Source organism: Lysinibacillus sp. GbtcB16, from assembly GCF_019091145.1.
Taxonomy (GTDB): Bacteria; Bacillota; Bacilli; order Bacillales_A; family Planococcaceae; genus Lysinibacillus; species Lysinibacillus fusiformis.
Map to the genome: position 1 here is coordinate 115344 of NZ_JAGXJV010000006.1, position 53608 is coordinate 168951.

The window sequence follows — 53608 nt, forward strand, 5'->3', positions numbered from 1 at the left end:
TTCCCAGTACTTGTTCTAGGTGTATGTATGTTCGTAGGGTTTCCAACCTTGATTGTTTTCTTATCAAGAATGGGTTACTTAAACCGTATTATGAAGGATACGAAAGATATGGCCAATGGGCGACTGAATCGTGACGTGAAAGTGAAAGGGAAGTCCCCGCTCGCTAGTCATGCTGAAAATCTTAATCATTTACGAGAAGGCGTTCGAACATCTATGCATGAGCAGGCTAAAAGTGAACGATTAAAAACAGAGCTTATTACCAATGTGAGTCATGATTTACGAACTCCGTTAACTTCGATTATTACGTATACGGATCTTTTGAAAAAATCTAATCTTACAGAGGAAGAACGTCAACAATACATTCATATTCTCGATAAAAAATCAGAACGATTAAAAGTATTGATTGAAGATCTCTTTGAAGTATCGAAAATGGCTAGTGGTAATATCGAGCTTCAACGAAGTCGCGTAGATTTGACACAACTTATTCAGCAGGCAGTAGGGGAGCATAAGGAAGATTTATTACAGTCGCGTTTAGATTTACGAATGACGATGCCTCATGAGCCTATTTATGCCTATGTGGATGGTCAAAAATGGTGGAGACTCATTGATAATTTAATTGTTAATGTATTGAAATATGCGTTAGAGGGTACTCGCGTCTATGTGACGTTAAAACGAACAGTAGATGGTGATGCTGAATTAACGGTAAAAAATGTAGCAAAGTATGAAATTAATGAAGATGCTGAGGAACTATTTGAACGTTTCAAACGTGCAGATGCTTCACGTCATACGGAAGGATCTGGACTTGGATTAGCCATTGCGCAATCTATAGTAGATTTGCATGGAGCTCGCATGACAATTGATGTGGATGGCGATTTATTTAAAGTGACAGTTCGAATTTCAGCAGTATAAGGAAAAGGTGGTGGCAGCTGATTGCCACCATCTTTTTTCATTATAAGCCTAGGTTCTTGGCGATAATTACTTTCATGACTTCATTCGTGCCTGCATAGATGGACATAACAGGAATGTCTCTGTACCTTCGTGCAATCTTATATTCCTCCATATAGCCATAGCCACCATGAAGCTGCATGCATTGCGTGGCTATCTCACGGGCATTTTCAGTTATCCAGTATTTTGCCATGGATACTTTCGTTACCACATCTTTTCCTGCGAGATGCTCTTCAATCAATGATTCCAAAAATGATTTACCGAGCTCCATTTTAGTAGCCATTTCAGCTATTTTAAATTGTGTGTTTTGAAAGTCTCCAATGGACTTGCCAAATGCTTGGCGTGATTTTACATAGTCTAGTGTTAAGGCAAGCATATCCTCGGTTGCTGTTTGTGCAGCTATTGCTACAGCTAAGCGCTCTTGTTGAAGTTTTTCCATCATATAAACAAAGCCCTTACCTTCTTCACCAAGTAGGTTTTGTGCTGGCACTCGGCAATCTTCAAAAAATAGCTCAGCTGTATCTTGAGCATGCATACCGACCTTTTCCAGCTTCCGCCCTTTTGTAAAGCCTGGTGTACCTTCTTCAATGACAAGTAGACTAATACCTTGGTGTTTTTTTTCAGAGGAAGGGTTTGTTTTCACGGCGACAACCGCTAAGTTGGTATGAATTCCGTTTGTAATAAAGGTCTTTTGGCCATTTACAATATAATGGTCTCCATCACGAATAGCTGTTGTTTGAATATTTGCTAAGTCTGAACCTGTACCAGGCTCAGTCATGGCGATCGCTGTAATATAGTCGCCTGAAATACATTTTGGCAGCCACCGTGATTTTTGTTCATGTGTACCGAAGGATTCAATATAAGGTACGACAATATCATTATGAAGACCGATCCCAATCAGACTTGAACCTATACGCTCAAGCTCTTCTTGAATAATAACACCGAAACTAAAATCAAGACCTAGTCCGCCATATTGCTCTTCCACTTGAGGGCAAAGATAGCCCATATCACCAAGTCTTCGCCAAAATGTAAGCGGGATAAGATGATCGTTTTCCCATTGCGCATAATATGGCTCGGCTTCTTCTGCTAAAAACTTACGAAAGGTTTTACGAAATAACTCATGCTCTGTTGTTTCAAATTTATAACGTGTCATTTGAATTAGCACCCCTTTTTGCTCGTAAATACGTAAATCTTCTCTATCATCTATTATGTTACTGGAATATTTGTGAAAATAATAGTAGCTTTTTATTCATAAATGACGAAATTGTCATTTATGTCCAGTAAAATGTCATGTAAAACAAAAGAATGATACAAAAAAATGAGCTATGCTTACAATGTAGTGGTTAAAGCATCTAGTCCCTATTTTCTTTAGAAGATTATTCAAGTACTTCAACCCATATGACTGTTACATATAAATGATATAATCAACTAAATATATATAGGAAAGTAGAGGACGAAGATGTGCCAAAAGTAATCGGTGGTATACTTTTAATTAGTATTTATAGTGCGTTGACTTTCTATTTGGGGTGGGGAGTAAAGCAGTGGCTAGGGGCTATGAGCTGGTTCCGTTACCCCATCTTATTTTGGTTAGTACTGTACCTTGTCGCTTTCAGTATTATTATTGGAAGATTGCATGAGTCCTTACGATTCTTTTCAGTTATTGGTAATTACTGGATGTTTATTTTTGAATACGGTTTATTGCTATGTTTAGCAGCACAATTGATTATTTGGCTAACACCCTTTAACAATGTACAAATAATTGGTAGTATAGCAATTGCTGTATTATTTATGCTAAGTATTATCGGCTCTTATTTAGCCTATTCTCCAGTCGTTCGCCATTTAGAAATAACTGTTGATAAGAAGGATAGTGAACTGAAGTCATTGAGAGCTGTTGTGGCATCTGATTTTCATTTAGGTGTTTTATCGCATAAAAGGCATTTACAACGTTTTGTTGACTTATCGAATGAAGCACAGCCGGATATTGTGTTGCTAGCTGGAGATATTGTCGATGATGATCCAAAATGGTTTGTTCAAGGGGAAATGGCAGATGTCATGAAACAATTAACATCTACATATGGAACTTATGGTATATTGGGGAATCATGAATATTATGGTAAAAAGATTCCTGAATTTATAAAAGAAATGAAAAATGCCAATGTAAATATACTACTTGATGAAACAATTCGTATAGATGATGCGTTTATATTAACAGGGCAAGAGGACAGGACGAATAAAGATAGAAAGTCACTAGCAGAGTTAAAGTCTTCCGAAAGCTTACCATGGCTCGTAATGAATCATACGCCTGACGATTTGCTAACCCCTTCGAAACTGGGGGTGGACTTGCACATGTCAGGTCATACGCATAAAGGTCAATTGTGGCCAAATCAGTATATTACCGCTCGAGTGTTTGAACTGGATTATGGTTATAAGTTGAAAGACCAAATGCATACACTTGTTTCATCAGGCTATGGCTTCTGGGGTCCGCCAATGAGAATCGGTAGTAGGTCAGAGCTTTGGATAGTGGATATGAAATTTCGTTAATGGCTACAGCTGTGGGTGACTTATAGGTGAAATAGCAGTAATATATGAAAATGGAGTAATTTATAATAAGTGAGTATTTGATTAATAAAGGTAAGGTGACAAGGTGGAAATTATAGAGTTATTAAAAGCACTGATTTTAGGCTTTGTTGAAGGTATGACAGAGTTTGCCCCGGTATCTTCAACTGGCCATATGATTATTGTTGACGATATGTGGTTAAAAACAGAGGAGTTTTTAGGTAAATATCCTGCCAATACATTTAAAATTGTCGTTCAATTGGGCTCCATTTTAGCTGTTATCGTGGTGATGTGGAAGCGTATGTTAAGCCTAGTCGGCTTATACAAAATTGATGGTCAGTCTCAGTCCATTAATAGTCGTTTTAACTTATTGCATGTTATTGTCGGTATGCTACCAGCAGTTGTCTTAGGGTTTGCATTTAAGGATTTTATTGACGATCATCTATTTAAAGTAGAGCATGTTGTTTATGCACTAGTAGCAGGAGCAATTCTAATGATTGCAGCCGATAAGTTGGCACCAAGAAAACCAAAAGTAGATTCTTTAGATAAGATTTCATATGGTTTAGCTTTTAAAGTTGGGCTAGTTCAATGTTTATCTTTATGGCCAGGATTTTCACGATCAGGTGCGACCATTTCTGGTGGGGTATTATTCGGTATGAGTCACCGTGTTGCAGCCGATTTTACATTCATTATGGCTGTACCTATCATGGCAGGAGCTAGTTTAGTATCTGTTTTGAAAAACTGGGATACATTATCAATGGATTATTTCGGATTCTACGCTGTCGGATTTATTAGTTCATTTATCTTTGCGTTACTATCAATCAAGTTTTTCTTAGCACTTATTTCAAAAGTGAAATTAATGCCTTTCGCAATTTATCGTTTAGTTTTAGCAGCAGTTCTTTGCGTAATTATTTTCATGTAAACAAAAAGTCACTCTTCTTTCACAAGAAGCAGTGGCTTTTTTGCCTTAAATTTATTGGTTTTTCAATCCATCTTTCAATTAAAATGAATAAAATTAGGTATATAGTATTGGATTTGAGGCAAATGTATTGTTGTATTTAATAAATACAGACAACATTTACCCATATATTGTTCATTTGGTAGGTTAGAGATTATAATTGATACATAAAGTATCTACTTATTTGTTGTTTTTTAATAGCATGTAGGATAATAGACTTAGTTCGGTATATAATTATAATATGAGGTGGATAAAATGTTTCAAATTGTAAGTAGATCTAAGAAAAATACAATTGAAATAAGTAATGAAGCTAATATAGGCATTTTTATTAAAGATCCTGATCGTTTATTGCAATTGAATCTTGTGGAATTAAGCGTATATGATCTTCAATTAATTAATAGTTTAAAGCCATATGTGGAAAGAAATGTTGTAGAAGTTGTTGAGGCATTTTATCATGCAATTGAAAGTGTGCCAGCATTACGTGAAGTTATTCAAAGGAATAGTTCCAGTGAGCGCCTGCGTCAAACATTACGCCATCATATTATTGAAATGTTTGAGGGGAGAATAGATGAAGCTTTCCTTGAAAAGCGTAGACGTGTGGCAAAAATGCATGTGAAGATTAACTTATATCCGAAGTGGTATTTAGCAGCCTTTCAAATTCTAGAAAAATCTTTACGTAAGATAATTTTTGAACTTCGTTTATCTAAGGGGGAGGAAGAAAAATTTTGCGATGCGATCAGTAAAATATGTAATTTTGAACAGCAAATTGTTTTAGAGGAATACGATAACTATGCAAATACATTGATTGAGGAACAGCGCAATAACGTTCGAGAGCATGTAAAGGATGTAATAGGTGGGATTTCTACTCACATAGAGGCTCAATCACAAAATACATCGGATACAGTAACAGAGCTCGTTAATAGTGCCCAAAAGGTGAACGATTCATTGAAGGATAGCATTCATGAGGCAGAATCGATGCAAAAGGTTTCAAGTGAAGGCTATGCCAAGATTGTTTCTATTAATGAACAAACAGGGAAAATTCATCATAAGACATTTGAAATGGCTAATATGGTGGAGCAGCTGGACGAATCCTCTTCAAAAATCAATGCTGTGGTTGAAATGGTTAAAAGTATTTCGGGTCAAACAAACTTATTGGCATTAAACTCGGCAATTGAGGCGGCGCGTGCTGGGGAGCATGGCAAAGGGTTTGCGGTTGTTGCGAATGAAGTACGTAAACTTGCGGATCAGACGAAAAGTTCCGTTGAGCAGATTGCTGATTTAATTCAGATGTCTAATGGAATTACCACACAAGTAGTTCAAGCGATACAGGATATACAAGAGCTCGTAAATAATAGTATTGAACAGAATGCCGAGTCCTTAAAGGCATTTGATGCTATATCTACCTCCGTTGAGGATTCCATTTCAAATTTCCAAAACGTAGGGAAGCAAATATCAGATTTAGCAAATATTATTGAGACGATAGGTGAATCCTCTGATGAATTAGAGAGAGTTGCCAATCGTTTGAATACGACCATCAGAGAATTTTAAATGAGATGTAACTATGCATACAGCTTATGCATAGTTTTTTTATGCTTACAAAGTGGATAAAATGATTGATTTCACGGATAAACAAAGTCTTTAAGCTGATAAAAGGGGAAATTACAGCTTATTATAGAAGGTTGCAAACTAGAAACCTCTAGAAAATGCTTCCCTTAAGTGTTACGCTATAGGCGAATTAGGGAAATGAGTAGAGAGGTGTTTGGAACATGAAAAAGAAATTATATATTACACGTAAGTTTCCTGCACATATTGTTGAGCCATTAAAAGAGTTTTATGAAGTTTCTCAGTGGGAAGAGGAGGAGATTGTCATCCCCCGCGATAAACTACTTGCATCTGTTGCTGATTGCGAAGTGTTGTGGGTAACAATTGCAGATCAAGTGGATGAGGAATTACTTTCGCAAGCACCAAACCTAAAGCTAGTAACAAATTTAGCAGTTGGTTTTAACAATATTGATGTGAAGGCTTTACGAAAAAGAGGTATTATGGCGACAAATACGCCTGGTGTCTTAACGAATACAACGGCTGATTTAGTATTTGGCTTACTGCTTGCAACTGCTCGTAGAATTCCAGAAAGTGAGAGATATTTACGAGAGGGGAAATGGAAAAGCTGGTACCCGATGCAGCTGGTTGGTAAAGACGTATCAGGGGCGACTATTGGAATAATAGGGATGGGCCGAATTGGTCAGGCTGTTGCTAGACGAGCAAAAGGTTTTGATATGAAAATTTTATATAATAACCGAAGACGTCGTCATGAGGCGGAAGAAATGTATGGCTTTCGCTATGTATCATTAGAGGACCTCTTACAACAATCTGATTTTGTTGTAATTATGACACCCTACAATAGTGATACTGAGGGTCTCATTGGAGCACATGAATTAGCGTTAATGAAAGAGGATGCTGTCTTAATAAATGCTTCACGCGGTGGAATTATTGATGAGGCAGCTCTATACGATGTCTTGAAAAGTGGCAAGTTATGGGCAGCAGGGCTGGATGTCTTTGAACAGGAGCCTGTTGCTATGAATCATCCATTGTTGACACTCCCGAATGTAGTGGCACTGCCGCATATCGGTAGTGCGTCCTTAGAAACAAGAACAGCTATGCTTATGTTAAATGTGAAAGCATTGGCTGCTTATGGACAGGGCAAGGCTATTTCAAATCGAATTGATTAAAAGAACGGAGCATATCACTGATGGATATGCTCCTTCTATTTTATCTATTGAATAAATCGAATAAACCACCAATACCGCCTTCACCTTTTGACTGACCGCCACCGCCTTGTGAAATTGGTGCCGCTGCAAAGACACGACTTGCTAAACGGCTGAATGGTAATGATTGTACCCAAACAGTTCCTGGTCCACGTAATGTAGCGAAGAAAATCCCTTCACCGCCAAACAATGCAGTTTTTACGCCTCCAACAAGTTCAATATCGTAATCTACATTTGAAGTCATCGCAACTAAACATCCTGTATCTACACGTAAAACTTCCCCAGGCTGTAATGTTTTTTCGTGAATGGCTCCTCCTGCATGTACAAATGCCATACCATCGCCCTCAAGCTTTTGCATAATGAAGCCTTCACCACCGAAGAAGCCTACACCGATTTTTTTCTGGAATTCTACGCCTACAGAAACACCTTTAGCTGCAGCTAAAAACGCATCTTTTTGACAAATAATTTTCCCGTTTAATTGACTTAAATCCATCGGAATAATCTTACCTGGGTACGGGGAAGCGAAATAAACATGCTTCTTACCTGAGCCAACATTTGTGAATGTCGTCATGAATAAGCTTTCACCTGTTACTAAACGTTTACCAGCACCTAATAATTTGCCCATTAGTCCACTTTGTGAGCCGCCTTTTGAACCATCGCCAAAAATAGTTTCCATATGGATGGAGTCATCCATCATCATTAAAGCGCCTGCTTCCGCCACAACTGTTTCTTGTGGATCAAGCTCAACTTGCACATATTGCATGTCGTCACCAAATAACTTGTAGTCAATCTCATGATTATTCATAAAGGGATTCCTCCAAAAGTAAATTTATTGATATTCTATACGATTATAAAACACTTTGGTTTCAATAAGAAATTAAATAATTTAGAAAAAAAGGGAATTAAATAGAAAATGGCGAATATAAAAAACTAGAATGTGTATTATTTATTTTCATATAACTAAGGGTGTTATGAATATACATAACCTTAAGCGATTCCTCCTTTTGGAATATTCTCTAATAGAGGGGAAGCAGTTAAGTGAAAATAAAGCCTCTGGCAATTGTCACTGATAATCATAGTATGACAGGGTATATCACATCTTGAAAATTCGGAATATTGAAGTATTTTATTCTATTAAGATTCATAGATTTTGTACCTGAGGAATACAACTGGTAACAAAAGCTGAGGCATCATAGAGTATTTCAGGGGGTGTATGGAGTGGAGATTAAAAACTATATTGGTGGTAAATGGAGCACACATTCACATTTACAAAGTATAGCAGTGACGAACCCTGCAAATGGTGAGCAACTTGCTACCATACCACTATCTACTTCTAATGAGGTAGATGAGGCTGTAGTAGCAGCCAAACAAGCACAAAAGAGCTGGGCACTTGTGCCTGCGCCAAAGCGTGCAGAATTTTTATATGCCATCGGTCAAAAAATGAAAGAAAAAAAGGAATATTTGGCGACCGTTTTAACAAAAGAGATGGGTAAGGTAATTGAAGAAGCAAGAGGAGAAGTGCAAGAAGGAATTGATATGGCCTATTATATGGCAGGAGAGGGTCGTAGGTTGTTTGGTGAAACAACTCCGTCTGAATTGGCCAATAAGTTTGCAATGAGTGTAAGGGCACCAATTGGAGTCGTAGCACTTATTACGCCATGGAACTTCCCCGTTGCAATCGCTACATGGAAATCATTCCCTGCTATTGTGGCAGGTAATACATTCATTTGGAAACCATCTAATGAGACACCTATGATGGCTTATGAAATGGGTAAAATTTTTGAAGAAGTAGGTTTACCTAATGGAGTAGCAAATATTGTGTTTGGTACAGGACCGACTGTAGGGACTGCGCTCATTGAACACCCTGATGTTAAGGTCATTTCCTTTACTGGGTCGACGACAACAGGCAGTAAAGTAGCGGAACTTGGCGGTAAGCATTTGAAAAAGATTTCCTTAGAGATGGGTGGAAAAAATGCTGTCATTGTTATGGATGACGCAGATCTTCAACTGGCTACAGAGGGTATACTTTGGAGTGCCTTTGGTACCGCTGGTCAAAGATGTACAGCATGTAGCCGAGTAATTGTGCATAAAGATGTTAAAGAGCAATTAGAAAATCGTCTCTTAGATGAAATGCAAAAACTCACAATTGGGGATGGTCTAGACGAAGGAGTTAAAATTGGGCCGGTGATTAATAAAGCTGCAGTGGAAAAAATTAATCACTATGTACAAATAGGCAAGCAGGAAGGTGCCACGTTACTAGCTGGAGGTAGAATTTTAAATGAGCCACCATATGACAATGGGTTTTATTACGAGCCTACATTGTTTACGAACGTGAAGCCTGACATGATTATTGCCCAAGAAGAGATTTTTGGTCCTGTCGTTTCTCTAATTGAGGTAGCAAGCTTAGAGGAAGCAATTGAAGTAAATAATGGCGTGAAATTTGGCTTATCAAGCTCAATTTTCTCACAAAATGTTAATACAATTTTCCGCGCACAGCGTGAATTAGACACGGGTATTGTTTATATAAATGCCGGCACAACAGGTGCTGAAATTCATTTACCATTTGGCGGTACAAAAGGAACTGGCAATGGACATCGAGATTCAGGTGTTGCAGCCCTAGATGTATATACGGAGTGGAAGAGCATTTACGTAGACTACAGCGGTAAATTACAAAGAGCACAAATCGATACAGAGTAACAGATCAACGAAAGGGGATGTTCTTGATGAAAGTTGTTGTATTAGGTGCAGGTTTAATGGGTAAAGAGGTAGCTCGTGATTTAATAAAAAATGATAAAGTCGATCGTGTATTTTTAGGTGATATCGATGTAAAAGTGGCACAGGACTTTGTGGATACTTTAAATACAGATAGGGTAGAAGTTGTAGAGCTTCATGCAGAGCACGATGATTCGTTAATGAAGGTCATCTCAAAAGGTGATGTTGTCATCAATGCATTATTTTACTCCTTCAACGAGCGCGTTGCGAGAGCAGCTATTGAAGCGGGTGTACACTCTGTAGATTTAGGTGGCCATATAGGTGGTGTTACCGAAAATATATTAGATCTTCATGAGGAAGCAAAAGCAAAAGGTGTCACAATTATCCCTGACTTAGGTGTTGCTCCAGGTATGATCAATATTCTGGCTGGCTATGGTGCCTCTAAATTAGATGATGTTGAGTCTATTAAACTATTTGTGGGTGGCATTCCGACTGAACCAAAGCCTCCGCTTCATTATACACGTGTATTTTCTTTAGATGGTGTTTTTGATCATTATACTGAGCCTTCAAAAACGATTCAAAAGGGCAAATTACAAGAAGTTCCTTCCCTTTCAGGTGTTGAACCTATTTATTTTGATGATTTCGGTGTGCTTGAGGCATTTTATACATCTGGAGGCATCTCCACATTGTATAAAACATTCCCAAATGTCCGCACATTAGAGTATAAAACAATTCGTTATAAGGGGCATGCAGAGAAGTTTAAGCTATTAGCAGATTTAGGCTTCCTTGATTCAGCGAATAAGGTAGAGGTTGATAATCAAGAGGTGCCTGTTCGTTCTGTAGTTCGTGAGGCGCTTAAAAAGAAACTGGAGCTGGGAACAAAACCAGATGCGGTTCTATTACGTGTCATTGTTGCTGGCGAAAAAGCGCAACAGCAAGTGACATATGAATATGAAATGGTTGTGCGTAAGGATATGACTATCAATGAAACAGCGATGGCCCGTGCTACAGCTAATACTATTTCGGTTGTAGCTCAGATGATAGGTGCGGGTGTTATTAAAGAGCACGGTGTTTTCCCGCCTGAATCCGTGGTCCCTGGCGATACGTATATTGAAGAAATGGCCAAACGTGGTGTAGTAATAAAAGAGACGTCTCATAAGTCTGCTATGATTGTGAAATGGTAGGTGCTGACCATGAATTTTGACATGTCCACGGAGCATGAAATGCTACGAAAAACGGTAAGGCAATTTGTTGATGAAGAAATTATTCCCTATATTGCAAAGTGGGATGCTGAAGGGGGCTTTGATGCTAAAATTTGGTCGAGGCTTGCGGAGCTTGGGCTAATGGGCGTTTGTGTGCCAGAACAGTATGGTGGGAGTGGAATGGATTATAACTCCCTTGCTATTGTGTGCGAGGAGCTGGAGCGTGGAGATACAGCATTCCGAACAGCGGTATCCGTTCACACTGGTCTGAATAGCATGACATTAATGCAATGGGGCACTGAAGATCAAAAGCAGCGCTATCTTATTCCACAGGCAAAAGGAGTACGAATTGGTGCATTTGGTCTTACGGAGCCGGGTGCTGGCTCTGATGTGGCAGCTATGTCTACTACAGCTGTCCGTGATGGGGACCATTATGTCATCAATGGACAGAAAACATGGATTTCCTTATGTGATATAGCCGATCACTTTATCGTTTTTGCCTATACAGATAAGTCCAAGAAACATCATGGTATTAGTGCATTCATTGTTGAACGTTCAATGGCAGGCTTTACATCAAAGGCTATCAAAGGGAAATACGGGATTCGTGCAGGTAATACAGGTGAGCTCTTCTTTGAAGATTTACGTGTACCAGTAGAAAATCGTCTCGGTGCAGAGGGAGAAGGCTTTAAAATAGCCATGTCTGCCCTAGATAATGGACGTTTCACCGTAGCTGCGGGGGCTGTCGGTTTAATCCAAGCGTGTCTAGAGGCAAGTGTGAAATATTGTCATGAACGAGAAACATTTGGTAAGCCTATAGGAGAGCATCAGCTTGTCGGACAAATGATCGCTAATATGGAGGCTGGTTACCAGATGAGCCGTTTATTGGTCTATCGTGTTGGTGAGTTGAAAAATAAAGGTGTTCGTAATACTAGAGAAACATCTTTAGCGAAATGGCAGGCGTGCGATTTTGCCAATAAGGCTGCGGATGATGCAGTACAAATTCATGGTGCATATGGCTATTCAGATGAATATCCAGTAGCGCGCTATCTGCGGAATTCCAAAGCACCTGTTATTTATGAAGGTACGCGAGAAATTCATACCATTATGCAGGCAGATTATGTATTAGGCAGACGCCAAGATAAGCCATTAGCTAATAGGCTACCAAAATGGCCGTTTGAAGAATAAACGAGGGGGAAATTATTCCCTTTCGTTTTTTTGTGTAGGGGTAACCACTCCTTAAAAAAATTTCAGAATAATGTAACTTTCCATCTTTTTCTTAGTCTAATGGATAAACAAGTATATGAAGGAGAGGTAAAATTATGAAAAGTAAATGGCTGGCATTCATGTTGATAGCTGTTATAGCAATCGTGCCTGGTATTTTCACATGGGCAATGAATACAGAGGTCACTGCCAAGGCTGCTAGTGTGGGTATGGCTACCCAAAGTTGGCAGGCATCATTCTCTGTAAGCTTAAAGAAAAGTAAAATTACAGAGGACAATGTGTATGTAACGACAGAAAAAGGGAAAAAAGTACCTGCAACGATTGCATTGTTAGAAGATCAAAAAACATTAGTTGTAAAGGAACTTGTACCAGGCAGTTATCAATTACATGTAAAAAAAGAAGCCTTTGCACAGGGAGGACTTAATGTAGCTTCGCAAGTTATTCCATTTACAATTATTGAAACGTTAACAGCCGTTCAATCAGAAAAAGAATTAGAACAATATTTTAAGAATTTGTTAAAGGCTCCTAGAGGTGAAATTAGAGAGGAAGAGATGTCTCTAAGTGCAAAAAGTGAAGATAAAGCAACAGCGAATAACGAGTCTACAACTAATAATCAAGTGGAAGGTGTAGAAGAAGGCGATATTGTTGTTGTCAAAGACGGTTTTATTTTTACTGCAAAAGATCAAAGCATTACAGTTGTGAACGCTAAAGACCCGCAGCATTTAAAACAGGCTGCAAATATTAAGCTAAAAGAGTCGCAATATATTTCAAAGCTTGCGCTATATGATAATTTATTAATAGCGATTGGGGATCAATATATTGAAAAAGCAGGCACGGGAATGGTCACAGCTTCATTTTATGACATTTCCAATCCAAACAAGCCAAAGCATATACGCGATGTGGGGCAAGAAGGATATCTAAAGGATATCCGTATTGCAAAAGACACACTCTATTTAATTGGTAATATGTATCCGAACTATTGGGTATTACAACAAGAGCAAAAAGCAGATTTAAAACCAAAAACATATGATAGTTTGACAGGAGAAAAGTTCACAAGCCTACCTGTAGAAAAAATTTCGATTTTGCCTAATACAATGGATGGTACCTATAGTTTAATTACAGCTATCGATTTAAAAAATGGTGCCCAAACAACGGCTAATACAAAAGGATACTTGGGCGGCAGTAGTGGCCTTTATATGTCAGAGAATGCACTTTATTTAACGACACCAATTTATGAAGGTAATACTGCTATACCATTAGAAAAACGCGCTATGGATATGATATGGATGCCGAGAGCAGCTGACACGCAAATTTTCAAATGGAATATAGATGGAACTACATTGAATTTCTCTGGTAGTACTGAAGTAAAGGGAACTGTATTAAATCAATATTCTATGGATGAATATAAGGGCAACTTACGAATCTTTACAACAGAAGGTAATACGTGGGATGAGAAAAGTACCTCCTATAACCACCTCTTTATTTTAGATGAACATTTAAAAGCTTTAGGTACAGTGAAAGATATGGCACCTGGGGAAAAGATTTATTCTGCTCGCTTTATGGGAGATAAGGCATATGTGGTGACATTTAAAGAAGTCGATCCACTGTTTGTCATTGATGTAGCAAATCCGAAAAAACCAGCGGTCCTAGGGGAGTTAAAAATTCCGGGCTTTAGTAATTACCTGCATCCATTAGATGACACACATTTAATTGGTATCGGCTATGATACAGAACAACGCTATGATTCGTATACGAAGCGTAATTTTACGGTAACGACGAATATGAAGATGTCATTATTTGATGTATCAGACTTCAAAAATCCAAAAGAACAATCCACCGTGAAAATTGGCGGAAAGGGATCCTATTCTGAAGTTCAATACAATCCAAAAGCGCTATTCCGAAATAAGGAATACAACTACTTTGGCTTCCCAGTTGTCCAATATGAAGCGGATAAAGGAGACAATATTGTTTATAAAGGTCAGGGTGCTCAAATTTATGAAATTACTGCAGATAAAGGAATTACTCTAAAAGGGAATATTATGAATGCTACGAACGGTGAGCCATATGAAAATTGGGAGCAGGTCGTACAAAGGGTTGTTTATATAGAGGGCGCTCTTTATACAGTAGCGCGTAATGAAGTGAAGAGCTATCAGTTAAAAGACTTTAAACCTCTAGATACATTAATCATTAAATGACAAAAAAAGTCCGATGAATTCAATTAGAATTCATTGGACTTTTCTTTATGGTAGATCTTACTTTTGACGGTAGGGCAAAATCTCAGAAACTGTTACAAATTCATAGCCCTGACCTTGTAAATAAGCAAGAACAGCATCGAGCCCATCTGCAGTAGATTGATGGATATCATGCATTAGTACTATTGCATTATTGTGTAGATTATTTTTTACATTTGGCAATAATTGCTGTGCATTGCGATGCTTCCAATCTAATGTATCAATTGTCCAAAGGACGACTGGAACAGGAATCTCAGCGTCAATCGTGTCATTAGTTGCTCCATAAGGTGGTCTGAAAACAGTGGCACCGTGATTAATAGCCTTCTCTATTTCAGAGGCTGTTGTATTATACTCTTTCATCACTTGTTCTTGCGTAAGTTTCGTTAAAACCGGGTGATTCCATGAGTGATTTCCGATTTCATGCCCACGTGCAAGTACATCTCTTGCAATATCAGGATAATATTGTACACGACTACCAAGCATAAAGAAGGTTGCTTTTGCGTGATATTTATCGAGAATGTTTAATATCTGCTCCGTCACTTTTGGGTGTGGACCATCATCAAAAGTCAGCGCAATTCGTTTTTTATTTGGATCACCAGTAGGTGGTGGTGTAATTGGTTTTACATTTTCCATAGCAATTTGAAAATCAGAGGCTAACAATGGGTTAATGAGCGAAAGTGGTAGTTTCACTATTGGGGCACCTGCTGACCCGCTAGCAATCTCATATTCATCGAAATAGAATTGTAACGAATCGTCTGCAATTGCAAAGCGAGTGAAGTTGGACCATTTTGGTTCAGTAGCTTTTAATAATTCATCCTTTAAAAGCTCATCCTTTATTTGGAGATTCTTCTGCAAATCTTTTCGCACATTTGCGGCTAACGTCGATAAATTATTCTCGTCATTTTGTAATAATGTTTGAATAGTTATTTGCTCGCCAGTTTCGTTATTAATAAAGAATGTTTTCGTTGTGACCTCATGGTTAGCTCCACCTACGTAAAGCATCTTTGTTAGCACAAATGAATAGTAATGCTCTCGGTACGGAAATGTTTCAAGACTAATATTTAATTCACCCATAACTTCTTTATCTTTTTTCATAGAGGCTAGATAGTTTTCTTTTGAATCCGTTATGTATTGTAATACGGTATCATTAAAAACTTCGTTATCTGTTTGTGGGTAATGAATGGCAAAAGGTGTACGTTTATCATTAGAAACATCTGTTACAATTCGTATCCCTGGAAACGCAGAACTTTCCGTTGATATATTACTATTAACCGATTCTGTATCGGTTTCTTTTGAAGCACTAATTTTTTGAAACTTAAATTCATCCTTTGATAGGATAATAACGAGTATAATAGTTGTTAAAGCTACAATGAGGCCAAGTAATAAAAAATCTATTAGTGGGCCGCGTTTTTTTCTGCGTTCCTGCATGGTGTTGGATACGCTCCCCTCATTTTTATTTTCTATACAATCAGACGTGCCAATCATGAAAAAAGTTATACAAATCTATAAACTTTTATTGTTAATTTATAGAAATTAATGCTAGCCATTTTTCCTTCTTGAAGTAGTATATCGAACGTGGTTATACTACTGTATTAGTGGATAAAAAATCCTTACTAAAAATAGAACAACCAAAGGTCAATTATGTAAAATTAAATTGAAAAAAACCCAATCTTTTGCTGAAATTTTCAGTTGTGTTTTTAATGGCAGTTCGATACTATTGGCAAGGAACATTTTGAAGGAGGCAGATAGCTGCAATGGTCTTACAAGAAGCGGATAATGAACTTACGATTGACTGTTTGTTGCTTGCAGGGCGTATTATGATTGAAAGTGGTGCAGAAACATACCGTGTGGAGGATACGATGCTGAGGATGGCACATTCTCAAAATATGCCGAATGCTCAATGTTATGCCACACCGACTGGAATCATTTTTTCGTTAGGCAAGACACAGCCAACGAGAATTTCATCAATTTCCAGCAGGGTTACAGATTTACAAAAAATAGCCTTGGTAAATTCAGTATCTCGGAGACTCACATCTCACATGATAACATTAGAAGAAGCTTATGACGAGCTAAAGTCGATACAAAAAACAAATTATTTTTTACCAACCTATTTACAAGTTATTGCGGCTGCTTTTGCAAGTGGTTGCTTCCTTATTATGTTTAAGGGAGGGTGGTCCGATTTTCCTATCGCTGTTTTAGCAGGGGGGTTAGGCTTCCTGATGCTTGTAATAACGAATCATTTAACAAAAGTTAAATTTTTCTCTGAATTTACAGCATCACTCGTTCTCGGCTTTGTTGCCTTCTTTGCAGTAAAATATGGTTACGGAACAGAGCTAGATAAAATCATCATTAGTTCTGTTATGCCGCTCGTACCAGGAATTTTGATTACGAATGCAGTTCGTGATTTAATGGCAGGTCATTTTATGTCAGGGATGGCAAAAGGAGCAGAAGCCTTTTTAACTGCCTTTGCCATAGGGGCAGCTATTGCCGTCACCCTAGGATTTTAGGAGGCGACTAGCATGCACATAATGGACATTATCATACAATTAGTTGTTAGTTTTTTCGCTACAGCTGGAATTGCCATCATTTTTAATGTACCTAGAAAGACGCTCCTTCATTGCGGTCTTGTTGGGGTAATTGGCTGGATTATTTATTATATTTTAACAGAGCAAGGAATGGATGTTGTTAAAGCCTCTTTCTTCGGTTCGTTTGTCATTGCCATCGTGGCTCATTTATATGCGCGGCGCTTTAAAATACCGATGATTATTTTTATTGTTGGTGGAATCATTCCGTTAGTGCCAGGAGGCATGGCCTATAATGCCATGAGAAATGTTGTAGAGGATGATTACTTACAAGGCTTACAATATGGTTTAAAGGCATTTCTAATAACAGGGGCTATTGTTATTGGACTGGTCTTTGCAGAAGTAATTATTCAGCTCATTTTCCGTTCAGTCCGTTCAAGTAAGGTGAAATTCCAAAAAGTCTATAAAAAATAAAAATAATAGGAGGCTGCGTGTACACTATGCTACGCAGCCTCCTTTTTATCGTATTATTTTTTGACAAGCAATGATTCGATTTCATCTGATGTTACAGGCTTGCTAATATAGTAGCCTTGAATAGCATCGCAACCATAAGTAATTAACAGATCAGCCTGCTCTGCTGTTTCGACACCTTCAGCTACAACTTTAAGTTCCATAGATTTACCTAACTGTACCATACCGTTCATAAGCTTTTGGCTTTTTTCGGATTTTAACAGAGAATTCGTAAACGTTTTATCGATTTTCACTGTATCAATTGGCAAAATTTGCATATATCTAAATGATCCATAGCCCGTACCGAAATCGTCTAAAATAAAGGAAATGCCTTCGTTTTCTAATTTGCGCATTTGCTGAGCAATAGAAGTAGCAGCTTCTGCCTCTAACGCAAATTTTTCAGTGATTTCAATTTGTAGAAGGTTTGCTGGACAGCCTGTTTTAGCAATCATTTCAAGAATGGACTTAGCCATATTTTTATCTCGGAACTCTCGTACAGAAGAGTTGATGGACACTTTTAAATCATGGCCAGCCTTTTTCCAAATTAACGCCTGTTCACAAGCTCTCTCTAGCATAAAGGAACCGATATTATTAATTAGTCCTGTTTCTTCCGCAATTGGAATTAATTCATCAGGTGAAACCACACCAATCACTTCATCTTCCCAACGTACAAGTGCCTCAACAGCTGTAATTTTTCCAGAATAAACATCGATTTGTGGTTGGTATAGGACCTTTAAATTCTTTTGATCAAGCGCTTGTAGTAATCGCTTTTCAATTAATGCTTTACGATTTAAAGCTTTATGTGTCGCTGTTGATAGCGAAACAATTTTATCTCCGCCAGCTTCACGCACAGTTGAAATTGTAGCAATAGAAGCTTTCATAAGCTGAGAAAATGTTGTTTGATCTTCAGGATATCTAGTGATACCCCCACTAATAGAGATTGGCACAGCAATATTGCCACTGTAAATAGGGTGCTGTTGTAAGTAAGATAAAAAGCCTTGAATAAACCATTCACTTAAAGGTGTGATGACTACAAAATCATTTTCATTGATACGCGCCATCGTGCTATCTTGGAAATACATCTTAATACGATTTGTAAATTCAATAATTAGGCTTTGATCGATTTGTTGATCGTGTAGTTCTTTTAAAGTATAAAATTTATCAATACTTAAATAAACAAATGAAAAGTGTCTGTCATCCTCAATCATATTGCTAATGACCTTTTCAAGTCGGTGGGCATTCATTAGCCCAGTTTCCGTGTCGATATAAGCTATTTTCTCAAGTTGGTGTTGGATAGTTTTTGATTTAGTAATATCCTTTTCAATTAAGAAAAATTGTTGTTCACCTGTTTCCAGATTAAAGGTTGGGATAGCTGTTAGTAATACCCAATAGGATTGTCCCGCTTTGGTAATTTTTTCAACTTCACCTTGCCATGTGTGCCCGTTGTTTAAATTACGCCAGATAATATTTGTCACTTTTTCACTACGGTCATTATCTGGGAACAACTGCCAAAATGTTTTGCCGATAACACGCTTTGGCGTCCATTGGCTTGTTTTTAGAAATTCATTATTACATTCTAAGATGAAACCATCGTGGTCAAGTGTTACAGTCATAAATGTAGCATCCAATCCTTGTTTAAGGTCTACAAATGTACTGCAATGAGAGACGGCATTAGTCATTAATTCTGGCAGCATAAAAATCATGAGAATCAAACGTTCTCCTTGCTCTGTATAAGGTTTAGCAAGCAGTGCTGTCGACATTTCTGTTTTTAAAGAGGTGTGAATTTGAATTTTTTCTATATACGTACTTTCCTCGCTTTGTAGGATAGCTTGAAAAGTTTCTACTGGAAGCTGACGTAGTAGATTTTCGTGTATAGATGGAGTAGTATTTCCTGTAATATCATTAGTTGATAAACCAATCAGATGTTCAGCGCTCTTTCCCCAGATAGTGGCTTGTCCATCTTGATTTAAGATAATTGCAGGAAAAGGAAGTGAATTTAAATAATGTTCATCAATCGTAAATGATTTATGCATATGACTCATGAGTTTTCGATCTCCTTGGGTAATCAATATATACTAATATTATAGATAATTATATGGAATTAGTCATTATGAATATATTTGTAAATATTTGATAATGAAAAGAATTAGGACTTTTCTAATGATGTTTAAGAAAAGATTTGAAGAAAAGTAACATTTTTTAGTACGTATATAGGAAGCAGGATTGGTATGCAACGTTTAAAAGGAATACTATTTATCGTTTCGGGTGCTATGTTATGGGGAGCGACTGGCCCCTTGATGGAGTGGTTACTGAACCATACATCATTGACTGTTTCCTTTATGTTAACAATCCGTTTATCGGTTGCAGGTATGATACTAATTACATATTTATTGTTAACGGGAAAAAATATTTTTGGTATTTGGCAGCACAAACTATGGGGTAGACAGCTCATTGTCTTTGGTATTGTAGGTATGCTAGGTGTTCAATTTGCATTTGTAGCAGCGATTCATGAAAGTAATGCAGTGCTAGCGACCTTACTCCAGTTTCTAGCGCCAATATTTGTTGTGGCATATGTCTCTCTTAGTTTAAAGAAATGGCCACCAAAATATCAAGTAATAGGAATTATTGGTACCCTTATGGGGTTATTTCTACTACTAACGAACGCATCATTTGATAGTTTGCTTATTAGTCCAAAAGCATTGCTGTGGGGTGTAGCAGTAGGTTTAACCTTTGCTTTTTACACATTATATCCTGCGCGTTTAATGAGAGAGTGGAATGTGTTGTTAGTAGTTGGCTGGGGGATGCTAATAGGTGGGCTCACATTAGGTATAGTGAGTCGGGTATGGCTGTCTAACCAATGGATCGTTTTTACTGATTTTAAAACACTACTTTTAATGGTTGCTTTAATATTTTTTGGAACAGTCGCTTTCATATTGTTTTTAAGTAGTATGAAATATATAACAGCTGTAGAGACGAGTATTCTCTCCAGCATTGAACCATTAACGGCTATGATTATTTCAGTTATTGTCTTTGGTACTTCTTTAGGGTTTTGGCAATTAGTAGGGGTATTCGTTATGCTTGTGTGTGTAACATGGCTTTCAATCGCTGGTGAGAAAGCATAAATATACTATTGTGGTAGTAGTTTTTAACTAGCTATAAATTTCATCTTAGGACAAGGGGGAAAGAATGTGAAAGAAATTTTTTCCTATGTAAGACCTTATAAATGGACAGCTATTTTTGCTTTATGTTTAATGTTGTTAGAGTTGTTTGTAGAGCTTGTACAGCCACTTATAATGGCCAAAATCATTGATGACGGGGTAAGAGCTCAAAATCACGAAATGATTATGCAATGGGGTGCTGTTTTACTCGTACTTTCATTTGTTGCCTTTATGGCGGGTATCGTTAATTCTTACTTTTCATCTCATACTGCTCAAAGCTTTTCGTATGATTTACGAAATGCCATGTTTGATAAAATCCAATCCTTTACACTAGCAACCTATCAAAAATTTTCTACGGCATCTCTCATTACGAGATTAACGAATGATGTCACACAAGTGCAAACGGTGCTGTTTATGAGCTTACGTATTATGCTTCGTGCACCTCTTGCCGTGATAGGAAGCATAGTAATGGCATTTATTGTGAATGCAAAATTAGCCTTATTTTTAGTCATAGGTGCACCTATCATTTTAATTTTTCTTATTTTTATGGTCGCAAAGGGCGTCTCTTATTTTGGACGGGTGCAGAAAAGAGTCGACCGTTTAAATAGGGTTTTGCAGGAGAATTTACAGGCCATACGTTTAGTAAAAGCATACTTACGTGGGACTTATGAGGCTTCACGCTTTGATGAAGTCGCATCTCGTTTGAAATTCGATACTGTCAAGGCTTTACGCATAATGGAATACATTATGCCAGCTCTTTTATTCATTATGAATATGAGTCTGCTCGCCGTCCTATGGTTTGGTACAAAACAAGTTGCGGCAGGGACAACACCACTTGGAGATATTGTAGCGATTGTTAACTATGCGATGCGGATGACAGGCTCGTTTTCAATGTTCGCTTTTATTATTATTTTTTATGCGCGTGCAAAGGCCTCAGCTGAGCGTATGGCAGAAGTTCTTTCTACAGAAAATGAGGTTGAGGATGTTTCATTTTCAGAGGAAATTAGCCAGGGTAAACACTATGGTGAATTAACGTTTGAACATGTTAGTTTTACGTATCCAGGCGGAGAGGTGCCAGTCCTATCAGACGTCAATTTCCAAGTTAAATCGGGTGAAAAATTAGCGATTATGGGGGCAACCGGTGCTGGTAAATCCACTTTGTTACAGCTTATTCCGCGTTTTTATGAAGTAACAGAAGGAAGAATACTAGTAGAAGGACAGGATGTTCAACAGTGGGATTTACAAGAATTACGTGAAGTCATTGGGTATGTCCCTCAGCAGTCCTTGTTATTTACAGGCAGTATTGCGGATAATGTGCGTTGGGGAGATACGCATGCTGAAATGGACGCTGTACTAAAGGCTACGATGCAGGCTCAAATACATGCATCCGTTGAGGATTTTCCGAATGGTTATGATACAAAGGTTGGGCAAAAAGGGGTCAACTTATCAGGAGGGCAAAAACAAAGGCTATCCATTGCGAGAGCACTCTTGAGAAAGGGACATATATTAATGCTCGATGATAGTACAAGTGCATTGGATGTTAAAACAGAACAGGCACTTTGGGAGGCACTGGGCGAAGAACATGCTACGATGCTTGTGGTCACGCAAAAAATTCGTACCGCTAAAGGTGCAGACCGTATTTTACTGATTGAAGCTGGAAAAGTAGTTGCCTATGGAACCCATGAAGAGCTTTTACAATGTTCCGCACTTTATAAAAAAATTGCAGTCTCTCAACAGGAGGTGGAGGAATAATGGGATTTTTCCAAAAACCTTTTGGCTATGAGCCGATTTTGACTAAAGATGATCTTCAACAGGCTGTGAAGAAAAAGAAAGGGCCACGAGCAAGTGATTGGAAAAGTACCTTGCTACGGTTATGGAAAATTGTCGATGAGCAACGAGCACTTCTAATCGTAGTTCTTTTACTAGTGATGACTAGTTCAATTTTGGCTTTGATAGGTCCCTATGTAATTGGCCAAATGATTGATCACTATGTTATGCATGGAGAGCTAGCTGGCTTAGGTAAGGGGATTGTCTTATTGATCGGCATTTATTTGTTGTTGGCCGTCTCCCTGTTCCTACAAAATTATTGGATGATTGGTATTGCTCAGCAAACGATTTATAGGCTAAGAACAACTGTATTTGGTCATTTTCAACGACTGCCGATTGCCTTCTTTGATCGTCGTCAGCATGGCGAATTAATGAGCCGTATGACGAATGATATAGAAGCGGTCAGCTCAACGCTGAATAGTTCCTTTATTCAGGTGTTTTCAAGTGTACTAACGCTTGGAGGAACGATTATTATTATGCTGAGCTTAAGTCCATTACTAACCATTTTAACTATGACCATTATTCCCATTATGTTTTGGGCAATGCGTTGGATTACACGTCGAACTGCTCCTTTATTTAAGGAGCAACAGGCAGCTATTGGGGCTCTGAACGGCATGATCGAAGAAACCATATCTGGACAGCGCATTGTGAAGGCTTTTTCCCAAGAGGAACGAATGAAGGCAGAGTTTCAGGAAAAAAGCTTGCGGTTAAGAAGAACGGGGTTTTGGGCACAGACATATTCTGGCTATATACCAAAGGTCATGAACTTTTTAAATAATATGAGCTTTACTATTGTCGCGGGTATCGGGGGCGTACTTGCTTTATATGGGCATGTGTCAATAGGGGTTATTGTTATATTTACAGAATATGCTCGGCAATTTACACGCCCATTAAATGATTTAGCCAACCAATTTAATACAGTGCTATCAGCTATTGCTGGTGCTGAGAGAGTATTTGCGTTACTGGACGAACAACCAGAAGGAGAATCTACCTCATCGAAAAAACATCAGCTATTGGGACATGTAGCTTTTAAGCAAGTGTATTTTAAATATGAACAAGACCAGGAATCTTACACATTAAAAAATGTTAATTTTAAAGTGGAGCCTGGGCAGACGGTAGCGCTTGTAGGAGCTACAGGAGCAGGGAAAACGACAATCCTTCAACTTATTGCAAGATTCTATGAAGTGACAAAGGGCGAAGTGTTATTTGATGGCATGAATGTTCAGGAAATTGATCGTCTATCCTTGCGTTCCCAAATGGCTTTTGTATTGCAGGATCCATTTTTATTTGAGGCAACTGTTCGTGAAAATATTCGATATGGTCAATTAGATGCAAGTGATGCTGATATTGAGGAAGCAGCAAAGCGTGCTAATGCACATAATTTTATCATGAAGCTTAAGGATGGATACGATACAATTCTTGCTGCAGATGGACGAGAAATTTCACAAGGCCAAAAACAATTACTATCAATAGCACGTGCACTTATTGCGGACCCGAAAATTTTATTGTTAGATGAAGCGACAAGCAGTATCGACACAGTAACAGAAATGGCGATTCAAGAGGCACTTGATACATTGATGCAAGGCCGCACTAGCTTTGTTATTGCACACCGATTAAATACAGTGCATAATGCAGACATGGTTTTAGTTATGCATAAAGGTGAGCTAGTGGAAGCTGGTCCACAGCAAAAACTAATTGAATCGGGCGGTTTATATGCTCAGATGCTCCATTCATCCTCCCATCATTTAGAAGAATAGCCATTGACAACTATCAAAAGAGTAATTTCAAATGAAATTACTCTTTTTTTAATCATATTAACAAATGTAATTAATTTGAATAAATAGTATAATTAATATAAATAAGTAGGGAATAGTATATAGTTTGAAAGTAACTAAATGAAAAGAGTTAATAGTGACAATTTTATGAGTTTGTTAGGTTATTATATATCTAGAATTCATAGTAAATTTTAGTTGTTTTCGTGAACTTTTATAGTAAAAATCCTTTTATTATTGGCGTATTTAAAGTAAAATTCTGATTAATAGAGGGTAATAATATATTTAGTTGCCAGCTTATTTTCATTCTTGCTACAATAGGGCAATAGTCTGATACAGGAACGGAGTAAACAATGAATATTTCAGTGATGACAGTGTCTTTCCCATTGGATGGAGAAACATTGAAGGAAGTAAAATTATTATGTGAAGAAGCGACAATTCATGATTATCGAGTATACGAAACTATTTTGAATGTGCCAATGGCTAGCTCTTTTGAATCGAAGGGCTTTATGGTATTGGCGTATGAGGATGATCAGGATTTGTTAGTTGGAGTTGCAAGTGCCATTGATTTAATGGGACTCCATACGTATGAGTGGTCACTAGTGGTGACACCTGCATATCGCCAAAAGGGGATTGGGACTGCATTAGTTGAAGGCATACAAGTCGGGCTAAAAGAGCGAGGGGCAGAGGGGCAGTTAGCTGTTGTGATTGATGGTTCCCCACATGGACACACATTTATTGAAAATAAAGATTATGTTTACAGCTTCTCAGAAGCAACCTTAGAAACAAAGGCAGAACCTGTAGCATTACGAAGCGATATCACTATTCTTCCCTATAATGGTGAACAGGCTGAGCTAATTGCTATTTATAGTGAAGCATTTGGTGATTTACCAGAAGAATCAACAGAGCTCATCGCCTTTAATACGTCCACTAATGGAAGAAAGCTATGGATTGCTTATCGAGATGGAGGAGTTGTTGGCACGGTGACGACAGCTCAGGAAAATGAAATACAATGGGTAACAGCCCTTGCAGTCCACCCAAATTGTGAAGGACAAGGTATTGGGACGGCTTTATTGTCCTTTTCAAAGGATTATGCGAGTAAAACCGGTGCCACTTTCGTCATGTTAGATGTTGAAATAGACAATAAAAAAGCAATATCTGTCTATGAAAAGGCTGGATTTATGAAGGCGCAGCAAATTGATTATTATGTAAAACAATAGCAAAAAGGGCGAGGAGTGATTTTAACTCATCGCCCTTTTTATCATAATTGCGTACTATCTTCATATAGTATTAATAAGCCTTATGAAAGGAGTCGTGATTATGCGCATGCCAGCATTGCCTAAAAAGAAGTCTCCTCCGAAGGAAGCACCTAGTTCGTGGTGGAAAGTGGTTAAGGCCTATCTATCGAAAGGAAAGTTCTATCGATTACCACCGAGAAATTGATGAGGTATAAAAAAGTCGCCTTATAGCGACTTTTTAATTTTCTAATAAAAATGTATTTTTAGAGGGACCTATTAAGTAAAGTTCATGCATTGCCCGTGTGAGTGCTACATAGAGTAGCTTTCGATCAATGGGCGTGTCGTAAAAGGGCGTATCAAACGCAGCTACTATAACCGCATCAAATTCAAGCCCTTTCGCTAGATGGCTTGGAACAACAAGCAACATTTCCTGATTAATAGAGTCATTTTCAGTTAGTAGCTGTGCAGGTAGTTGGTGAGCTTTTAAATCCTTTTGCATCATCATTGCTTCAGCAGTTGTTTTGCATATTAAAGCAATGGATCGATGTCCATGTTGCCGAATTGTTTCAAAAATTCCTTTAATTTGTAAGGCGTCGAATTGATCCGCTTGAATAAAGCTTGGCACGTTGCCATGGCGAACAACAGGCTCCACTAACGGAAGTTGTTCATCCATTTGCGCTAAAATTTCATTAGCAACTTCCATAATTTCAATGGTTGTACGATAGCTTTTTTGCAAAGTTCGAAAGCTTGCTCGTGGGAATAAACTTTGGACAGGCTCCCAAGCAGTTAATGAACGATAGCTATGAATTCCTTGAGCTAAGTCACCAACCATTGTAAACATATCCGTATCCAAACCTGTTTTTAAAGCGGCAAGCTGAAATAGACTATAGTCTTGAACCTCATCGATAAAGACAACGCGCATTTTCCATTCATCAGGGATGCCTTTTAAGCGCGCCTGTAAATAATAAAGTGCAGCTAAATCTTCAAGTGCCCATTGTTCCTTGCGATGTGATTGTAAAAATTGCTGTTGTTCGAGATAATGCCATTCAGGAGCCAGTTCTGCTAACAGCTCTGCATTGGTGAGAAGTGAACGATAAAGAGTTTTAATATTGTGTTTGGTAAAGCGACGCATATAAGCAGCTGCTGTAGATTTGGCTTCTTTTTCAATAGCAGGAATTCGCTCATCTCGTTCATCGATAAATTTTGTTACGACACGACGCCGTTTTTCATCATCTCGAATACCATTTAATGCCTTTCCAAGTGCTTCATCATATTTTTTATGGAGTGTAGCTAAAACAGACTGCTTCTTCTGACGAACATGGCTAGCTAACACTTTTTTAATATGTGCCAGTCGTTTTTCGATTGGCATATAAGAAAATTCATATAAAAATAGCTTCTTAAGGTGAGAAGCCCGCATGATACAGTATCTTTCAATATAAACATCTTCAAATTGCTCTGCAATATCTTGCTCCAGTTTTTGAATATAGCGTTCGATAACATCACGATAATAAAGAGAGCCTTTCATTTCAGAAATCCAAGCAGATGGCTGAGAATTTCCTCCGGCTACAAGCGACTCTAATTGCTCATTTGGATTTTGAAGCTTTAATTTTAATTTAGTGGCGGATAGTACGTAATCGGTAAAAGTAGTTTGGCATATTTTATCGACGCCTAGTTCTGGTAAGACATCTCCAATATAATCAATAAATAACTTATTCGGTGCTAAAATCATGAGCTGCTCAGGATTAAAATGCTCACCCATTGTGTAGAGGAAATAGGATATTCGGTGTAGGGCGATGGTGGTTTTTCCACTGCCTGCTGCTCCTTGGACAATTATTGGTTGACGAAGATGTGCGCGAATAATTTCATTCTGCTCTTTTTGGATTGTCGAGACAATTTCAGTTAGACGAACATCAGCTTTACCAGCCAATGCTTCTTGTAACAGTTCATCGTTCGTAGTTAAGTCAATATCACGTATATCGAGCAAATCGCCATTTTCAATTTTATATTGTCGCTTAGCAAATAGATGCCCTTTATGAATTTCTCCGCGGACATCGTACTCCATGTCACCAAGACGGCCATCATAATAGACATTCGCTACTGGTGAGCGCCAATCGACAATAATTGGCTCATGTGTTTCACGATGAAATAACGAGGTTTTTCCAATGTAAAGAAGTTCTTCAGGGTCACCTGTCTTTTGAAAATGGATTCTGGCAAAATAAGGCTTCTTTTGAACGGCTTCTAGCCCTTCCTTTTGATTACGGGCCATTTCAAAGAATCGGGCATTGGTTAAGATGTTTAAATAACTCAAACTAGAATCTAAGTAATCAAGATCTGCCATCGACTTCCGAATATTTTCTTGAGCGGATTTTAAATCTCTTTGTGACTCATTTAAAATTTGCTGCATATAACTTTGGGTATACGCTAATCGCTCTACTTCAGTCTGAAAATCTGGATGTTTTACAGTCATTTTTTAGCACCTCCTAGGTACTTACAATTTCAAAGTAGATTATCATACTACTATATATAATATTTACCATCAAGTGAAAGCTTAAAAGCTGAATATGTTACTATTACGTAGAGGTTTTGAATGAATGTTACTAAAAGAGGAGGTTCATTATTTTGGATATTTTTGCACACAGAGGTGTTTCTGCAAGCTACCCGGAAAATACAATTGCTGCATTCCAAGCGGCATCTAAGCTTCCTATCGCTGGAATTGAGCTAGATGTTCATTTAACAGCAGATAAAGAGGTAGTTGTTATTCATGATGAAACCATTAACCGTACCTCCAATGGTTCAGGCTATGTAAAGGATTTTACATTACAGCAATTACGTACATTTGATTTTGGCTCATGGTACTCATTGGATTATAGTGGAGAAGTGATACCCACATTAGGGGAAGTTTTAGAACTATTTGCAGGTACAAACCATCGCATTAACATTGAACTAAAAACAGATGTGTTTGCCTATGAAGGGATCGAGGCATTAGTTCTAAAGGAAGTAGCTGCCCAACAAATGACAGAGAGAGTTATTATCTCTTCTTTTAATCATGAATCTTTGCAAACAGTCGCACAAATCGCACCATATATTGAAAATGCTGCATTGTTTGCTGAAGTTTTAGTAGACTTTACAACTTATGTTGCGCTTATTCCTGCTAAAGGCTTGCACGTTAGTTTGCCTACAGCGTATCGCAAATCAGTAAAACTAGCGCTCGCTGAAGGGGCAACTGTACGTGTTTATACAGTCAACGAGGAGCGGGATGCTCGATATTTACAGCAGCTTGGAATACAAGCAATATTTACTGACGACCCAGAGAAAATATTAAAAGCCCTTACTTAGAGCAATGTGAGGGGGGTGGCGCTCGAATTCCGTGGAATGACAAATGAAGTAATACCCACGGAACGCGGCGTCTTTTATAAGATTCGTTACCACTTTGCCTGATGCTCCTCAATGCATCCAAGCATTTGTCGAATAACTAATGTTTCACCATTGTCGAGCAAAATGGAACCGTCATAATAACCAAATAATTGATGTACTTCTGATTTTACTAGTTTTGCATTTGTGTAGGCTACACGTTCAAAAAACGGAGAGAAGGTTAGTGACACTTGATGAGAGAATTTTGATTTTACTTTCCAACGTTGCATATAATCTTCGGAATCATAATCAAATAATAAATCCTCATGTATTTTTGTCATTTTGCCATCAACGAAAACAGCATTTTCGGTCATACCTGTGCCATCTGTCCATTTTCCCCCTAAATTAAGTCCAATTCTTCTTCCACGGACCCGTTGAGAGGCCATTCCCCAATTCCATACGGCTTCACGCGGCCATACACCTCGACCGTAATCTAAGACAGCAAAATTTTCTTCTGCCGAGAAATTATAACGACGAGTACCAATTGTGACCACACCTGAAGTAGGGAGTGTATGATGCTTACCTGTAAATTGAAATGTTTTACGATTCCAAGGGATGACAACATTTAAGGTTTCGTCTGTAGCGGGATGCTGAATGATGAGCTTTGCACGTAAAATATCGCCATCAAAATTTGGAATAGAAACAGATAGATGTGTTTCATTTTGTACATATAATATATCAATCATCATTTCACTATTTTTAAACGATACGGACTCTAAAACCTGTGTAGGCATTTTCAATTTGCCGCCTAAGGGAATGGTAATCGTTTTTTCGAAATAGCGCTGCGTTTCATATTCAAGGAAATAGACGAAGCAAACTGCTGCATAATCTAGATGACTAATCGTAGCGGAAAATAAGATTTCATCACCGTAGACACACCAATAGTTCCATTTCTTTTTGCGCATAAGATGGCCGCTTAAATTGCTGTTGATAAGTGGTTTACGTGCAAATCCGATGGCTGCTGGATTTAAATTCCCCTTTTTATCGCATAAAAGAGTAGGCTGTAAAATTTCTTTCTCAGCATGCTGCTTCACATTTAACATCCCTTCTGGTCATAAAATAAAATCATGCATTTCTTTTAATCTTATTGTAGCAAAAATGATCTTGAAAATGGAAAGGAACATACTGATTATACCTATTTTCGACAATAATATGAGTAAGGACCTAACTAATAGAAATACTTGAAGAGACATATGATGGCATGAGGAGGAGATGTATGGCAAAGATGTATAATAGGCAGGCTGCTGTACAGTATGCCAATTTATGGTGGAATAGACGCAATCCAGCTTTTCCTAACTTTGACGTAGACTGTACCAACTATATATCTCAATGTTTATTAGCTGGTGGGGCACCAATGCGAGGGGCACCAAGTAGAGATAAGGGCTGGTGGATTCAACAAGGGAATTGGAGCTTTAGCTGGTCTGTTGCACATTCTTTAAGATGGTATTTAGAAGGTTCAACGACAGGGTTGAAGGGTACACGTGTGCAAACCGCCGAAGAGTTAGAGCTGGGTGATGTTATTTTTTATGATTTTCAAGGAAATGGGAAAATCGATCACTCTGTTATTGTTACAAGTATTCAAAACGGCATTCCTTATGTAAATGCTCATACATCGGATAGTATTAATCGACCGTATTTCTATGAGGACTCCACTGCGTATACGCCGAGCATGACTTACTTTTTCTATCATATAGAGGATAGCTTTGCTTAAGATGAGGTAGTTTTAAAGCATATCATTTTATGATAATGTGAAGGTAGAAGAGATAAACTTAAAAGTTGTCTTGTGGTAGAAGGAGAATGGATATATGAGCGAACAATTTTTATCGGTTAGAGATGCAATTATTCAACGTCGTTCCATTAAAAAATTTAATGGTCAGCCTGTAGATCGTGATGATTTATTGGCTATTATCGACGATGCAGTTTGGGCACCCAACCACGGTAACCGTGAGCCTTGGCGTTTAGTTGTAGCCTGTGGTAAGGAATTAGAAAATCTACATCATTTATTACGCGACCTGACGATTCCAAAATGGCAAGAGCTTTTAAGTGAAGACTTGGCGAAGCAGATGTTGAAATTTACGTTACCTGGTGGCTATGCTTTTGTTATCGTACCGGAGGATGCGCGTCAAAAAGAACGTTTAGAGGATTATGGAGCAGCGAGTATCTTTATTCAAAATATGCAACTGTTAGCATGGGATAGAGGGATAGGCTCTTGCTGGAAAACACCAGGCTTTTTAGATAATCCTAAGTTCCGCGAAGCTTTAAAGATACAGCCTGGAGAACGTGTTATTGCGATGCTACAAGTAGGTTATTTTGATGAGGTACCAAAAGGGAAAGATCGTAAAAAATCGGCTGAAATAGTGACAGTTTTTGGTGAGTAATCGCCTAAAAAGCAAAGAAAATCCCCTCGCTGAAGTAGGTGAGGGGATTTGTTATGGAATAGAAAATTATTTTTGTAATTCCGAAACTTCATATAAATAATCACTTAAAACGCGTAAACCTTTATCGAAGTTTTCTAAATGGAAATGCTCATTAGGTGCATGGAAGTTTTCACTAGATAAACCGAAGCCCATTAATACTACAGGGATTTCTAAAATTTCATCAAATGCAGCGACGATAGGGATAGAACCGCCACCACGTGTGTAAGCAGTAGGTACATGATAAACCTTTTCGTAAGAACGTCCAGCTGCCTGAATGAATGGATGATCAAATGGTGTTAAGAATGCAGGGCCTTTATCGAACTCCGAAATGTTAATTTCCACTCCAGCAGGTTTATGCTTTTCAACGTGGGCTTTTAATAGCGCAACGATTTCGTCCGGCTCTTGATTTGGAACGAGACGGCATGTAATTTTAGCGCCTGCTTCAGCAGGTAATACCGTTTTGATGCCTTCTCCCGAGAAACCACCAAAGACCCCATTAACCTCTAATGTTGGACGAGCCCAAGTACGTTCTAGGTAGGTAAATCCATGCTCACCAAATAGTTCTTTTACACCGACCTCTTGTTTTACTGACTCCTCATCAAAATTAAGCGCACGATAAGCTTCACGTTCTTCCTCTGTTAAAGGTAATACATTATCGTAGAAACCTTCCACTTGAATGGTGCCATGCTCGTCACGGAAGGATGCTAATATTTCAGCTAATGCGTGGATGGCATTTTGCACACCTCCACCATAGAGACCTGAGTGTAAATCTCCTTTAGCTCCACGCACGTCAATTTGAATGCCTGCTAAACCACGTAAGCCATAGCATACTGCAGGTTTACCAGGACCATAAAGTCCAGTATCAGAAATTAAAATGAGATCCGACGCTAATTTTTCCTTATATTCCTCAACAAAGGAAGGTAGATGCGGACTACCGATTTCTTCTTCACCTTCATAAATAAATTTAACGTTCACAGGTAAAGTTCCTGTTGTTGCAAATAAAGCTTCAATCATTTTTAAGTGCATAAATACTTGCCCTTTATCATCACTAGCACCACGAGCGAATAATTTATTGTCACGAATGGTAGGATTGAACGGTTCGCTCTCCCATAAATTTAGGGGATCAACAGGTTGTACATCGTAGTGACCATAAAATAATACAGTTGGTTTGCCTTCTGCATGTAACCAATCGGCATAGACAACTGGGTGACCTGCAGTTTGTGTAATTGAGATATTCTCAAGATTTAATTTTTCAAATGCATTAGCAAGCCATTGTGCAGCATGCTGGATATCTTCCTTATGCTCAGATAAAGAACTAATACTTGGAATTTGTAAAAATTCTTTCAATTCGTTTAAATGAGCCTCACGATGTTCAGCAAAATAAGCATCAATTTGCTGTAAATTTGTCATCTAGCATCCCTCTTTCTAATATATTTCGATAATAGAAATAGTATAGCATATCAAAACTAGAAAGTATTAACATGGGTTCATAAATAAAAAAGCTCTAATAGGGGGACATCAACCATTTTTATAACAAGGCCAATGGTTGTTTTTGAATGTCTTTAGCTATGTACAATGAAAGACACTGTAGAAAAAATTCTTTACAGTGTCTTTCGATAGTCGTCTATAGGTGAGTGCAATTTTTATCTACTTAAAGAGAGTGTGTATTAAACATTTTTCGATTTACTACTACTGATGTTAGGTGTTGGTGGTGAGTTGTACACACGGGAATATGGTGGTATTGAATTCATTAGCCAAATGTTACTGCCTAGCACCGAATCGTGACCAATTGTCGTTTCGCCACCTAAAATGGTTGCACCTGCATAAATAACAACATTATCTTCAATATTCGGATGACGTTTAATTCCTTTAATTGGATTACCATTTTCATCAAGAGGGAAGCTTAATGCCCCTAATGTTACGCTTTGGTATATTTTAACATTATTGCCGATTATACATGTCTCACCGATTACGACACCTGTGCCGTGATCGATAAAGAAGGATTCACCAATTGTCGCTCCTGGGTGAATATCAATTCCTGTTAAACTATGTGCATACTCAGACATAATACGTGGGACAATTGGTACGCCCACTTCATATAATTCATGTGCAATACGGTGAATGTATACCGCAACAATTGATGGATAACTTAGTAAAATTTCCTCTGTAGAAAGGGCAGCAGGATCTCCGTTGTACGCTGCCTGAATATCTGTTTGCAAGGTTTTACGAATTTTTGGGAATTGTGAAATTAAATCCATCACAATACGATCTGCATCCGCTTGACAAGTACAGTTTTCAAGATTGCTGTTGTACTCCAAATTGTAAATTAAAACTTTTTCGATAATATCACGTAAATCCAATGCCGTTTCACGCAGTTTATTACTACTTACAATATTGACGCGTGTAGTATCGATCGGCGGAGCAGTATGGATACCTGGGAACAGTACTTCATGAAAATTATCTAAGATTTTATAAATTTGATTGCGCCCAACAAAGCCAATTGAATTTTCAATATCAACATACTGCCGGTTAATATCACTTAATGAACTTGTAATTTCTGGGACCTTTTCATTTAGCCAATCATTTAAACTCATTGTAAAACACCCCTCAATTTCATAATAACTGATGTAATAAAAGTACAAAGCATTTCATGTAATAGCAACTCTTTTAGCTTTAAAATATATTAATATTTATATTATAGAAAAAATACCTGCATGTGGAGTTGCAATTAAATAATCTTATATTGTTTTACCATAAAATACGACTGGTTTTAAAGCTTACTGCTTCTTGGTATGATCTAGACCGATTTGCACTGGGAGAATTTTAATCAAATAAAAAGAGTCTGATTCCGGAACAATACCGAATTCAGACCCGTGAATTTTTTATTAGTGAGCAGTATAGCCGCCATCAACAAGGAGTGTTGTACCATTAACAAAGCTTGCATCATCGCTTGCTAAGAATAAAACAGCTTTGGCAATCTCTTCTGGTTTACCAAGTCGACCTTGCGGATGAAGGGAAGCTAAATATTCTTTCTTTTGAGCGTCTACTTCAGCCAATAGAGGTGTGTCGATATAGCCAGGACATACAGCATTTACGCGAATACCTTGTTTTGCATAAGCTGTGCAAAGGTTTTGTGTTAATAGTTTTACACCACCTTTTGCAGATGAATAGGCTGTTGGATTTGGTAAGGCAACAAAACTATGGATAGAGCCAGCATTAACAATGACACCACCCGTTCCTTGCGCAAGGAATTGTTCGATGGCATATTTATCAGAAAGAAATACTCCGGATAAATTAATATCAATGGTTCTTTTCCATTTTTCAAAAGATAACTCGTGAGCGGGTGCATCGTCAGCTACACCTGCATTCGCGTACATAATATCAAGTTTTCCGTATTTATTAATAGTTTCCTTTATCATGTTTTTAATATCTTCTTCGCTTGTTACATCTGTTTTTACGAAGAGCGTATCATAACCATCGTTATTTAATTGTTCAGAGATGTTTTGTCCTCGCTCTGAAAAATCGGCAATGACTACTTGTGCTCCTTCTTGGGCGAAGAGGCGAACTGTTGCCTCACCGATACCGCTAGCGCCACCTGTGACGATTGCTACTTTATCTGCTAATTTCATGTCAATGACCACCTTAATATTTATTTTGCTGTTGCTCCACCATCAATAACAAATTCGCCACCTGTTGAGAAGGAGGATTCATCAGAAGCTAAGAACAGCACTGTTTGAGCCACTTCTTTTACAGAACCTAAACGTCCTAATGGGAATAAGTTTTTTCCTAATTCATCTTTAGAGCTTCCAGTTGTTGCAGATGCATAATCGGCCATTCCTGTATCGATATAGCCAGGGTGAATAGAGTTTACGCGTACGCCATATGGGGCATATTCCATTGCTGCATCTTTGGTCATAATACGCACAGCACCTTTACTAGCGCCATATAAAACATGTCCAGCAGCACCTGTTAAGCCTGCAATGGAAGATGCATTAATGACAGAGCCTTTATTTTGTTTAGCCATCAGCGGCATGATATGTTTCATACCAAGGAAAACACCAGTTACATTGATGGACATTAAGCGATTCCAGTCAGAAAGTTCAATTTCCGCAAGTGGTTTAATTATATAAATGCCTGCATTGTTGAAAAGGATATCAACTTTATTAAATGTATGAAGCGCTTCATTTGCAACTTTTTTCCAATCATCTTCATTGCTTACATCATGACGTATAAATAATGCTTCGCCTCCAATTGCTTGGATATCACTAACGGTTTCGTTCCCAGAATGTTCATTTATATCAGTAATGACTATTTTTGCTCCTTCTTTCGCAAATAATAGTGCAGTTTCTTTCCCGATGCCTGTACCTCCACCTGTAATAACGGCTACTTTATTTTCCAATCTCATTTCAAGCACGCACCTTCCATTATTTCTGGTTATATGGTTACCTTAGGATTTAAAAGTATTCGCTTTATTTTAGCGATACCTTCATCTTACTCCTTTCAATTTGAAATACTATCCTATAAGATGCTGTATAATATAGGGAGTGAGTATCCTCCATTTATAGGGGTATTTTTAGTATGAAGGAGAGGAATTTCCTATGACACACTCATTTCAATCCTTTGAAGAAATGACACTTCAGGAATTTGTGTTATTCATCAAAATTCATAATAAACAAATTGAAGAGAATACGAATATTTACCTCAATCTAGAACCTTCTATTGCTGAAGCCGATCGAGAAAGGGTGGCAATGCTACTGGATTCGTTTCTACGTTTAATGACGCATACGAATATCGAAGAGCTTCATGATGATTTTAGAAGTTTTTTTAAGACATGGCTTCAATCGCAGCTATCCATTATCGATACGAGAAGCTTTCTTCTATTCCAATTGATTTTAGAGAAATCATTGATCACTTTTATGATTCAGCAGAAAATTAGTCGAATGAATACCATACTAATGTATGTATTATCGATTTTTACATTTTTAGTACAGCTTTACTGTGATGCCGAAGTAGATCATAAAAATAGTCGTAGAACTACCCCTGAAAATGAGGAGTTGAGACAGCTGCAATTGCTGGATAAACTTGATAAATTGCTTATCAGTTCCTCTGGTTATCAGGATTTAGCTTATATCTTAAAGAAATGTGAAGAGTATTTTAGTTATAAAAGATGTGTATTTTATGCCTATGTGCCATGGTCCAATCAATTTTACGGGGTTATTGGTGCAGAGCTTCCAAAGGTTCAAAGCATGAAAGGGGAGCTGACCGGTGAAAATACAGTTCTTGGCTCAAGAAAACCTATCTATTTAAAAAACCCCAAAAATTATGTGAAGGAGGAACATATACAATTATTTAATTTATCGTCGATTATATTTATCCCAATTATTCAACAGGATCAATTATTTGGTTGGCTGACATTTGATCAGCTAGGTGAAGAATTTGATTGTACAAAGGATGAGTTATTGTTACTTGAAGAAGTAGGGAAGCGGTTGGGGTTATTTTTATCACGTAAGGGTGAAAAGGTTGAAAAGAATACAGAACTTCACTTAACAGAAAGGGAGTCCATGATTTTAGGTTTGCTTGCAGAGGGATATGATAATAAAAAAATTGGGGGATTACTATTTCTAAGTGAGCATACGGTAAGAGATTATGTAAGTAGTTTAATGACAAAGCTGAAAGCTAAAAATCGAACACAGGTCGTTGCTTCCGCTTTTCGTTTAGGGCTATTAAGTTAGCCAAGGGAAATAAATGTGTAATCCGTAATATATATCTGCTTACTTTACAAGTCATTGTTAAAGTGGCAGATTTTTAATTTTTAGATAATAATTATTATTTAAAATATAGCAATCAAAATAGAGGTTTAATGTTATAGAGCCGTGTTTTACAGGTTGAGTAATATAGTAGTAAAACATTTTTTACGAATATTACAAGCAAAAGCGTTTAAGCTTACACGATTGTAATGAAATTGAAAGCCAATACGATAGAGTGTAATACATTATTTTGCGAGAATGTGTATAGAAGCAAGAACAAGAAGCGGAGGCATACACAATGAATGAAAAATTAGAAGGCGTATACGAGGAATACAATCGTTATATATATCACTTATGTTTAAAACTAACTCGCAATAATGTAGAGGCTGAAGATTTAATGCAAGAAGTTTGGGTAAAGGTCGTGCGCTATGAAGACAGCGTAGCTGAAGTAGAGCATATTAAGGCTTGGCTTACAACTATTACAATGAATACTTTCAGAGATCGCTATCGTAAAAAGGTTCGTCGCAGTAAATATATGATGAACCAACCTGAAACATTAGACGTACCGATATTAGATTTGGTTCCCAATAATGAAATTTCGACAGAAGAAAAGGTTGAAAAGGATATTGTCACAAAACTCGTACAAGATAAAATGGAGCAATTAGATGGCATTTATAGAAAGACTTTATGGTATTTCTACATAGACCAATATTCACTTGCAGAAATTTCTACGATTATGAAAGTTTCCATTGGTACTGTGAAATCTCGTTTATTCCGTGCAAAGGCTCGATTAAAAGAAATGCTTATGTCTGATACGGCCATTGTGGAATCTGTGCTACCAGCATGATTAAAGCTGATTGGTCGCACACCATATGTACTTAGACGGAAGTATTCGGTCGACTAATCTAAAAAAAGATGCATTCGCATATTATTGCGATGCATCTTTTTATGGTTAAGACTTTATTCTGGACGATTGGATTCTACATCCAATAGACATTTTGAAAAAATAGTGCGCAATGTTTGCAGTTCTTCAGCAGTGAGCATTCCAAACATATTGTTGATAATTTCACTCACTTGTTGGCGAGACTCTTTTAAGATGCTCTCGCCCTCAGAAGTAATAACGAGCTGTGATGCTCGTCGATCCGTAGCGTGCTGTGTTTTTTCAATAAAGCCAGCGTTGATAAGCTTCGTTGTTAAAACGGTGACGCCACCTGTCGTTACCTTTAACCGCTCAGCAATAGCAGAAGGGCGTTTCGGGCCCTCCTGCGATAAGTAGTCTAAAATTAAAATATGGGATTTTGAAAAGCCGAGCGCATTATGATTATTCCACTCGTTCGCCCACTTACGCTCAATAGATGAAACAACTTCAAACAACGAGGTAATGGCTTTTTGTTTTTCTTGATCCATAGAAGGTCATCTCCAAAACTGTTTTAACTTTCTTGTGCCAATCTTGTCATCGCATTTAATTCGTAAGCACGTACTTTGCGCGGGATAAAACGGCGGATGTCCATCTCATTGTAACCAACTTGAATACGTTTTTCATCTATTAAAATAGGGCTACGTAACATTCTTGGATGTGCTTGAATAATAGCAAATAGCTCCTGAATAGAAAGTTGGTCGATATCGATATTTAAGTTTTTAAAATCATTCGAATTTGTTGCGATAATTTCATCTGTTCCATCTTCAGTCATGCTTAAAATTTCTTTAAACTCTGCAAGAGTAAGTGGATGAGAAGTGATACGTTTTTCTTTATATTCAATATTGTGATCTTTTAACCATTTAAGTGCTTTTCTGGATGAAGAACAGCTCGCTTGTGAGTAAATTGTAACTGTCATTCTTCATTCCTCGCTTTCTTTTTTAGATTATATTTTATAAATATCTTATTAGTAAGGTAAAATGTTTATATGTATATCTTACTAGTAAGCTATATATAAATCAATAGCTATTTAAAAAAATATCTATAACACCATGATTTTTTTCAGGTATATTAACATATACGAAGATCATCATAAAAAAGTTTCATTTTCACAGCTTACAATGATGTAAGTTTAGGGAAATTGAATAGGGACTACATGAAGCATAGGCTTGTCCAAGAGGAGAGAAATGACAAGCTAACAAATATCAGTCCACTGATTATAGTATGTTTAAATGACGAGAAGTATACATAAAAACTTAGAATTATTTGTGGAATTTCGCAAATGAAAAAAAGGGTGGTCCCAAATGATATTTGAGACTACCCTTTTATATTTAGCCTTGTTGTCCAGAAGTAAACCAATCTTGAACATCCCAGACCTTCGTAGCGAGACCATCATAGAAATCAGGTTCGTGACTTACAAGTACAATAGTGCCTTTAAATTCTTTCATCGCACGTTTTAATTCATTTTTTGCATCCACATCTAAATGGTTCGTTGGTTCGTCAAATAGAAGCCAGTTTGCCTCTTCCATCATTAATTTACATAAACGAACTTTCGCTTGCTCTCCACCCGATAATGAATTCAGTGGACGTGTAATGTGATCAGTCTTTAAGCCAGCCTTCGCTAAGGCAGCACGTACTTGTGCTTGCTCCATTGAAGGGAAGGCATTCCAAACATCATCAATTGGTGTGATCTTTTCCGCTTTTACTTCTTGTTCGAAGTAAGAGGGATAAAGGTAATCTCCTCGAATCACTTTGCCATTTAGAGGATTAATTTTACCAAGCATTGTTTTCAATAATGTTGATTTACCTACACCATTCATGCCGACTAAAGCGATCTTCTCTCCTCGTTCAATCGCAAAAGTGAGTGGGGGAAGTAATGGCTTGTCTTTATCATAACCAATCACCAAATTTTCAGCCTCTACAACATAGCGACCAGATGAACGTGCTTCTTTAAAACCGAACTCAGGCTTTACAGCAGTTTCTGGGCGATCAATTCGCTCTAAACGGTCAAGCTGCTTGGCACGAGACTTGGCACGGCCAGTAGTAGAGTATCGCGCTTTATTTTTGGCAATAAAATCCTCTTGCTTCTTGATGAATTCTTGTTGTTTTTCATACGCGTCAATATGCTGACGCTTATTGATTTCAGCAAGCTCTAAGAATTTTTCGTATGTTGCTGTATAACGAGTTAACTTTGAAAATTCAAGTTGGAAGATGACATCCACTGTCTCGTTCATAAATTCTGTATCATGCGAAATTAATAAGAAGGCATATGGATAGTTCTTTAAATAGTTTTTTAGCCATGTAATATGTTCTTCATCAAGATAGTTTGTAGGCTCGTCTAATAATAGAACTTTTGGTTTTTCTAATAACAGCTTAGCTAGTAAAACCTTTGTACGTTGACCACCAGAAAGAGCAGCCACATCTCGCTCCAAGCCAATAGCATCGAGCCCAAGTCCGCGCGCAACTTCTTCAATTTTCATATCGAGTGAATAGAAGTCACCTGCATCTAACGCATCTTGAACTTCAGCCATTTGCTCTAATAGAACTTCTAATTCTTCAGGTGTAGCTTCAGCCATCTTACCTGTAATTTCATTGAGTTCCTCTTCTTTTTTATACAAGGGTAGAAATGCGTCACGCAATACATCGCGCATCGTTCTACCAGCTGTGAGTACTGTATGTTGATCTAAATAACCATAATGTGTACCGGGGAGCCATTCCACTTTTCCCTCATCATGAATTGTTTGACCAGTGATAATGCCCATTAAAGTTGATTTACCTACACCATTTGCCCCAACGAGCCCAATATGATCACCCTCTACTAAACGAAACGATACATCTTTAAAAAGTGTACGATCTCCGAATGAATGACCTAAATTTTCTACTGTTAAAATTGCCATATATGTTCCTCCAACTGTCTTTCAAGTTTACATTTTATAGTTCTGCAAGTTGCTTATTCAGCTCTGCAAGCTTCGATTCCATATTTGCAAGACGTTGCTCTGCCTGTGCTACTTGATCGTTGTGTCCTGTAGACTCAAGTTTTTCAATATCGCCTTGTAAATTGATATAGTCCATTTTTAATTCTTTAATTTGATATTCTAAATCATTTTTGGTTGGCATGATGGTTGCTCCTTTTTTAAGAATATTTGTATAGCGAATGCGTGTAAAAAGCGATGGGGGTTTTATTGATCCCCCACCGCTTAGTCATTAAAATCAATCGGGAACTGAAAAAATTTGAACTTACCTAAGTCCCAACTTTTATAAGATGAGATACTAAAGTGAAAATTTCTTATATATTGTATCATAATCGTCTTTGAAGTAGCACTAAGTAGAAGCGATATTATGACGATCATAAGCAAAGTCTAAAAGTAGTTCTAAGAGTGTTTCATTATTACTAACGAGATTGAGCTGGCGTTGTTTTTTTACGGCACGTTCACTGCGTGCTTCATGTAAAAGAAACTCCATAACAGCATTTTGTATTTGTGATTGTTTCATTTTACGACCTAGCCCTAGATGAATAAAACCGTTCTGTTCTCTTGGGAAAGCATGTAATAGCTCTGCCTCCGATTGTGCAAGCGTAATGCATGGCACACCATAAGAGGCAATTTTGTAAGGCGTATAATTGGCATTGCAAATAATAACATCTGCTTTTGGTAAAAGCTTGAGAAGCGCGTTTTTATCACGAAGGATGGCTGTGTTGCGACGACTTAAAACCATCATTTGCAAGTCGTCTATAGCATGGCGGTAGCTGTCGTCAATCATAACTGTGATTTGTAGTGGAATTTGGAGCTGTGTTAAGTGTCGAAGTGTACGATAGGTTAAATTATGCTCGTCCCCATCTTCAAAAGCTACAACGATATGGGGAGGATTTTCAGGTGTTTTGCTTTCAGGTCTATCGCTAAAGTTTTGATAGTCTTCGGGTAGTGCAAAAACAAAGCTCCCGCCAATATAATGAGACGGTAAATAATCTTTTACCTCGTGATAGAGTGCTAGTAGTACACAGTCACAGGCTTGACCACCTTCACCAAAATCATCAAAGTGAATAATTGTTTTGCAGAAAGGTCGTAAATCCTGTACTTGCAAAGCCTCGGAATTGCGGCCATCTCTGACAATTAAATCTGGCTGGATGCCTTTCATTTGCTTAGGAAGCTCATTAAAATGATCAAATAAAACGGGGGTTAGACCTTCATTTATTAAAATTTGAATCCCGTCATTTGAAGGAGTTTTTACAAATATAAAAACCTTCTCATTCGTCAGAAGTTTAGCTAATGTTGAAACCCGTTCAAAAGGATACAGCCCTTTATCAATACAGCTTTCAATAATGAAAACAATCGTTTTTTTCGGTACTATTGCTTGCGTTTCGTTTTGCAAATGTATCCCACCCTTTCTCTGTCTCTTTAAATTATGGCGAAGAAAGAGCAAGTATGTGTAAAATTTAGGATTTGATAAATGATCTTTTTAAATAAATCTTTCAAATAGCTATCTTATAGGTACGATAAATAACTTTTAATCATTAAAAAAGTGGTCGATATATATAGTGAGTTTATTAAGATACATATCAAAGATGGTGATGATGAAAGGTGGGAAGAAGTATGGGTATGCGTGCTGCAATTGTGGTTGGAGCAACTGGATTAGTGGGCTCCTCTCTAGTAGAACAATTATGTGAAAATGATGAATATGTATCCGTGACAGTAATCGCGAGAAGAACACCAACTTTTAAGCATCCCAAGCTAGAAGTGAAAATTCGTGATTTTGATAGGTTAGAGGAACAAGATATAGCATTTGCGCATGAACTATATTGCTGTTTAGGCACAACTATAAAAAAGGCAGGTTCTCGAAAGGCGTTCGAAAAGGTAGATTTTGAATATCCTTTAGCGATTGCTTCATTGGCGAAAAAGCGTGGGATTCCCCATTTTCTGGTCATCACTGCAATGGGGGCTAACGAGAGTTCTCCTTTTTACTACAACCGAGTTAAAGGAAAGCTAGAACATGATTTAATGGAGTTGGGCTTACAGCAGCTTTCTATTATTCGACCTTCACTCTTAGTAGGAGAACGAAATGAATTTCGTTTAGGGGAGAAGGTAGGAGAAAAGGTATTAAAACTAGCCAAGCCTTTGTTAATAGGACCACTAAAGCGATTTAGAGCTATTGAAGCCTCTCAAGTAGCAAAGGCAATGATGATTATTGCGCTACACGGTAAGCAACAACTAGTGACGATTTATCCTTCTCATGAATTAGCAATATCGGCATTTCCTGAAACGGCAGAAGAAGATGTTTCGAGGGAGACATTATTTAATTGGGATAAAGTTAAAAAAGCAGATTCGCTTCATGAAGAGGAAAAGGTTAATCGCGATGTAGTGATTGACCGTGAGAAATATACTATCCACGATAAGGTTGTCGATAAAGAAGTTCATTTTCGACCAGATGATAAAGAGTAACTTTTCTTACTTTCCGCCTAAAGACTGAATTTCTTGCTTTCCTCATTCCTATTCTTTCCGAGCCACTTTTCATTTGTTACAATATTATTGTAGAAGATGAATGTGGAGGCAAAGTGAAGATGAAAATTTTACTCGTTGATGGCACAATGTTTGGTCGAAAAACTGGTGCTATTTTAGAGCAAGTGGAACAATACATTAAAGAATTAGATGCTAGTTTCGATTTAGAAATGATGCATTTTAGTGAATATAAACATCAAATTGTTGATGGCTCACCATTAAATGAAGATATGAAGAAAATGATCCAACAATTTGAGGAGGCGGATGCTTATATTATTGCAACGCCAATTTTCCAAGCATCAATCCCGGGCGTTTTGAAGAATGCATTTGACTTCCTACACCCTAAAACAATGCGCTATAAACCTGTATCTATCGTTGCAAATGGCGGCACATATCAACACCATCTTGTTGTTGAAAATCAATTAAAACCTATTTTAGACTACTTCCGTGCTCTTGTTACACCGAACTATGTGTATACACATACATCCCATTTTGATGCAGATAATCGTATTGTGGATGAGGATGTTCATAGCCGCTTACGTGAATTAGCACGTGTATTTGTTCAATACTGTGAGATGAGCAAGAACTTGCCGAAGGAAACAATCGATCAACATTAATAGTACCCTTGCACGGTGGTAAGAAATCACTGTGCAGGGGATTTTTCTTTGTAAGTATTCTTTTAGTATGTGATAAAATAAAACTTTAGTGACACTGGAAGGAGGGCTGCTCATGCAGGACATCGCTTTACTAGAAAAACAACGCTGTTGTCTTATTTTGACTAATAAGGCAAAGGAAGCGGTAGAGGAATGCTCAGCAAACGAGCATGCCTTTTTTGCGTTACAAAGATCTTTTACGGTCTACATTGAAAAACGCAAAGCAAAAACAGTGGGTGAAATATTTTTATCTATCTATTTTAATGCTGAAGACAATGAAAAATTAAGTGATAGTATTGCCGAGAAAACGGTGATTATGGACTGTGTATTAAAGCTAGAAGGGTTACTAGCTACAAATATTCGTTTTGTGCATATGCGAGGGCCGATTAACACAAATCGCCGTTTAGCAGCAGCACTGCAATTTGTTACAAAGCCTAATAACGGAGCAGGTGTTCCACTGGAGCTTCATACGAAGATCAGACAGCTACCGATTGCGGAAGAACGGACTGAATATGTAAAAAAACGTATTGCTAGCTGGGAAGGTTATTTAAAAATACAAGAGCGCGATGCGACTATTGACGATATTCATAGTGAATTTAAGCAAAGCTATTTCAATGAAGACTTTACACGCTTAACGCTTGTTTGTCCCTACATAAAGAATAAGGAATGGAAGCAATTAGAAGGCTTGAGTGTTAGTATTCAAGGTGTCCGTGGTGAAATAGGACAAGTGTTGAAGACACATGCTGGAAAGCAAACAGTTGAAATTGATTTAAAACCTTTTACACAAGAATTGGCTCGCAAGGATCAGCTTAATCTTCGTTCGAAACAAGCGAGCTTCAGCAACTTTGCAACATTAAGTCAAATTAGAAGATTACGTAATGGCTTTACCAAGTTAGAAAAGGGTGAGGCTGTTAATCCTAATTTAGAGACGATCCTATTTGAAAAACGTCCCTCTGTACGAGCATCGAAGCTTCAAGAAGATATTGAATTTCATAATAATTTAAATGAATATCAAAGAAGAGCGGTTTTAGGCGCTTTATCTGTTGAAGATTTATTTGTCATACAAGGTCCACCTGGTACAGGGAAAACAACTGTCATTTCAGAGATTTGTCAGCAAAATGTGAAAGCTGGTTTAAAAACTCTTGTTGCTTCTCAGTCAAATCTAGCGGTAGATAATGCTTTAGGACGGCTTCTTTCCAATCAAGAAATTCGAATTTTACGCTATGGTAGAACGGAAAGTATTGAGGAAGAGGGAAAAAAATTTATTGAAGAAAATGTAGCTCTGCAGTGGCGTGAGCAAACATTGGCAGCGATTGAAGAGGCAATCTCGATCTTTCCTGAACGTGAGCAGACGTTCAAGGACAATTTGACCAAAGCAAAAGCTGAGCTTGAAAAATTAGAGTTATGGCTTGAGGAATTGACGCAGGAAATAGCCGCTAAAGAGCAAGCTGCTATTGAAGAACCAATTTTACAGCAGGAAATTCAAGCGTTAAAAAAAGACTTAAAAGCTGCCAAAACAGAGCAACAGACATATGAAGCTCAAAAAGAACATTATGAGAAGCAGCTCGCACAAATAGAGCCCATTATACAGCAGCTTGAACAGACACTTGCTGATCATCCTTCAATTGAAAATCTTCAGCTTTCCATTCAAGAGGCTTCACAAAAGGTGGAGCAATTAGAGGCAGCTGCTCAATATAAAGAATTGCTGGAGCAAAAACAACAATTAACAGTTCAATTCCAGGATGTACAAGAAAAATATGAAACAGAAAATAATCGACTCATCATTATGAAGGAAGCGCAAAAGTATGTCCATACATTGACGTCCTATGAGCGTATCCAACGATATTTACAGCATTATCAAATTCGTCCTTCTCATGTCCTTTCACAGCAAATGAATCGAATACAACATTTAGAGGATGCAAAAGATTTAGAGGCATGGTCTACCATTAATAGTCGTCTCCAAAAAGCCATTGCAAAGCTAGAGGCGTTAGTGACGGATGAGGTAAAGGAGAAAGCGCAAGCAAAAAGTAGATTACAGCCTGTGCAATCCTTTTCTTTACAAAATCTTACGGGTGTATTTGCTCAATTAAACAAGGCATTTCAAGATGATCAAACGCCTGCCATTCATGAAATTGAAAGCTATTTGCTGGGGCTCTATATGCGTCGTGATTTTGTATGGCAAAAAGGAATGGCACTTAAGCAGCAACAAGACCATAAAGACGAAGAATACGAGTCATTCCGAAAAAATCTTGTTAGTTTACTGCATCAAGAGTGTGCCATTACAAGCTTTGATGTACAAAGCATTCAGCGGCAATTGCAGCCATTTATACAGCATACAGAGCGATTACAACAGCTAGCAAGCAACTTCCTATTAGAAGAAGTACCAGAGGAATCCGTAGAATATTTAAAAATTCTTATGGGACAATTACGAGAATCTCTTCAGGAAGCCAATCAGCAACTAGAACGAGTTGAAAAGGCTAGCGTTCAATTAGTACCAAAACAAGCTTCACTTCAAACCGTACAAGCTAGCTTGGAGGAAGTAGACCTACTGCTATCACAAATGGAAGAGCGGTTAAAGGAGATCAATGTCGCGGGATTGAAAAAGGAAAAGCAATTGGCCACATACACAAAGCTATTACAGTCGACGCCAGAGCGAACAGCAGAAGAGGTTAGAGAAGCTATTCAAACTTCAAAGAAAGCTATTGAAGATTTACAGCGTCAGGAAAAACAACTACCACTTCGAAAAAAATTGCAAGAGCAATGGCGAGAGAAACTTCAAAACGCTACTGAATATGATTTAGATGAAATTAGAAAATTGTACGTACGACATGCAAATGTTATTGGTACCACATGTGTAGCTTCGGCGAGTAAAGAGTTTATGGAAAATTACCCAACCTTTGATGTTGTTATTATTGATGAAGTTTCAAAGGCAACACCGCCAGAATTACTATTACCAATGCTGAAAGGGAAAAAGGTTATTTTGGTAGGGGATCATCACCAGCTACCACCCCTACTTGGTGACGATACATTGGAGGAAACATTGAAGGCGATGCTAGAAGAAAATCCGAATTTTGAAGGCGCACAGGAATTAAAAAATTTACTACGTGAATCATTATTTGAGCGCCTATTCAATAATCTGCCTCAAACCCATAAGCAAATGTTGGCTCTTCAATACCGCATGCATGAAAAAATTATGCAAAGTATTACCCCGTTTTACGCGCAAGAAGAAAATGGGTTGCAATGTGGCTTGCCAGACTCAGATTCGGCGAGAGATCATGGCTTAGAGGGACAATTTGTCAAACGTGATGACCATTTATTATGGATTGATATTCCAACCGAAAAACCTTATTTAGAGGAACAGGTTAAGGGAGGAACAAGTCGTTATAATGAAGGGGAATTACAAACAATTCGTCGTATTTTGCTAGATCTAAATGATGCAGTGAAGGTAGCAAAAGAAGCAGGGCGTATGCCACAGGATACCTTGAAAAGCGTTGGAGTCATTAGCTTCTACGGCGAGCAAGTGAAGAAAATAAATCGTCTCCTACAGCAGGAGCTACAGTTGCCGCATTTACAATTTAGAACGGGGACAGTTGATAAATTCCAAGGTATGGAGATGGACGTAATTCTCGTCAGTATGGTTCGTAATACACCAAAAGGTGGAGATATTGGCTTTGCAAGAGATTATCGTCGCTTAAATGTCGCTCTATCCCGTGCTCGGGAGTTACTACTACTTGTAGGAAGTGCAGACATGTTTGCGAAACGTGCAAAACATCAAGATACAAGAGATATGTATACCCAGTTATTAAATACTGTAAAATCCTACGAAGGCTTGCGTAATCATGAAGGATTGGTGATGTAGAGTGTTAAAATTACAGCAACGATTAATGCGTGAGCTGCAACAAAATCGCAATATTAAAATTGTCAAAACTGCTGAATGGTGTATTCCAATTCGTACAGTGGATGTAACGTTCGAGCCAGTTCGCCGTTCTACGATGGATGTCTTAATGACAATGCTGCTACTGAGCATTCAAGAGGCGGATTTTGGAAATGTGGAAGAATTGAGCGAATTATTGCTTGTAGATCCATTATTTATCGAAGACCTGACGTCTTTAATGATTCGCGTAGGTCTTATGAAAAGTGAGGAAGGCTTCTTTAAGCTAACAGAAAAAGGGCAGCAACAGCTTGCACAAGGTATCTTTGAAGAGGAGCTTGAGGTAGAGGCATCCACTCTTTACTTTAGTCCTTGTCATCAATCATTTTTGACTAGTGATGTAAATAATGATGAATACGATGAGTTACCAGAGCTTTATCGGTATGTAGATAAAGAAGCTGAACAACAGGAGCGATTTGATGAATCACTCATTATAGCTGCCTTACAAGAAGTGGAAAAAGAAGACACCACAGGCAACTCACAAAGAATGATCGCAAGTGTTGTTGAAGTAGAAGCCCAACAAATTAATGATAGTCCATGCTTAGAATTTATCCTTTACGATAAGGAACAAGATATACTATTTGTTCGTGTGTGGAATATGTTATTAAATCAATGGGACCACCGTCTAGAACAACAACTTACTGATAAAGAACAATTGATGTGGCGTGAGCAATATTTATAGAACGAAAAAACGAGCGTGGATAGCGTTCGTTTTTTTTATTTACCATGTCAGCTCTAAAAGTGAGGTGATATCGAAAAATTGTTTTGAAAAATGAATGAACTAGCATAGTATATTACTACATGATAAGGAGGGGACAGATGGTATCGATTAGTTTATGTATGATTGTTAAAAATGCACAATGTACGATTGAAAGATGCTTAGATTCAGTTCGGCATATAGTGGATGAGATGAATATTATTGATACAGGCTCAACTGATCGTACAAAAGATATTGTCCAAAATTATACCTCTCGTATTTTTGATTTTCCATGGTGTGATCATTTTGCAAATGCACGCAATTTTTCCTTTCAGCAGGCAACAAAAGAATATATATTATGGCTAGACGCAGACGATATTATGACAAAGGAAAACCAACATAAATTATTACTACTAAAGCAATCCTTGTATCCAACGGTTGATACCGTCACTATGGATCATTACCTAGTACTAGATGACGATGGGATAGTGGAGTGCAGTGAGCGAAAGTATCGTCTAGTAAAAAGAGGCAATCACTTTCAATGGCAGGGCGCTGTCCATGAATATTTAAAGGTATCTGGTCAGCACCTTCACAGTGATATAGCTGTCACACATTTACCGTTAACAAAGGATATTCATCGCAACTTATGTATCTATGAAGGTTTAATTCAAAAGGGGCATACTCTTTCAGCAAGGGATTCATTTCATTATGCAAATGAATTAAAGTTGCATAAACGATATTTAGAAGCCATAAATCAATATAATACATTTCTAGATAGCGAATTAGGCGCTACAGATGATCACATTGAAGCATGTTTGCATATAGGGGAATGCTATCGATTGTTACAGGATGATCATCACGCTCAACAAGCTATTTTACAATCTTTTTTGTATGATCGACCAAAGCCAGAAGCATGTTGCAGAATGGGCCAATTTTTTATGGAGAAAACGAAACATAAAGAGGCTATCTATTGGTACTCCCAAGCTTTGCAACAAGCTTCCGTCGATTCAATGACTATTCAAAAACGAGCTTACTCAACATGGCTACCTCATTTACAACTAAGTCTGTTATATAGGGAGTTACGGTTATACGAAAATGCCTATCAACATAACCTAGAGGCACGAAAATGGAAACCGAATCATTCGGAAATCAAAGAAAATGAAAAATATCTACTCAGTCGCTTAAAGATATAAATCTCTATTAAGGGAATGGTACATCAATAAACAAAACATAAATAGCTTGACCAATTAACACAGATACACCAACAACAATCGTCATAAAAATCACATTACGAGGCCTAAAATTTTTTGCTTCCATAAAAACCTCCTTTTATATATAGAATATTCAGTTAATTCAAGATATGTTTAGTGGATTTGAGTATGCATAATAAAAGAGCAAATTCACATTTGGTGTGAATTTGCTCTTTATCGTTAATCTAACTTTAAACCTTTTAAGGCTTCCGCAGGTGCGTTGTTTACAGATTCCTCATTATTTTGCTGCTTTAAGTATTTTTGTACGGAACGTTTATCAACCTTTGCCTCCACCTTCTTTTTTTCGTCTTGCTTCAAAGGCAGAAAGTTTTTCACGATAGCCACATTTACATATAAAGATTGGACCATCGCCTTCGCCGCGAAGCTCTCATAATCGTTGTATAGCATCTAAAAGAGAACTCCTGTTAATTTCCAGTTGATTTTCTGTTTTGCTTAAAAGAAGTTTAAGTATAAAGCATGTGCTATATTAAACATGAGGAAGTACGAAAGGATGTTATATATGGCTAAAAGTTTAGTGTTAGCAGAAAAACCTTCAGTTGCACGTGATATAGCAAACGTGCTGAAGTGTCATAAAAAAGGAAATGGTTATATTGAAGGAGATAAATATATTGTTACATGGGCTTTAGGCCACTTAGTCACTTTAGCCGACCCAGAGAGCTATGATGAAAAATATAAAAAGTGGAACTTAGAAGATTTACCAATGCTACCAGAGCGTCTGAAATTAACAACAATTAAACAAACAAGTAAGCAATATAATGCAGTTAAATCTCAACTTACACGTAATGATGTGAATGAAATTATCATCGCAACAGATGCCGGACGTGAAGGGGAATTAGTGGCTCGTTGGATTATTGATCGTGCGAAAGTGAATAAACCAATCAAGCGTCTATGGATTTCATCTGTTACTGATAAGGCAATTAAAGATGGTTTTGCAAACTTAAAACCTGGAAAGAACTACGACAATCTATATCAAGCTGCAGTAGCTCGTAGTGAAGCAGACTGGTATTTGGGATTGAACTCAAGTAGAGCGCTATCTACTAAATTTAATGCTCAGTTAAATACAGGGCGAGTTCAGACTCCTGTAGTAGCAATGGTTGCTACTCGTGAAGATGAAATCAAGAACTTCAAGGCACAAACGTTTTATGGAATTGAGGCACAAACAAAAGAATTAAAATTAACATGGCAAGATGCGAATGGTAATTCACGCAGCTTTAGTAAAGAAAAAGTAGATGCTGTTGTTAATTCATTAGATAAACAAGATGCAAAAGTAATCGAAATTGAACGTAAGCCGAAAAAATCTTTCTCTCCAGGGTTATATGATTTAACGGAGCTACAGCGTGATGCAAACAAAATATTTGGATACTCAGCTAAAGAAACATTAAATATCATGCAAAAACTATATGAGTCTCATAAAGTGCTTACTTATCCTCGTACTGATTCGCGATATGTATCTTCAGACATCGTTAGCACCCTTCCAGAACGATTAAAAGCATGCGGTATAGGAGAATATCGAACGTTAGCAAACAAAGTGCTTTCAAAACCAATTAAAGCGAATAAATCATTTGTGGATGACAGCAAGGTATCTGATCACCATGCAATTATTCCTACAGAAGAATACGTAAACTTTGCAAACTTTACCGATAAAGAACGTAAAATTTATGATTTAGTTGTAAAACGTTTCTTAGCGGTGCTTTTCCCAGCTTATGAATATGAACAGTTAACAGTGCAAGCTCATATTGGTAACGAAAAATTCATTGCTCGTGGTAAAACAGTAATTTCTGCCGGATGGAAAGAAGTTTACTCAAATCGCTTTGATGATGAGGAATCAAACGAAGATGTGAAGGAACAATTATTGCCTCGTCTCGAAAAAGGCCAAGTATTAAAAGTAAATTTAATTACTCAAACATCAGGTCAAACGAAGCCTCCAGCACGTTTCACTGAGGCTACACTTTTATCGGCAATGGAAAATCCTACAAAGTATATGAACACGCAAAATAAGCAGCTTGCTGATACGTTAAAATCGACAGGTGGATTAGGAACGGTGGCAACACGAGCCGATATTATTGATAAGTTATTCAATTCATTCCTAATTGAAAAGCGTGGTAAGGATATTCATATCACTTCTAAAGGTCGTCAGTTACTTGATTTAGTTCCTAATGAGTTAAAATCTCCTGAAACAACAGCCGAATGGGAGCAAAAGTTAGAATTAATCGCTAAAGGTAAACTGAAAAAAGAAACCTTCATTAATGAAATGAAGCAACATACAAAAGAAATTGTAGCTGATATTAAAAATAGCGATAAGAGATTTAAGCATGATAATATTTCAACAAAAACTTGCCCTGAATGCGGTAAGCCAATGCTTGAAGTGAACGGGAAAAAAGGTAAAATCCTTGTTTGTCAAGATCGTGAATGTGGTCACCGTAAGAATGTGTCGCGTGTGACGAATGCACGTTGTCCTCAGTGTAAGAAAAAGCTTGAATTACGTGGCGAAGGTGATGGTCAAATCTTCGTATGTAAGTGTGGCTATCGTGAGAAGTTATCTGCTTTTGAAGCTCGCCGTAAAAAAGAAGGTGGAGGTAAAGTGGATAAACGTAGTGTACAAAAGTACATGAAACAGCAAGAGAAAGAAGCAGAGCCTTTGAATAATGCTTTTGCAGATTTATTAAAAGGCTTTAATGTAGAAAAATAAATATTAATTTAAAAGAAACCCGAACGTTCAAAAGACGTGTCTGGTTTCTTTTAATATTATTTAAGTCCGGGTTTGGGATTATGATTCAATGATTTTAGCGATTATAAATAAGGTATTTTTCAGTTTTAAATAAGCTAACCGTACTTCTGATATTTTTCTAGTAGTGACACTTTTATCATGCTCTCATCAAAATTTGAATTACTTCAATGGGTGCGCCATTGTTTCATAGATGAGTAGCGTACCTGTGTTTTTATTGATGGGGCTGCAAATTTCCCATAATTCCAGCACGACTGGAGATTCATTTAATGATATATCTCATTTGCAAAATACTCATACGATGTGGATGTCTTTCAGTAACAAAAGTTGCCCGATTCTCTAACTTGAGGATGTATCTTTAAAACTAAATACAACAGTGGACATTAAAGTACACCGCTCATTCTTTTCACCTTTACACCGCCTAACGAAATAGGAGCAGCGATTCGTAGTGTTAAACATTTGAAGGAAAGTGCTGACAGATAAAATGTTATTATGTTATATTATATATTCTGTCACTTCGACAACGAAAAAAATATATTAAAATAGTTGTTGACTATTGTATTACATTCTGATAATATTAATTCTTGTCGCAGGACGATAAATAAAAATGAACCTTGAAAACTGAACAAGCAAAACGTAATCAATAAAGTTTTTAGTAGCTAGCCTAGCTAGTGAACGAAACAAAATTTTGGACATCAAAATTGATGCCAGCAAAACAATTTGAGCTAATC

At 37.6% G+C, this 53608-nt stretch carries 41 protein-coding genes and 1 pseudogene (1 of these 42 running past the window's edge); 26 read left to right on the top strand and 16 right to left on the bottom strand.

Features of this window, described 5'->3' with window-relative positions; translation table 11 throughout:
* A protein-coding gene (locus KVT27_RS18600) for an MFS domain-containing histidine kinase (RefSeq protein WP_217581748.1) crosses the window boundary here: on the top strand, positions 1-909 show its 3' end. 1296 nt of this gene lie to the left of the window's left edge; only the last 909 of its 2205 coding nucleotides appear in the window; its start codon lies beyond the left edge, outside the window; it ends in the stop codon at positions 907-909.
* 40 nt (positions 910-949) lie between these two features.
* On the opposite strand, the gene KVT27_RS18605 is transcribed toward KVT27_RS18600, so the two are convergent.
* Positions 950-2098 carry an acyl-CoA dehydrogenase family protein gene (locus KVT27_RS18605; protein ID WP_036222751.1) on the bottom strand — a complete coding sequence of 383 codons (1149 nt, stop codon included), beginning with the start codon at positions 2096-2098 and terminating at the stop codon, positions 950-952.
* Between the two features lie 308 nt (positions 2099-2406).
* Here KVT27_RS18605 and KVT27_RS18610 point away from each other — a divergent pair, with 308 nt between their 5' ends.
* The 4 genes from KVT27_RS18610 to KVT27_RS18625 all read left to right on the top strand — a co-directional run bounded on the left by KVT27_RS18610 (position 2407) and on the right by KVT27_RS18625 (position 7188).
* Positions 2407-3486, top strand: a complete 1080-nt coding sequence (locus KVT27_RS18610; RefSeq protein ID WP_217581749.1) for a metallophosphoesterase — start codon at positions 2407-2409, stop codon at positions 3484-3486.
* A 103-nt stretch (positions 3487-3589) separates the two neighbouring features.
* Positions 3590-4423, top strand: coding sequence for an undecaprenyl-diphosphate phosphatase (locus KVT27_RS18615; protein ID WP_036122717.1), 834 nt, complete (start codon positions 3590-3592; stop codon positions 4421-4423).
* 291 nt (positions 4424-4714) lie between these two features.
* Positions 4715-6007 carry a globin-coupled sensor protein gene (locus KVT27_RS18620; protein ID WP_036122720.1) on the top strand — a complete coding sequence of 431 codons (1293 nt, stop codon included), beginning with the start codon at positions 4715-4717 and terminating at the stop codon, positions 6005-6007.
* A gap of 218 nt (positions 6008-6225) precedes the next feature.
* Positions 6226-7188, top strand: coding sequence for a 2-hydroxyacid dehydrogenase (locus tag KVT27_RS18625; protein ID WP_036145446.1), 963 nt, complete (start codon positions 6226-6228; stop codon positions 7186-7188).
* Positions 7189-7228: 40 nt separating this feature from the next.
* On the opposite strand, the gene KVT27_RS18630 is transcribed toward KVT27_RS18625, so the two are convergent.
* Positions 7229-8029: a TIGR00266 family protein gene (locus KVT27_RS18630; protein ID WP_012292620.1), complete on the bottom strand. Its 801-nt coding sequence runs from the start codon at positions 8027-8029 to the stop codon at positions 7229-7231.
* 413 nt (positions 8030-8442) lie between these two features.
* Between KVT27_RS18630 and KVT27_RS18635 the strand changes: the two genes are divergently transcribed.
* From KVT27_RS18635 to KVT27_RS18650, 4 genes are all read left to right on the top strand, one after another.
* On the top strand, positions 8443-9921 hold the full coding sequence (locus KVT27_RS18635) for an aldehyde dehydrogenase family protein (protein ID WP_036122724.1): 1479 nt from the start codon (positions 8443-8445) through the stop codon (positions 9919-9921).
* Positions 9922-9947: 26 nt separating this feature from the next.
* Complete coding sequence (locus KVT27_RS18640; protein WP_036122727.1) at positions 9948-11120, top strand: saccharopine dehydrogenase family protein; 1173 nt, start codon at positions 9948-9950, stop codon at positions 11118-11120.
* A 9-nt stretch (positions 11121-11129) separates the two neighbouring features.
* Positions 11130-12323, top strand: coding sequence for an acyl-CoA dehydrogenase family protein (locus KVT27_RS18645; RefSeq protein WP_036122730.1), 1194 nt, complete (start codon positions 11130-11132; stop codon positions 12321-12323).
* 134 nt (positions 12324-12457) lie between these two features.
* Positions 12458-14554, top strand: coding sequence for a beta-propeller domain-containing protein (locus tag KVT27_RS18650; RefSeq protein ID WP_217581750.1), 2097 nt, complete (start codon positions 12458-12460; stop codon positions 14552-14554).
* A 57-nt stretch (positions 14555-14611) separates the two neighbouring features.
* On the opposite strand, the gene KVT27_RS18655 is transcribed toward KVT27_RS18650, so the two are convergent.
* Positions 14612-16018, bottom strand: coding sequence for a polysaccharide deacetylase family protein (locus tag KVT27_RS18655; protein WP_036122737.1), 1407 nt, complete (start codon positions 16016-16018; stop codon positions 14612-14614).
* Between the two features lie 326 nt (positions 16019-16344).
* Here KVT27_RS18655 and KVT27_RS18660 point away from each other — a divergent pair, with 326 nt between their 5' ends.
* Both KVT27_RS18660 and KVT27_RS18665 read left to right on the top strand, forming a co-directional pair.
* Complete coding sequence (locus tag KVT27_RS18660) at positions 16345-17097, top strand: threonine/serine exporter family protein (protein ID WP_025115515.1); 753 nt, start codon at positions 16345-16347, stop codon at positions 17095-17097.
* Positions 17098-17109: 12 nt separating this feature from the next.
* Positions 17110-17586: a threonine/serine exporter family protein gene (locus tag KVT27_RS18665; RefSeq protein ID WP_036122739.1), complete on the top strand. Its 477-nt coding sequence runs from the start codon at positions 17110-17112 to the stop codon at positions 17584-17586.
* 53 nt (positions 17587-17639) lie between these two features.
* Here the strand turns inward: KVT27_RS18665 and KVT27_RS18670 are convergent, their stop codons facing one another.
* On the bottom strand, positions 17640-19664 hold the full coding sequence (locus KVT27_RS18670) for an EAL domain-containing protein (protein ID WP_036145454.1): 2025 nt from the start codon (positions 19662-19664) through the stop codon (positions 17640-17642).
* A 186-nt stretch (positions 19665-19850) separates the two neighbouring features.
* On the opposite strand from KVT27_RS18670, the gene KVT27_RS18675 reads away from it, so the two are divergent.
* From KVT27_RS18675 to KVT27_RS18690, 4 genes are all read left to right on the top strand, one after another.
* Positions 19851-20744 carry a DMT family transporter gene (locus tag KVT27_RS18675; protein ID WP_217581751.1) on the top strand — a complete coding sequence of 298 codons (894 nt, stop codon included), beginning with the start codon at positions 19851-19853 and terminating at the stop codon, positions 20742-20744.
* Positions 20745-20810: 66 nt separating this feature from the next.
* Positions 20811-22532 (top strand): ABC transporter ATP-binding protein, encoded by a 1722-nt coding sequence (locus KVT27_RS18680; protein ID WP_217581752.1) that lies wholly within the window; start codon positions 20811-20813, stop codon positions 22530-22532.
* On the top strand, positions 22532-24364 hold the full coding sequence (locus tag KVT27_RS18685) for an ABC transporter ATP-binding protein (RefSeq protein ID WP_036222720.1): 1833 nt from the start codon (positions 22532-22534) through the stop codon (positions 24362-24364). The genes KVT27_RS18680 and KVT27_RS18685 overlap by 1 nt, the downstream gene beginning before the upstream one ends.
* 368 nt (positions 24365-24732) lie before the next feature.
* On the top strand, positions 24733-25599 hold the full coding sequence (locus KVT27_RS18690; RefSeq protein WP_036122751.1) for a GNAT family N-acetyltransferase: 867 nt from the start codon (positions 24733-24735) through the stop codon (positions 25597-25599).
* A gap of 256 nt (positions 25600-25855) precedes the next feature.
* Here KVT27_RS18690 and helD read toward each other — a convergent pair whose 3' ends face one another.
* Complete coding sequence (helD, locus tag KVT27_RS18695) at positions 25856-28084, bottom strand: RNA polymerase recycling motor HelD (RefSeq protein WP_217581753.1); 2229 nt, start codon at positions 28082-28084, stop codon at positions 25856-25858.
* A gap of 152 nt (positions 28085-28236) precedes the next feature.
* Between helD and KVT27_RS18700 the strand changes: the two genes are divergently transcribed.
* A complete protein-coding gene (locus KVT27_RS18700) occupies positions 28237-28953 on the top strand; it encodes a glycerophosphodiester phosphodiesterase (RefSeq protein WP_036145466.1) in 717 nt (238 codons plus the stop codon).
* A gap of 86 nt (positions 28954-29039) precedes the next feature.
* Here KVT27_RS18700 and KVT27_RS18705 read toward each other — a convergent pair whose 3' ends face one another.
* Positions 29040-30062: a DUF2804 domain-containing protein gene (locus tag KVT27_RS18705; protein WP_036127564.1), complete on the bottom strand. Its 1023-nt coding sequence runs from the start codon at positions 30060-30062 to the stop codon at positions 29040-29042.
* 182 nt (positions 30063-30244) lie between these two features.
* Here KVT27_RS18705 and KVT27_RS18710 point away from each other — a divergent pair, with 182 nt between their 5' ends.
* The gene (locus tag KVT27_RS18710; RefSeq protein WP_036122761.1) at positions 30245-30739 is read left to right on the top strand and encodes an amidase domain-containing protein; all 495 of its coding nucleotides are present in this window, start codon (positions 30245-30247) and stop codon (positions 30737-30739) included.
* Between the two features lie 94 nt (positions 30740-30833).
* Entirely contained in the window at positions 30834-31406 is a 573-nt protein-coding gene (locus KVT27_RS18715; RefSeq protein ID WP_036122764.1) for a nitroreductase family protein, read from the top strand.
* Positions 31407-31472: 66 nt separating this feature from the next.
* Here KVT27_RS18715 and KVT27_RS18720 read toward each other — a convergent pair whose 3' ends face one another.
* The 4 genes from KVT27_RS18720 to KVT27_RS18735 all read right to left on the bottom strand — a co-directional run bounded on the left by KVT27_RS18720 (position 31473) and on the right by KVT27_RS18735 (position 35850).
* On the bottom strand, positions 31473-32855 hold the full coding sequence (locus tag KVT27_RS18720; RefSeq protein ID WP_036122767.1) for a dipeptidase: 1383 nt from the start codon (positions 32853-32855) through the stop codon (positions 31473-31475).
* Between the two features lie 257 nt (positions 32856-33112).
* The gene (epsC, locus tag KVT27_RS18725; RefSeq protein WP_025115502.1) at positions 33113-34039 is read right to left on the bottom strand and encodes a serine O-acetyltransferase EpsC; all 927 of its coding nucleotides are present in this window, start codon (positions 34037-34039) and stop codon (positions 33113-33115) included.
* Positions 34040-34330: 291 nt separating this feature from the next.
* Complete coding sequence (locus KVT27_RS18730) at positions 34331-35074, bottom strand: SDR family NAD(P)-dependent oxidoreductase (protein WP_036122770.1); 744 nt, start codon at positions 35072-35074, stop codon at positions 34331-34333.
* 20 nt (positions 35075-35094) lie between these two features.
* Positions 35095-35850, bottom strand: a complete 756-nt coding sequence (locus KVT27_RS18735) for an SDR family NAD(P)-dependent oxidoreductase (RefSeq protein WP_217581754.1) — start codon at positions 35848-35850, stop codon at positions 35095-35097.
* A 193-nt stretch (positions 35851-36043) separates the two neighbouring features.
* On the opposite strand from KVT27_RS18735, the gene KVT27_RS18740 reads away from it, so the two are divergent.
* Positions 36044-37177: a LuxR C-terminal-related transcriptional regulator gene (locus tag KVT27_RS18740; protein WP_217581755.1), complete on the top strand. Its 1134-nt coding sequence runs from the start codon at positions 36044-36046 to the stop codon at positions 37175-37177.
* Positions 37178-37490: 313 nt separating this feature from the next.
* Positions 37491-38039, top strand: coding sequence for an RNA polymerase sigma factor (locus KVT27_RS18745; RefSeq protein ID WP_008176154.1), 549 nt, complete (start codon positions 37491-37493; stop codon positions 38037-38039).
* A gap of 113 nt (positions 38040-38152) precedes the next feature.
* On the opposite strand, the gene KVT27_RS18750 is transcribed toward KVT27_RS18745, so the two are convergent.
* The 5 genes from KVT27_RS18750 to KVT27_RS18770 form a co-directional block, all read right to left on the bottom strand.
* Positions 38153-38599, bottom strand: coding sequence for a MarR family winged helix-turn-helix transcriptional regulator (locus tag KVT27_RS18750; RefSeq protein ID WP_008176151.1), 447 nt, complete (start codon positions 38597-38599; stop codon positions 38153-38155).
* A gap of 23 nt (positions 38600-38622) precedes the next feature.
* On the bottom strand, positions 38623-39027 hold the full coding sequence (spx, locus tag KVT27_RS18755) for a transcriptional regulator Spx (RefSeq protein ID WP_008176149.1): 405 nt from the start codon (positions 39025-39027) through the stop codon (positions 38623-38625).
* 412 nt (positions 39028-39439) lie between these two features.
* Positions 39440-41005: an ABC-F family ATP-binding cassette domain-containing protein gene (locus KVT27_RS18760; RefSeq protein ID WP_036122779.1), complete on the bottom strand. Its 1566-nt coding sequence runs from the start codon at positions 41003-41005 to the stop codon at positions 39440-39442.
* A 34-nt stretch (positions 41006-41039) separates the two neighbouring features.
* Positions 41040-41225 carry an SE1832 family protein gene (locus KVT27_RS18765; RefSeq protein ID WP_008176146.1) on the bottom strand — a complete coding sequence of 62 codons (186 nt, stop codon included), beginning with the start codon at positions 41223-41225 and terminating at the stop codon, positions 41040-41042.
* Between the two features lie 204 nt (positions 41226-41429).
* The gene (locus KVT27_RS18770; protein WP_036122783.1) at positions 41430-42476 is read right to left on the bottom strand and encodes a PseG/SpsG family protein; all 1047 of its coding nucleotides are present in this window, start codon (positions 42474-42476) and stop codon (positions 41430-41432) included.
* A 221-nt stretch (positions 42477-42697) separates the two neighbouring features.
* On the opposite strand from KVT27_RS18770, the gene KVT27_RS18775 reads away from it, so the two are divergent.
* The 5 genes from KVT27_RS18775 (at position 42698) to KVT27_RS18795 (ending at position 50074) form a co-directional block, all read left to right on the top strand.
* Positions 42698-43543, top strand: coding sequence for an oxidoreductase (locus tag KVT27_RS18775; protein WP_217581756.1), 846 nt, complete (start codon positions 42698-42700; stop codon positions 43541-43543).
* A 119-nt stretch (positions 43544-43662) separates the two neighbouring features.
* A complete protein-coding gene (locus KVT27_RS18780) occupies positions 43663-44217 on the top strand; it encodes an NADPH-dependent FMN reductase (protein ID WP_036122789.1) in 555 nt (184 codons plus the stop codon).
* Positions 44218-44329: 112 nt separating this feature from the next.
* Positions 44330-48112, top strand: a complete 3783-nt coding sequence (locus tag KVT27_RS18785; protein WP_217581757.1) for a DEAD/DEAH box helicase — start codon at positions 44330-44332, stop codon at positions 48110-48112.
* 1 nt (position 48113) lies between these two features.
* Positions 48114-48866 carry a hypothetical protein gene (locus KVT27_RS18790; protein WP_036122794.1) on the top strand — a complete coding sequence of 251 codons (753 nt, stop codon included), beginning with the start codon at positions 48114-48116 and terminating at the stop codon, positions 48864-48866.
* Positions 48867-49003: 137 nt separating this feature from the next.
* Entirely contained in the window at positions 49004-50074 is a 1071-nt protein-coding gene (locus KVT27_RS18795; protein WP_036122797.1) for a glycosyltransferase family 2 protein, read from the top strand.
* Positions 50075-50311: 237 nt separating this feature from the next.
* Here the strand turns inward: KVT27_RS18795 and KVT27_RS18800 are convergent.
* Positions 50312-50519 (bottom strand): annotated as a pseudogene (locus tag KVT27_RS18800) (hypothetical protein); the annotation flags it as partial.
* 132 nt (positions 50520-50651) lie between these two features.
* Here KVT27_RS18800 and KVT27_RS18805 point away from each other — a divergent pair.
* Positions 50652-52841 (top strand): DNA topoisomerase III, encoded by a 2190-nt coding sequence (locus KVT27_RS18805; RefSeq protein WP_036127568.1) that lies wholly within the window; start codon positions 50652-50654, stop codon positions 52839-52841.
* The last annotated feature ends 767 nt before the right edge of the window (positions 52842-53608 follow it).

Bases quoted from the DNA above. Each gene is read 5' to 3' on its own strand.
- KVT27_RS18605 (WP_036222751.1), bottom strand. From the start codon at position 2,098: ATGACACGTTATAAATTTGAAACAACAGAGCATGAGTTATTTCGTAAA.
- KVT27_RS18620 (WP_036122720.1), top strand. From the start codon at position 4,715: ATGTTTCAAATTGTAAGTAGATCTAAGAAAAATACAATTGAAATAAGT.
- KVT27_RS18625 (WP_036145446.1), top strand. From the start codon at position 6,226: ATGAAAAAGAAATTATATATTACACGTAAGTTTCCTGCACATATTGTT.
- KVT27_RS18630 (WP_012292620.1), bottom strand. From the start codon at position 8,029: ATGAATAATCATGAGATTGACTACAAGTTATTTGGTGACGACATGCAA.
- KVT27_RS18640 (WP_036122727.1), top strand. From the start codon at position 9,948: ATGAAAGTTGTTGTATTAGGTGCAGGTTTAATGGGTAAAGAGGTAGCT.
- KVT27_RS18645 (WP_036122730.1), top strand. From the start codon at position 11,130: ATGAATTTTGACATGTCCACGGAGCATGAAATGCTACGAAAAACGGTA.
- KVT27_RS18650 (WP_217581750.1), top strand. From the start codon at position 12,458: ATGAAAAGTAAATGGCTGGCATTCATGTTGATAGCTGTTATAGCAATC.
- KVT27_RS18655 (WP_036122737.1), bottom strand. From the start codon at position 16,018: ATGCAGGAACGCAGAAAAAAACGCGGCCCACTAATAGATTTTTTATTA.
- KVT27_RS18660 (WP_025115515.1), top strand. From the start codon at position 16,345: ATGGTCTTACAAGAAGCGGATAATGAACTTACGATTGACTGTTTGTTG.
- KVT27_RS18665 (WP_036122739.1), top strand. From the start codon at position 17,110: ATGCACATAATGGACATTATCATACAATTAGTTGTTAGTTTTTTCGCT.
- KVT27_RS18670 (WP_036145454.1), bottom strand. From the start codon at position 19,664: ATGAGTCATATGCATAAATCATTTACGATTGATGAACATTATTTAAAT.
- KVT27_RS18675 (WP_217581751.1), top strand. From the start codon at position 19,851: ATGCAACGTTTAAAAGGAATACTATTTATCGTTTCGGGTGCTATGTTA.
- KVT27_RS18685 (WP_036222720.1), top strand. From the start codon at position 22,532: ATGGGATTTTTCCAAAAACCTTTTGGCTATGAGCCGATTTTGACTAAA.
- KVT27_RS18690 (WP_036122751.1), top strand. From the start codon at position 24,733: ATGAATATTTCAGTGATGACAGTGTCTTTCCCATTGGATGGAGAAACA.
- helD (WP_217581753.1), bottom strand. From the start codon at position 28,084: ATGACTGTAAAACATCCAGATTTTCAGACTGAAGTAGAGCGATTAGCG.
- KVT27_RS18710 (WP_036122761.1), top strand. From the start codon at position 30,245: ATGGCAAAGATGTATAATAGGCAGGCTGCTGTACAGTATGCCAATTTA.
- KVT27_RS18715 (WP_036122764.1), top strand. From the start codon at position 30,834: ATGAGCGAACAATTTTTATCGGTTAGAGATGCAATTATTCAACGTCGT.
- KVT27_RS18720 (WP_036122767.1), bottom strand. From the start codon at position 32,855: ATGACAAATTTACAGCAAATTGATGCTTATTTTGCTGAACATCGTGAG.
- epsC (WP_025115502.1), bottom strand. From the start codon at position 34,039: ATGAGTTTAAATGATTGGCTAAATGAAAAGGTCCCAGAAATTACAAGT.
- KVT27_RS18730 (WP_036122770.1), bottom strand. From the start codon at position 35,074: ATGAAATTAGCAGATAAAGTAGCAATCGTCACAGGTGGCGCTAGCGGT.
- KVT27_RS18735 (WP_217581754.1), bottom strand. From the start codon at position 35,850: ATGAGATTGGAAAATAAAGTAGCCGTTATTACAGGTGGAGGTACAGGC.
- KVT27_RS18740 (WP_217581755.1), top strand. From the start codon at position 36,044: ATGACACACTCATTTCAATCCTTTGAAGAAATGACACTTCAGGAATTT.
- KVT27_RS18745 (WP_008176154.1), top strand. From the start codon at position 37,491: ATGAATGAAAAATTAGAAGGCGTATACGAGGAATACAATCGTTATATA.
- KVT27_RS18750 (WP_008176151.1), bottom strand. From the start codon at position 38,599: ATGGATCAAGAAAAACAAAAAGCCATTACCTCGTTGTTTGAAGTTGTT.
- spx (WP_008176149.1), bottom strand. From the start codon at position 39,027: ATGACAGTTACAATTTACTCACAAGCGAGCTGTTCTTCATCCAGAAAA.
- KVT27_RS18760 (WP_036122779.1), bottom strand. From the start codon at position 41,005: ATGGCAATTTTAACAGTAGAAAATTTAGGTCATTCATTCGGAGATCGT.
- KVT27_RS18765 (WP_008176146.1), bottom strand. From the start codon at position 41,225: ATGCCAACCAAAAATGATTTAGAATATCAAATTAAAGAATTAAAAATG.
- KVT27_RS18775 (WP_217581756.1), top strand. From the start codon at position 42,698: ATGGGTATGCGTGCTGCAATTGTGGTTGGAGCAACTGGATTAGTGGGC.
- KVT27_RS18780 (WP_036122789.1), top strand. From the start codon at position 43,663: ATGAAAATTTTACTCGTTGATGGCACAATGTTTGGTCGAAAAACTGGT.
- KVT27_RS18785 (WP_217581757.1), top strand. From the start codon at position 44,330: ATGCAGGACATCGCTTTACTAGAAAAACAACGCTGTTGTCTTATTTTG.
- KVT27_RS18795 (WP_036122797.1), top strand. From the start codon at position 49,004: ATGGTATCGATTAGTTTATGTATGATTGTTAAAAATGCACAATGTACG.
- KVT27_RS18805 (WP_036127568.1), top strand. From the start codon at position 50,652: ATGGCTAAAAGTTTAGTGTTAGCAGAAAAACCTTCAGTTGCACGTGAT.